Annotated in this window: 55 protein-coding genes (2 of these 55 cut by a window edge); 36 read left to right on the top strand and 19 right to left on the bottom strand. The window is 71.0% G+C overall.

Annotated features, from left to right (window positions below; genetic code table 11):
- The 3 genes in view from dmpG to ACFYRX_RS08315 are tightly spaced (each overlapping or abutting the next) and all read right to left on the bottom strand, a layout consistent with a single transcriptional unit that may run on beyond the window.
- Positions 1-889, bottom strand: the 5' portion of a protein-coding gene (gene dmpG, locus ACFYRX_RS08325; RefSeq protein WP_389097526.1) for a 4-hydroxy-2-oxovalerate aldolase. 122 nt of this gene lie to the left of the window's left edge; only the first 889 of its 1011 coding nucleotides appear in the window; its start codon is at positions 887-889; the stop codon falls past the left edge of the window.
- Positions 886-1824: an acetaldehyde dehydrogenase (acetylating) gene (locus tag ACFYRX_RS08320; RefSeq protein WP_389097525.1), complete on the bottom strand. Its 939-nt coding sequence runs from the start codon at positions 1822-1824 to the stop codon at positions 886-888. The genes dmpG and ACFYRX_RS08320 overlap by 4 nt, the downstream gene beginning before the upstream one ends.
- Complete coding sequence (locus tag ACFYRX_RS08315; RefSeq protein WP_389097524.1) at positions 1821-2642, bottom strand: 2-keto-4-pentenoate hydratase; 822 nt, start codon at positions 2640-2642, stop codon at positions 1821-1823. Before ACFYRX_RS08315 ends, ACFYRX_RS08320 begins: the two co-directional genes overlap by 4 nt.
- 162 nt (positions 2643-2804) lie before the next feature.
- Between ACFYRX_RS08315 and ACFYRX_RS08310 the strand changes: the two genes are divergently transcribed.
- On the top strand, positions 2805-4418 hold the full coding sequence (locus ACFYRX_RS08310; RefSeq protein ID WP_389097523.1) for an FAD-binding protein: 1614 nt from the start codon (positions 2805-2807) through the stop codon (positions 4416-4418).
- 116 nt (positions 4419-4534) lie between these two features.
- Positions 4535-5368 (top strand): IclR family transcriptional regulator, encoded by an 834-nt coding sequence (locus ACFYRX_RS08305; RefSeq protein ID WP_389097522.1) that lies wholly within the window; start codon positions 4535-4537, stop codon positions 5366-5368.
- 47 nt (positions 5369-5415) lie between these two features.
- On the opposite strand, the gene ACFYRX_RS08300 is transcribed toward ACFYRX_RS08305, so the two are convergent.
- The 3 genes from ACFYRX_RS08300 to ACFYRX_RS08290 all read right to left on the bottom strand — a co-directional run bounded on the left by ACFYRX_RS08300 (position 5416) and on the right by ACFYRX_RS08290 (position 8601).
- Complete coding sequence (locus ACFYRX_RS08300; RefSeq protein WP_389097521.1) at positions 5416-6171, bottom strand: SDR family NAD(P)-dependent oxidoreductase; 756 nt, start codon at positions 6169-6171, stop codon at positions 5416-5418.
- A 136-nt stretch (positions 6172-6307) separates the two neighbouring features.
- Positions 6308-7066 (bottom strand): SDR family NAD(P)-dependent oxidoreductase, encoded by a 759-nt coding sequence (locus ACFYRX_RS08295; protein ID WP_389097520.1) that lies wholly within the window; start codon positions 7064-7066, stop codon positions 6308-6310.
- Positions 7063-8601, bottom strand: a complete 1539-nt coding sequence (locus tag ACFYRX_RS08290; RefSeq protein WP_389097519.1) for a long-chain fatty acid--CoA ligase — start codon at positions 8599-8601, stop codon at positions 7063-7065. Before ACFYRX_RS08290 ends, ACFYRX_RS08295 begins: the two co-directional genes overlap by 4 nt.
- Before the next feature lie 143 nt (positions 8602-8744).
- Between ACFYRX_RS08290 and ACFYRX_RS08285 the strand changes: the two genes are divergently transcribed.
- The 3 genes from ACFYRX_RS08285 (at position 8745) to ACFYRX_RS08275 (ending at position 11889) form a co-directional block, all read left to right on the top strand.
- Complete coding sequence (locus ACFYRX_RS08285; protein ID WP_389097518.1) at positions 8745-9563, top strand: enoyl-CoA hydratase/isomerase family protein; 819 nt, start codon at positions 8745-8747, stop codon at positions 9561-9563.
- Positions 9564-9674: 111 nt separating this feature from the next.
- On the top strand, positions 9675-10733 hold the full coding sequence (locus ACFYRX_RS08280) for a 2,3-butanediol dehydrogenase (protein WP_389097517.1): 1059 nt from the start codon (positions 9675-9677) through the stop codon (positions 10731-10733).
- A gap of 1 nt (position 10734) precedes the next feature.
- Positions 10735-11889, top strand: coding sequence for an acyl-CoA dehydrogenase family protein (locus tag ACFYRX_RS08275; protein ID WP_389097516.1), 1155 nt, complete (start codon positions 10735-10737; stop codon positions 11887-11889).
- A 41-nt stretch (positions 11890-11930) separates the two neighbouring features.
- Here ACFYRX_RS08275 and ACFYRX_RS08270 read toward each other — a convergent pair whose 3' ends face one another.
- Positions 11931-12638: a TetR/AcrR family transcriptional regulator gene (locus ACFYRX_RS08270; protein ID WP_389097515.1), complete on the bottom strand. Its 708-nt coding sequence runs from the start codon at positions 12636-12638 to the stop codon at positions 11931-11933.
- Positions 12639-12833: 195 nt separating this feature from the next.
- Here ACFYRX_RS08270 and ACFYRX_RS08265 point away from each other — a divergent pair, with 195 nt between their 5' ends.
- On the top strand, positions 12834-14837 hold the full coding sequence (locus tag ACFYRX_RS08265) for a pyruvate dehydrogenase complex E1 component subunit beta (RefSeq protein WP_389097514.1): 2004 nt from the start codon (positions 12834-12836) through the stop codon (positions 14835-14837).
- Between the two features lie 54 nt (positions 14838-14891).
- On the opposite strand, the gene ACFYRX_RS08260 is transcribed toward ACFYRX_RS08265, so the two are convergent.
- Complete coding sequence (locus tag ACFYRX_RS08260; protein WP_389097513.1) at positions 14892-15938, bottom strand: cyclase family protein; 1047 nt, start codon at positions 15936-15938, stop codon at positions 14892-14894.
- A gap of 134 nt (positions 15939-16072) precedes the next feature.
- Here ACFYRX_RS08260 and ACFYRX_RS08255 point away from each other — a divergent pair, with 134 nt between their 5' ends.
- Both ACFYRX_RS08255 and ACFYRX_RS08250 read left to right on the top strand, forming a co-directional pair.
- Positions 16073-16468 (top strand): nuclear transport factor 2 family protein, encoded by a 396-nt coding sequence (locus tag ACFYRX_RS08255; protein WP_389097512.1) that lies wholly within the window; start codon positions 16073-16075, stop codon positions 16466-16468.
- 26 nt (positions 16469-16494) lie between these two features.
- Positions 16495-16893, top strand: coding sequence for a nuclear transport factor 2 family protein (locus ACFYRX_RS08250; protein ID WP_389097511.1), 399 nt, complete (start codon positions 16495-16497; stop codon positions 16891-16893).
- 72 nt (positions 16894-16965) lie between these two features.
- Here ACFYRX_RS08250 and ACFYRX_RS08245 read toward each other — a convergent pair whose 3' ends face one another.
- The gene (locus tag ACFYRX_RS08245) at positions 16966-18588 is read right to left on the bottom strand and encodes a flavin-containing monooxygenase (protein WP_389097510.1); all 1623 of its coding nucleotides are present in this window, start codon (positions 18586-18588) and stop codon (positions 16966-16968) included.
- A gap of 181 nt (positions 18589-18769) precedes the next feature.
- On the opposite strand from ACFYRX_RS08245, the gene ACFYRX_RS08240 reads away from it, so the two are divergent.
- Genes ACFYRX_RS08240 through ACFYRX_RS08215 form a run of 6 tightly spaced genes read left to right on the top strand, consistent with a single transcriptional unit; the run spans position 18770 to position 23598 of the window.
- Positions 18770-19171, top strand: a complete 402-nt coding sequence (locus tag ACFYRX_RS08240; protein ID WP_389097509.1) for a carboxymuconolactone decarboxylase family protein — start codon at positions 18770-18772, stop codon at positions 19169-19171.
- A gap of 26 nt (positions 19172-19197) precedes the next feature.
- Entirely contained in the window at positions 19198-19938 is a 741-nt protein-coding gene (locus tag ACFYRX_RS08235) for an SDR family NAD(P)-dependent oxidoreductase (RefSeq protein ID WP_389097508.1), read from the top strand.
- On the top strand, positions 19935-21122 hold the full coding sequence (locus ACFYRX_RS08230) for an NAD(P)/FAD-dependent oxidoreductase (protein ID WP_389097507.1): 1188 nt from the start codon (positions 19935-19937) through the stop codon (positions 21120-21122). The genes ACFYRX_RS08235 and ACFYRX_RS08230 overlap by 4 nt, the downstream gene beginning before the upstream one ends.
- Positions 21123-21139: 17 nt before the next feature.
- Positions 21140-21334, top strand: coding sequence for a ferredoxin (locus ACFYRX_RS08225; protein WP_389097506.1), 195 nt, complete (start codon positions 21140-21142; stop codon positions 21332-21334).
- 56 nt (positions 21335-21390) lie between these two features.
- Positions 21391-22626, top strand: coding sequence for a cytochrome P450 (locus tag ACFYRX_RS08220; protein WP_389097505.1), 1236 nt, complete (start codon positions 21391-21393; stop codon positions 22624-22626).
- A gap of 51 nt (positions 22627-22677) precedes the next feature.
- On the top strand, positions 22678-23598 hold the full coding sequence (locus tag ACFYRX_RS08215; protein WP_389097504.1) for an SDR family NAD(P)-dependent oxidoreductase: 921 nt from the start codon (positions 22678-22680) through the stop codon (positions 23596-23598).
- A 263-nt stretch (positions 23599-23861) separates the two neighbouring features.
- Here ACFYRX_RS08215 and ACFYRX_RS08210 read toward each other — a convergent pair whose 3' ends face one another.
- Entirely contained in the window at positions 23862-25973 is a 2112-nt protein-coding gene (locus ACFYRX_RS08210; protein ID WP_389097503.1) for a nitrate- and nitrite sensing domain-containing protein, read from the bottom strand.
- A 262-nt stretch (positions 25974-26235) separates the two neighbouring features.
- Positions 26236-27357, bottom strand: a complete 1122-nt coding sequence (locus ACFYRX_RS08205; RefSeq protein WP_389097502.1) for a PP2C family protein-serine/threonine phosphatase — start codon at positions 27355-27357, stop codon at positions 26236-26238.
- 429 nt (positions 27358-27786) lie between these two features.
- Here ACFYRX_RS08205 and ACFYRX_RS08200 point away from each other — a divergent pair, with 429 nt between their 5' ends.
- From ACFYRX_RS08200 to ACFYRX_RS08185, 4 genes are all read left to right on the top strand, one after another.
- Complete coding sequence (locus ACFYRX_RS08200) at positions 27787-28656, top strand: dioxygenase (RefSeq protein WP_389097501.1); 870 nt, start codon at positions 27787-27789, stop codon at positions 28654-28656.
- Positions 28653-29735: a maleylacetate reductase gene (locus ACFYRX_RS08195; protein ID WP_389097500.1), complete on the top strand. Its 1083-nt coding sequence runs from the start codon at positions 28653-28655 to the stop codon at positions 29733-29735. The genes ACFYRX_RS08200 and ACFYRX_RS08195 overlap by 4 nt, the downstream gene beginning before the upstream one ends.
- 76 nt (positions 29736-29811) lie before the next feature.
- Complete coding sequence (locus ACFYRX_RS08190; RefSeq protein WP_389097499.1) at positions 29812-30219, top strand: DUF3224 domain-containing protein; 408 nt, start codon at positions 29812-29814, stop codon at positions 30217-30219.
- A gap of 207 nt (positions 30220-30426) precedes the next feature.
- Positions 30427-31533 carry an NAD(P)/FAD-dependent oxidoreductase gene (locus ACFYRX_RS08185; RefSeq protein ID WP_389097498.1) on the top strand — a complete coding sequence of 369 codons (1107 nt, stop codon included), beginning with the start codon at positions 30427-30429 and terminating at the stop codon, positions 31531-31533.
- Here ACFYRX_RS08185 and ACFYRX_RS08180 read toward each other — a convergent pair.
- Both ACFYRX_RS08180 and ACFYRX_RS08175 read right to left on the bottom strand, forming a co-directional pair.
- Positions 31518-31952 (bottom strand): hypothetical protein, encoded by a 435-nt coding sequence (locus tag ACFYRX_RS08180; protein WP_389097497.1) that lies wholly within the window; start codon positions 31950-31952, stop codon positions 31518-31520. The genes ACFYRX_RS08185 and ACFYRX_RS08180 overlap by 16 nt on opposite strands.
- A 597-nt stretch (positions 31953-32549) precedes the next feature.
- Complete coding sequence (locus ACFYRX_RS08175; RefSeq protein ID WP_389097496.1) at positions 32550-33227, bottom strand: LuxR C-terminal-related transcriptional regulator; 678 nt, start codon at positions 33225-33227, stop codon at positions 32550-32552.
- 362 nt (positions 33228-33589) lie between these two features.
- On the opposite strand from ACFYRX_RS08175, the gene ACFYRX_RS08170 reads away from it, so the two are divergent.
- A complete protein-coding gene (locus ACFYRX_RS08170; protein WP_389097495.1) occupies positions 33590-34441 on the top strand; it encodes a hypothetical protein in 852 nt (283 codons plus the stop codon).
- 33 nt (positions 34442-34474) lie between these two features.
- Here ACFYRX_RS08170 and mftR read toward each other — a convergent pair whose 3' ends face one another.
- Positions 34475-35053, bottom strand: a complete 579-nt coding sequence (gene mftR, locus ACFYRX_RS08165) for a mycofactocin system transcriptional regulator (RefSeq protein ID WP_389097494.1) — start codon at positions 35051-35053, stop codon at positions 34475-34477.
- A 90-nt stretch (positions 35054-35143) separates the two neighbouring features.
- Between mftR and mftA the strand changes: the two genes are divergently transcribed.
- The 10 genes from mftA (at position 35144) to ACFYRX_RS08115 (ending at position 43435) form a co-directional block, all read left to right on the top strand.
- Positions 35144-35260 (top strand): mycofactocin precursor MftA, encoded by a 117-nt coding sequence (mftA, locus tag ACFYRX_RS08160; RefSeq protein ID WP_389097493.1) that lies wholly within the window; start codon positions 35144-35146, stop codon positions 35258-35260.
- A gap of 13 nt (positions 35261-35273) precedes the next feature.
- Positions 35274-35561 (top strand): mycofactocin biosynthesis chaperone MftB, encoded by a 288-nt coding sequence (mftB, locus tag ACFYRX_RS08155; RefSeq protein WP_389097492.1) that lies wholly within the window; start codon positions 35274-35276, stop codon positions 35559-35561.
- Positions 35558-36739: a mycofactocin radical SAM maturase gene (gene mftC, locus ACFYRX_RS08150; RefSeq protein ID WP_389097491.1), complete on the top strand. Its 1182-nt coding sequence runs from the start codon at positions 35558-35560 to the stop codon at positions 36737-36739. The genes mftB and mftC overlap by 4 nt, the downstream gene beginning before the upstream one ends.
- 21 nt (positions 36740-36760) lie before the next feature.
- Positions 36761-37942 carry a pre-mycofactocin synthase MftD gene (gene mftD, locus ACFYRX_RS08145; protein WP_389097490.1) on the top strand — a complete coding sequence of 394 codons (1182 nt, stop codon included), beginning with the start codon at positions 36761-36763 and terminating at the stop codon, positions 37940-37942.
- The gene (mftE, locus tag ACFYRX_RS08140; RefSeq protein WP_389097489.1) at positions 37942-38607 is read left to right on the top strand and encodes a mycofactocin biosynthesis peptidyl-dipeptidase MftE; all 666 of its coding nucleotides are present in this window, start codon (positions 37942-37944) and stop codon (positions 38605-38607) included. Before mftD ends, mftE begins: the two co-directional genes overlap by 1 nt.
- A complete protein-coding gene (locus ACFYRX_RS08135; protein WP_389097488.1) occupies positions 38604-39398 on the top strand; it encodes a mycofactocin-coupled SDR family oxidoreductase in 795 nt (264 codons plus the stop codon). The genes mftE and ACFYRX_RS08135 overlap by 4 nt, the downstream gene beginning before the upstream one ends.
- 68 nt (positions 39399-39466) lie before the next feature.
- Positions 39467-41047, top strand: coding sequence for a methylmalonyl-CoA mutase family protein (locus tag ACFYRX_RS08130; RefSeq protein ID WP_389097487.1), 1581 nt, complete (start codon positions 39467-39469; stop codon positions 41045-41047).
- Positions 41047-41457 (top strand): cobalamin B12-binding domain-containing protein, encoded by a 411-nt coding sequence (locus tag ACFYRX_RS08125; RefSeq protein WP_389097486.1) that lies wholly within the window; start codon positions 41047-41049, stop codon positions 41455-41457. The genes ACFYRX_RS08130 and ACFYRX_RS08125 overlap by 1 nt, the downstream gene beginning before the upstream one ends.
- A complete protein-coding gene (locus ACFYRX_RS08120; protein ID WP_389097485.1) occupies positions 41442-42398 on the top strand; it encodes an LLM class F420-dependent oxidoreductase in 957 nt (318 codons plus the stop codon). The genes ACFYRX_RS08125 and ACFYRX_RS08120 overlap by 16 nt, the downstream gene beginning before the upstream one ends.
- Positions 42395-43435, top strand: a complete 1041-nt coding sequence (locus tag ACFYRX_RS08115) for a CaiB/BaiF CoA transferase family protein (protein WP_389097484.1) — start codon at positions 42395-42397, stop codon at positions 43433-43435. The genes ACFYRX_RS08120 and ACFYRX_RS08115 overlap by 4 nt, the downstream gene beginning before the upstream one ends.
- Here ACFYRX_RS08115 and ACFYRX_RS08110 read toward each other — a convergent pair.
- Positions 43426-44415 carry a 2Fe-2S iron-sulfur cluster-binding protein gene (locus ACFYRX_RS08110; protein WP_389097483.1) on the bottom strand — a complete coding sequence of 330 codons (990 nt, stop codon included), beginning with the start codon at positions 44413-44415 and terminating at the stop codon, positions 43426-43428. The genes ACFYRX_RS08115 and ACFYRX_RS08110 overlap by 10 nt on opposite strands.
- Before the next feature lie 89 nt (positions 44416-44504).
- Here ACFYRX_RS08110 and ACFYRX_RS08105 point away from each other — a divergent pair, with 89 nt between their 5' ends.
- The 4 genes from ACFYRX_RS08105 to ACFYRX_RS08090 are packed head-to-tail and all read left to right on the top strand — an operon-like array spanning position 44505 to position 48655.
- Positions 44505-45896 carry a class I adenylate-forming enzyme family protein gene (locus tag ACFYRX_RS08105; RefSeq protein WP_389097482.1) on the top strand — a complete coding sequence of 464 codons (1392 nt, stop codon included), beginning with the start codon at positions 44505-44507 and terminating at the stop codon, positions 45894-45896.
- Entirely contained in the window at positions 45874-46767 is an 894-nt protein-coding gene (locus ACFYRX_RS08100) for an acyl-CoA dehydrogenase family protein (RefSeq protein WP_389097481.1), read from the top strand. Before ACFYRX_RS08105 ends, ACFYRX_RS08100 begins: the two co-directional genes overlap by 23 nt.
- Positions 46754-47845, top strand: coding sequence for an acyl-CoA dehydrogenase family protein (locus ACFYRX_RS08095; protein WP_389097480.1), 1092 nt, complete (start codon positions 46754-46756; stop codon positions 47843-47845). The genes ACFYRX_RS08100 and ACFYRX_RS08095 overlap by 14 nt, the downstream gene beginning before the upstream one ends.
- A gap of 30 nt (positions 47846-47875) precedes the next feature.
- On the top strand, positions 47876-48655 hold the full coding sequence (locus ACFYRX_RS08090) for an enoyl-CoA hydratase/isomerase family protein (protein ID WP_389097479.1): 780 nt from the start codon (positions 47876-47878) through the stop codon (positions 48653-48655).
- A gap of 46 nt (positions 48656-48701) precedes the next feature.
- Here the strand turns inward: ACFYRX_RS08090 and ACFYRX_RS08085 are convergent, their stop codons facing one another.
- Entirely contained in the window at positions 48702-49469 is a 768-nt protein-coding gene (locus ACFYRX_RS08085) for an SDR family NAD(P)-dependent oxidoreductase (protein ID WP_389097478.1), read from the bottom strand.
- Positions 49470-49568: 99 nt separating this feature from the next.
- Here ACFYRX_RS08085 and ACFYRX_RS08080 point away from each other — a divergent pair, with 99 nt between their 5' ends.
- Positions 49569-50729: a thiolase family protein gene (locus ACFYRX_RS08080; RefSeq protein ID WP_389097477.1), complete on the top strand. Its 1161-nt coding sequence runs from the start codon at positions 49569-49571 to the stop codon at positions 50727-50729.
- Between the two features lie 40 nt (positions 50730-50769).
- On the opposite strand, the gene ACFYRX_RS08075 is transcribed toward ACFYRX_RS08080, so the two are convergent.
- The 3 genes from ACFYRX_RS08075 to ACFYRX_RS08065 all read right to left on the bottom strand — a co-directional run bounded on the left by ACFYRX_RS08075 (position 50770) and on the right by ACFYRX_RS08065 (position 53373).
- The gene (locus ACFYRX_RS08075) at positions 50770-51810 is read right to left on the bottom strand and encodes a dihydrodipicolinate reductase (protein WP_389097476.1); all 1041 of its coding nucleotides are present in this window, start codon (positions 51808-51810) and stop codon (positions 50770-50772) included.
- Positions 51807-52637, bottom strand: a complete 831-nt coding sequence (locus ACFYRX_RS08070; protein WP_389097475.1) for an acyl-CoA thioesterase — start codon at positions 52635-52637, stop codon at positions 51807-51809. The genes ACFYRX_RS08075 and ACFYRX_RS08070 overlap by 4 nt, the downstream gene beginning before the upstream one ends.
- Before the next feature lie 64 nt (positions 52638-52701).
- Positions 52702-53373 (bottom strand): TetR/AcrR family transcriptional regulator, encoded by a 672-nt coding sequence (locus ACFYRX_RS08065; RefSeq protein ID WP_389097474.1) that lies wholly within the window; start codon positions 53371-53373, stop codon positions 52702-52704.
- 144 nt (positions 53374-53517) lie between these two features.
- On the opposite strand from ACFYRX_RS08065, the gene ACFYRX_RS08060 reads away from it, so the two are divergent.
- Complete coding sequence (locus tag ACFYRX_RS08060) at positions 53518-54516, top strand: acyl-CoA dehydrogenase family protein (RefSeq protein WP_389097473.1); 999 nt, start codon at positions 53518-53520, stop codon at positions 54514-54516.
- On the top strand, positions 54500-55140 hold the 5' portion of the coding sequence (locus ACFYRX_RS08055; RefSeq protein WP_389097472.1) for an acyl-CoA dehydrogenase family protein. The gene runs 535 nt beyond the window's last position; only the first 641 of its 1176 coding nucleotides appear in the window; it begins with the start codon at positions 54500-54502; the stop codon falls past the right edge of the window. Before ACFYRX_RS08060 ends, ACFYRX_RS08055 begins: the two co-directional genes overlap by 17 nt.

The following is a 55140-nucleotide window of genomic DNA, read 5'->3' as shown; positions in this document are numbered from 1 at the left end:
CCGCCGCCTCCGCGTGGCGCAGGAAGCTGGAGTAGGCGCCCGCGAAGCCCAGCGTGAGGGTTTCCCGGTCGACCCGCACCGGGCGGTCCTGGAGTGGGCGGACCAGGTCGTCGGCGGCGTCCTGCAGGGCGAACACGTCGCAGCCGTGCTCCCAGCCGTTCAGGGTCGCCACCGCGATGAACGGCTCGATCGGACAGTTGCCCGCGCCCGCTCCCTGCCCGGCAAGCGAGGCGTCCACCCGTGTCACGCCCTCCTCCACGGCGACCACCGAGTTGGCCACCGACAGGGAGAGGTTCTCGTGTGCGTGGATGCCGATCTCGGTCGCCGGGTCGAGGACCTCCTGGTAGGCGCGGACCCGGTCACGGACCCCGTCCATGGTGAGCCGGCCCCCGGAGTCGGTGACGTACACGCAGTGCGCGCCGTAGGACTCCATCAGCTTCGCCTGCTCGGCCAGCTTCCCGGGCGGGGCCATGTGGCTCATCATCAGGAACCCCGAGACGTCCATGCCCAACTCCCGCGCGGTGGCGATGTGCTGGGCCGAGACGTCCGCCTCGGTGCAGTGCGTGGCGATGCGCACCGACCGCACCCCGAGCGCGAAGGCCCGCTTCAGCTCGGCGATGGTGCCGATCCCGGGCAGCAGCAGAGACGTCAGCACCGCCCGGTCGATGGCGTCGGCGGCCGCCTCGATCCACTCCCAGTCGGTGTTGCTGCCCGGCCCGTAGGCGAGACTGCCGCCGGTCAGCCCATCGCCGTGGGCGACCTCGATGGCGTCCACACCGGCCCGGTCGAGAGCGGCCGCGATCCTGGACACGAACTCCGGGGTGATCCGGTGCCGGACGGCGTGCATGCCGTCCCGCAGCGTCACGTCCTGTACGTACAGCTCGGTCATCGGGTCACCTCGGAGTGGGTCGCGACGCGTTCGGCGACCCGCAGGGCGGCCGAGGTCATGATGTCCAGGTTGCCGGCGTAGGCGGGCAGGTAGTGCGCGGCGCCCTCGACCTCGAGGAAGACGGCGACCTTCGTGGTCACCGGAGGAGCGCCGTCGGGCAGCAGGGTGTGGACGGGCTCGTCGGGGGCGATCGGCGTGAACTGCACCCGCTGCTTGAGCCGGTAGCCGGGCACGTACTCGGCCACGGCGGCGACCATCTCCTCGACGGACGTCCGCACCGCCTCCTGGTCGGCGTCCCCGATCAGGCAGAACACCGTGTCCCGCATGATCAGCGGCGGCTCGGCCGGATTGAGCACGATGATCGCCTTGCCGCGCCCCGCGCCCCCGACCTGCTCGATCGCGGCGGCCGTGGTCTCCGTGAACTCGTCGATGTTGGCCCGGGTGCCGGGCCCCGCCGACTTCGAGGAGATGGAGGCGACGATCTCGGCGTAGGGCACCGGCGTGACCCGGCTGACGGCGTGCACGATCGGGATGGTGGCCTGGCCGCCGCAGGTGACCAGGTTCAGGTTGTCGCTGTTCAGATGCTCGTCCAGGTTCACGGGCGGCACGACGTAGGGTCCGATCGCCGCCGGAGTCAGGTCCACCAGGCGCTTGCCGTACGGCGACAGCCGCTTGGCGTTCTCGATGTGCGCCTTCGCCGACGTGGCGTCGAAGACGATGGCGATGTCGTCGAAGCCCTCCATCCGGATCAGCCCGTCCACGCCCTCGTGCGTCACGGGCACCTTCAGCCGCGCGGCACGGGCCAGCCCGTCCGAGTCCGGGTCGATGCCCACCATCGCGGCCATCTCCAGCGTGTCGGACAGCCGCAGGATCTTGATCATCAGGTCGGTTCCGATGTTGCCGGAACCGATCACGGCCACTTTCGTCTTCGTCATCCCTCGGAATCCTTCGGTGAGAACGTTGCGGTGACCGGACCGAGGCCGGCGATCTCGGCCCGTACGGTGGTTCCGGGCGGCGTCGGGACCAGCGGCCCGAGGGCTCCGGAGAGCACGACCTGCCCGGCGCGCAGCGGGTCGCCGAACTCCCGCGCGGTACGCGCCAGCCACAGCAGCGCCAGCAGCGGATCGCCCAGACAGGCCGACCCGTCGCCCTCGGACGCGAGCACGCCGTCGGCGTACAGGCGCATGGTCACCTCCCGCGGCTCGAACTCCGTGAGCGCGACCCGTTGCGGGCCCAGGACGAACATGCCGCTGGACGCGTTGTCGGCGACCGTGTCGGTGATCGCGATGTCCCAGTCGGCCACCCTGCTGTCCACGATCTCCAGCGCGGCCACGGCATGTCCGACGGCCCCACGGACCCGCTCCACGTCGAGGTCGGCGGGGTCCTCGGCGTCGAGATCCGCGGCGAGGACGAACGCGATCTCCGCCTCGGCCCTCGGCTGGAGCAGCCGCTCGCTGGGCAGTGCCGGAAGTCCGGTGGCGTCCATGTCGTCGAGCAGCACCCCGAAGTCGGGCCGGTCCACGCCCACTTGGCGCTGCACCGCCGCCGAGGTCAGACCGATCTTGCGGCCTACGACCCGTGCCCCGCGCGCGATCCGGTCGTCGACGATCCGCCGCTGGACGGCGTAGGCGAGCCCGATGTCGGTCGGGCCGAGGAGGTCCCGCACAGGTGCGCAGGGCCGCCGCTCCCGGGCGGCCCCGACGAGTCGTCCGGCCGCTTCGGCCACGGCTCTCTCACGGTTCGCGACGGTCATCGAAGCCCCTACGTCTGTCATCCGCATCCTCAACTCGTGGTGATCCCAGCGTGGGTGGTCGCGCCTGATCACAGCCATGCGGCGTTCCGCTCACCGGGACTCGGCGACCGGCGCCCCACGACCGTGCTGGGACCGTCTGGGCACCACCGGAGGAGGTCAAGGATGACCAACAACACCAACGGCCCCGACAACGAGGACAGTTACGACGTCATCGTCGTCGGATCGGGCGGCGGCCTGGTCGGGGCCTATGTGGCGGCGTCGCGCGGACTGCGCACGCTCGTCATCGAGAAGACCGGCGCGGTGGGCGGCACGGTCGCCTACTCCGGGGCCGGCCTGTGGTTCCCCGGCTCCGCACCCCTGGCGAGGGCGGGCATCGAGGACGACGTCGAGAACGCGCGGACCTATCTGCGCGAGGTCGTCGCCGACAGCGCGCGGGAGAAGCGCCAGGACGCCTACCTGGACGCCGGCCGGCGCCTGATCGACGAGCTCGAACAGAACCCCTGGTTCCAGTCGTTCGTGCACGGGCCCGTCCCCGACTACTACGCGGACAGCCCCGGCAGCACACCGACGGGACGGACCGTCTTCCCGCCGCCCCTGCCGGTCGCCGAACTGGGAGAGCGCTTCGACCTGGTCCGCCGCTCCCTTCCCACCGAGCGGTGGGGCTTCGACGAGGGCCCCGTCGTCAGCGGCGGCCGCGCGCTGATCGGGCGGGCACTGGCGGCGTTCCTGGAGACCGGCAACGGCACGCTCCGGATCAACACCGCGCTGGACGGCCTCGTCGTCGAGGACGGCAGAGTCGTCGGCGTGGACGCCGTCAGTGACGGCGAACCCGTCCGCTTCCGCGCCGAGCGAGGCGTACTCCTCGCGGCCGGCGGGTTCGAGCGCGACCGTGAACTGCGCGAGCGGCACCAGCACTTGACCGGTGAGTGGTCCAACGGCGCCCCGGCCAACACCGGCGACGCGCTGAAGGCGGGTGTCGCCATCGGCGCTGACACCGAACTCCTCGACGAGGCCTGGTTCGTGCCGGGGCTCGTCCGGCCGGACGGACTCCCGGTCTTCCACACCGGCACCCGCGGCGGGATCTGGGTCAACGGCGCGGGCGAACGCTTCGTCAACGAGACCCGCCCCTACGACCAGGCGGGCCACGAGATCGTCCGCCTCCACGCGAGCACCGGTGTGCGGCACATCCCCTGCCACTGGGTCTTCGACCAGCGGCAGTTCGACCGGGACGGCATCGGCTTCCCGGGCGCCGAACCGGCGCCCGCCGAGTGGCTGGAGTCCGGTGCGCTCAAGAAGGCCGACACCCTGGAGGAGCTGGCACGGCTGATCGACGTACCGTTCGACGCGCTGGACCGGACCGTCAAGGAGTTCAACGGCTACGCGCACACCGGCGTCGACGAGAGGTTCCGTCGCGGTGAGACACCGTGGGACCAGATGTTCCAGCACATCGTGCCGTTCCCGGCCGACCCGAGGCAGAACTTCGAGGCCACGGCCGTGCCCGGCTTCCCGAGCCAGCTGCTCCTGCCGATCGACACCGCGCCCTTCTACGCGGCGACCGTCGTCCCGTCGGACATCGGCACCAAGGGCGGGCTGAGGACCGACGAACACGCCAGGGTGCTGCGCCCGGACGGCCGGCCCATCGAGGGGCTGTACGCGGCCGGGAACACCGCGGCGGCGATGTCGGGGCGGGTGTACCCCGGCGCGGGCACACCGATCGGGTCCAGCCTCGCCTTCGGGTATCTCGCGGTGCTCGACATCGTCGGGGAGGCGGGCTGACACGCGCCCCCAACAATCCCGTGGTGCACGCCTCTTGGACTGCGGGCGGAGGGTTGGTACGTTGGCGCAGGCGCCAAACTGAAATAGATTTCAGTTTTAGCAGAGAGGCACCGACGATGACGTCTGCCCTTCGCCTTGATCCGCGAACCGAGGCCGAACGGCACGCGCTCCCGCCGTCGATGATGGAGCGCGTGACGTTGATCATGGATCTCTTCGAGTGTCCACAGACCCGACTGACGCTCGAGACGGTCTCCCGCCGTACCGGGCTGCCACGCTCGACGACCCACCGCATACTCGACCAGCTGGTCCGGCTCGACTGGCTGCATCACACCCTGACCGGCTATCTGCTCGGACCCCGCGCTCTCGGTCTCGGCGGACGGGAGATCGGCCACAGCACCCTGCGGGCCGCCGCCGCACCCCAACTGCTCGAACTGGCCGTCCGCACCAGGATGGTGGTGCATCTCGCCGTCCTCGACGGCCCCGAGATCTACTACCTCGACAAGGTGGGGGGCCGGGCCGCGGTCGACATCCCCTCCCGGGTCGGCGGCCGGGAGGTCGCGCACTGCACCGGACTGGGCAAGGCGATGCTCGCCTGGCTGAGCCCCGAGGAGATCGACGACCGCTACGCCCGGGCGATGGAGCGCCGCACCCCGCACAGCATCGGGCACCTCGACATCCTGCACCGCGAACTGGGCGCCGTACGCCGCCGTAACGGCCTGGCCGTGGACCGCGGCGAGTGCTTCCCGGACATCGCCTGTGTCGGCCTCGCGATCCGTGGCCCGGACGGGCCGGTGGCCGCGATCTCGGCGGTGGGCGAGGGCGGTTCGGCCGTGGAGCGCATCGCACCACTGGTCGTGAACGCCGTACGGTCGGTGACCGACGAACTCTTCGGCACGGCCCAGCCGTACCACCGGGAGCTGCCGGAGCCGCTCCGGTTCGCGCGGGCCTGATCCGGCCTTTCGGTACGACCCGTACGGCCGGCTCGACCCCACCCGGGTCACACCGCCGACCAGCCGTTGTCGACGGGCAGGACATGCCCGTTGATGTGGCGGGCGTCGTCGGAGGCGAGGAAGAGCATGGCCGCGGCCTGCTCGTGCGGACCCGCGGTCTCGCCGGACAGCCCGAGGTAGGGGGACAGGACCGTGGGGCCGTGGGCTCCCGGGTCCGCGTCGGCCGGCATACCGGTCGCCGTGGCGACGGCGTTGGCCCGGATGCCGTGCCAGCGGTACATCACGGCCAGGGACTTCACCAGACCGCGGATGCCGTGCTCGGCGGCGGTACGGGCCGCCCCCGCAGCCCCGCCCCGGACACCCGCCTCCGACGCGGAGAAGACGATCGCGCCCCGCTCCTCGGCCAGCATATGCGGCAGCACGGCACGCGTCAGCAGGAACGGCGCGGTCAGGTTCACCTCCAGGACGCGCCGCCACTCGGCGTCGTCGGTGTCCGCGAGGGCCGACATCCGGTCCGTGATCCCGGCGGTGTGCACCAGGACGCCCACCCCGCCGAAGAAGCCCACCGCGGTGGCGACCACCTCGTCGACCACATGCTGCTCGCTGAGATCACCGACGACCGCGCGGGCCGCGCCTCCCGCGTACTCGATCGTTCGCAGCACCTGCCCGACGGCTTCCTTGCTCCGGTCGGCGAGCACCACCCGGGCGCCCTCACCCGCGAACTGAAGCGCGGCGGCCCGGCCGACGCCCGACCCCGCTCCGGTGACGATCACGCCGCGTCCCTCGAAATCGCTGCCGTACATGGTGTGTCGCACTCCTGGAAGTTGGTCTCGACGGTGGGGGATGCGAGATCAACTCTTGTGGAACCGGCGGCCGGCGACGAGGGAGCGCGGTCCCGGACCCGGGGTGTAGTGCGCTACACCCCGGGTCCGGGATCGTTCACCGGGCCGTCCAGCCCCCGTCCACCGTGAGCGTCGTGCCGGTGACGAACCGGGACGCGTCCGAGGCGAGGAACACCGCGGCCCCGCCCAGTTCCCCGGCGTCGCCCACCCGGCCCAGGGGAGTGGCGGCCACGATCCGTTCGCCCCAGCGGCTGTCCAGGAGACCGGAGCTGAGGTCGGTGTGGAAGTAGCCGGGCGCGAGGGAGTTGACCCGTACCCCGCGATCGGCCCACTCCACCGCGAGGGCCCGGGTCAGCGCCTCGACCCCGCCCTTGCTCGCGGCGTACGCGGCGATCCGCTCGAAGCCGGTGCTGGCGTGCACGGACGACACGTTGACGATCGATCCAGAACGCTGCTCCAGCATCACCTTGCCGGCCTCGCGGCAGCAGTAGAACGTGCCCTGCAGGTTGACGTCCATGACCTGCTGCCAGTCCCGGTCGCTGACCTTCTCGCTGCGGGTGAAGTGCGGGCTGATCCCGGCGCAGTTGACGACCGCGTCCAGCCGGCCCGTCCACTGGGTGATCCGCTCGACCATGTCCCGCACGGCGTCGGAGTCGGCGATCGAACCGGGCACGACCAGCACCTTGCCGCCGTCCCCGGCGAGTTCGGTCTCAAGCCGCTCCAGGTCCGGCGCGGTGCGCGCGGTCACCGCGACGGTGGCGCCCGCCTGGGCGAGGGCGACGGCGATCGCCCGCCCGAGCCCCTTCCCCGCGCCCGTCACCCACACCGTCTTCCGGTCCAGCCGCAGGTCGCTCATGAGCCCTCCTCGACGGGAAGATCACGCAGGGTCCGCTTGAGGACCTTGCCCGAAGGCGTACGGGGCAGCTCGTCGACGAAGTCGAAGCGGGCGGGCACCTTGAACCTGGCGAGCCGGGCCCGGCAGAACTCCCGCAGCTCCTCCGCCCCGGCGTCCGTCCCGGCCCGCAACACGACGAAGGCGCGCGGCACTTCACCCCAACGGGGGTGGGTGAGGCCCACGACCGCGGCCTCCAGTACCGCGGGATGCTCGTACAGCACCCGCTCGACCTCGGGGGTCGCGATGTTCTCGCCGCCCGAGACGATCATGTCCTTCTTGCGGTCGTCGATGTAGAGAAACCCCTCCTCGTCGACATGACCGATGTCCCCGGTGTGGAACCAGCCGTCCCTCAGGGCGGCGGCGGTGGCCTTCTCGTCCCGCCAGTACCCCGCGAAGACCTTCGGGCCGCGCAGGGTGATCTCGCCGAGCTCTCCTGCCGGGACCTCCTCGCCGGTGTCGTCGACGATCCGCACGCGCGTGTGCGGCACGGGCCGTCCGACCGAGCCCAGCTTGGTCAGCGCGTGCTCACGGTCGAGGAAGGTGTCGCCGGAGACGGTCTCGGTCAGCCCGTAGGCGTCGGCGAACCAGGCGTTCGGGAACGCGGTCATGATCCGCCGCAGTACCGGCTCGGGGGTCTTCTCGCCGCCGCCCAGGACGAACCGCACCGACGTGGTGTCGTAGGTGTCGCGATCCGGGACCTCCAGCACGGCGTTCACCATCGCGGGCGCCAGCCACGCGTTGGTGACACGGTGCTCCTCGATCGAGGCCAGGGCGCCGACCGGGTCGAACTTCCGCTGCAGGACCACGCGTCCGCCCGTGTACAGCACGCCCAGGGCCGGCATGTCGAGACCGCCCACGTGATACAGCGGGCCGCAGACCAGCGTGGTGTCCGCCGACGTGAGCCCGAAGTGGACGATGTGCGCCAGGTTCTTCGCCTGCACGTTGCCGTAGGTGATGCACACGCCCTTGGGGCGTGCCGTGGTGCCGGACGTGTACATCAGCCGCTGGAGGTCCTCGGGCCCGACCTCGACGGGCTCCACCCGGGCGCCCTCGTACCGGGCGAGCAGTTCCTCGTAACCGGTCCACGGCTCGCTTACAGCCTCGTCGCCGACCTGGACGCGGTGCGCCAGCTCCGGCAGGTTCGCGGCCATCCGGTCCGCCGCGCGCAGGAACTCCGGTTCCGTCACGAGGACCTTCGCCCGCGCGTGCCCCAGGATGTACTGCCATTCCTCCTCGGACAGCCGGTAGTTCAGCGGCAGGAATACCGCGCCGAGCCGGCCCGCCGCGTACACCAGTTCCAGAAATTCCGGCTGGTTGTACAGCAGCAGGCCGACGACGTCTCCGCGCCGGACCCCGAGGCCGGCCAGTCCCGCTGCCAGCCGGTTCACCCGTTCATGCAGCTCGCGCACGGTCAGGTGCTGCTTTTCCTGTACCACCACCACGGCCTCGGGGCGTTGGGACAGGTGGTAATCGAGGATGCTCGCGAAATTGTGCACGGCAACTCTCTCGGCTCGGCGGTCAGGAATGTCCCGACCGGTCGGTTGCTCGCTCCCAAGATTTAGTGTACCTCTTGGTCTATAAAACCTGTCCGCACTCTACGACGACGCGCGTCGAGCGACAACCCGTCCGGCAATCGGCGATGCCGCTCCCCGCAGACGAGGAGGGCCCCGTGCCACGTATCCGCCTCGACACCGACGGACCCGTCGTCACGGTCCGTCTGGACAACCCGCCGATGAACGCGTTCGACGACCGCCAGCGGGACGAACTCGCCGCGCGCACGCGTGAGCTGGCGGACGCCCGGGGCGTGCGTGCCGTGGTGCTCCACGGAGGGGAACGGCTCTTCGCCGCCGGTGCGGACATCAAGGCGCTGTCCGCGATGGGGCCCGAGGAGGTACGGGGCTGGAACCGCGCACTGCAGCGGACCTTCGAGGAGATCGCCCGGCTCCCCATGCCGGTCGTCGCCGCGGTCACCGGGTACGCGCTCGGCGGGGGCATGGAGCTGGCCCTCGCCGCCGACTACCGGGTGGCCGCCGACAACGCGATCCTCGGCCAGCCCGAGGTGCAGCTCGGGATCATGCCCGGCTCGGGCGGCACCCAGCGGCTCGTCCGGCTGATCGGACCGTCACGGGCGAAGAACCTGCTGATGACCGGCCGCCGGGTGGGCGCCGAGGAGGCGCTGCGACTGGGTCTGGTCGACGAGGTGGTCCCCGCGGACGCGGTCCTCGACGCCGCGCTCGCCTATGCCCACCGCCTGGCCGAGGGCCCACCTGCCGCCCTGGAGGCCATCAAGGAGGCGGTGGACCACGGCGCCGACACCAGCCTCTCCACCGGCCTTGCCCTCGAACGCTCCCTCTTCGCAGGGGTGTTCGCCACAGAGCACGCAACCCAGGGCATCAACTCCTTCTTGCAGCACGGCCCGGGCAAGGCAAGTTTTGCGGGCCCCGAAGGGGCCTCGTAGGGGCCTCGTAGGGGCGCGGGGAACTGCGCGACAAGCCACGAAGCAGCCGCACTCGACAGACAACACAACGTGGCAATCACGAAGGTCGTTAGACATGAAAGGGGCGGACAGATGAAGGCACTGCGCTGGCACGGCGCGAGGGACCTGCGGCTGGAGGAACTCCCCGACCCGCCCGAGCCCGGGCCGCACGAGGCCGTCATCGACGTGGCCTGGTGCGGAATCTGCGGCACGGACCTCCACGAGTACCTCGAAGGCCCCCACATGATCCGCGAGGGCCCGCACCCCCTCACCGGAGCCAGTCCACCCCTCGCCCTTGGCCACGAACTCAGCGGCACGGTCCTCGCGTTGGGGGCGCAGGTGCCCGGCATCGCGGTCGGCGACCGCGTCACCGCCGACCCGGTGTGGCGCTGCGGTGTCTGCTACTGGTGCGTGCGCGGCGAGTACCACATCTGCCCGAAGAGCGGCTCGGTCGGTCTCGCCTCCTCCGGCGCGTTCGCCGACCGGGTCACCGTCCCGATCGCCGGACTCACCAAGCTGCCCGACAACGTCTCCGACGAGATGGCGGCCGTCGCCGAACCCCTCGCCGTCGGCCTGCACGCCGTCACACGCGGGGGAGTGCGGCCCGGCGACAACGTCCTGGTCGTCGGCGGCGGCCCCATCGGCTTCGCCGTGGTCCTCGCGGCGAAACTGGCGGGCGCAGCCGGGCTCTATGTGAGCGAGCCGCTGAAGGAACGCCGGGAACGGCTCCTCGAGCTCGGCGTCACCGAGGCCCTCGACCCGCGCGAGACCGACGTACGCCGCGAGCTGTTCCTGAGGACCGGCCGCATCGGCCCGGACGTGGTCATCGACGCGACCGGAGTACCCGGACTGGCCGGACAGGCCGTCGCCACGGTCCGCCGTGGCGGCCGGGTCGTCCTCGCCGGGGTCGGCCACGGCAAGGTCGAGTTCGACATGGGCCAGCTCGTCTTCTACGAGCGCGCCGTGCTGGGCACGCTCGGCTACCACCACGACATCCCCCGCGTGATCGACCTCATGAGCACCGGACGCCTGGACGCCGCACCTCTGATCACCGGACGTTTCGCGCTCGCGGAGGGAGCCGGGGTCTTCGCGGACCTGGCCGCCGACCGGGCCCGCCACCTCAAGGTTCTGCTGACCCCGAAGGGACTGTGACATGGATTTCGACCTGCCGGAGGAAACCCGGGACCTCCAGGACATGGTCCGCGAGTTCGCGGCCAAGGAGATCACCCCCCACGCGGCCGAATGGTCCGAGAACGAGCACTTCCCGACGCACGTCTTCACCAAGCTCGGCGAGCTGGGCCTGATGGGCATGCTCGTGCCCGAGGAGTACGGCGGCGCGGGCTCCGACACCGTCTCCTACGTGGCCGTGATGGAGGAACTCGGCGCCGCCGACCAGTCGGTCGCCTCCTCCTGGAACGCGCACTCGACCATCGCCACCCTTCCCCTCCTCGCCTACGGAACCGAGGCGCAGAAGCAGCGCTGGCTGGCCCCGCTGGCCCGCGGCGAGGCCATAGGCGCCTTCGGCCTCACCGAACCCGATGCCGGCTCCGACGCCGCCGGCATCGCCACCACCGCCCGCCGCGCGGACGGCGGCTGGGTGCTGAACGGCACGAAGATGTTCATCACCAACGCGGGCACCGACATCAGCCAGGGCGTCACCCTGCTCGCCACCACCGGCAAGGGGACCGACGGACGCAAGGGGTACGCGACCTTCTACGTCCCCACCGGCACCCCTGGCTACAGCTGTGGCCCCAAGCTGAAGAAGCTCGGCTGGCACGCCATGGACACCCGGGAACTGGTCTTCGCCGACTGCTGGATCCCGGAGGACCACCTGGTCGGCGACGAGGGGGGCGGGCTGCGCCAGTTCCTCGCGGTACTGGACACGGGCCGCATCAGTGTCGCCGCACTGGGCCTGTCGCTGGCCAAGGCCGCCCTCGCGCTGGCCCTCAAGCACGCCAAGGAACGCCACCAGTTCGGGCGCCCGCTCTCCGACTTCCAGGCCGTCTCCCACAAGCTCGCCGACATCGGCACCCAGGTCGAGGCCGCCCGCTGGATGGTCTACCGGGCGGCCTGGCTCGCCGACCGGGGGCGTCCGCACAGCACGGAGGCGGCCATGGCCAAGCTGTACACCTCCGAGGTCGCCAACCGCGCCGCCTCCGAGGCGGTCCAGATCCACGGCGGCTACGGCTATGTGCGCGAGTCGGAGATCTCCCGGTTCTACGCCGACGCGAAGATCCTGGAGATCGGCGAGGGCACCAACGAGATCCAGCGCAACGTCATCGCGAGGGCGCTGGTGAAGGGCGTATGACGAGCGTCCCGCGGTGCGCCGGAGCGCACCGCGGGCCCGCTTCAGCGGCCGACCGCGGCCGGCTCCCAGACGGCCTCGGGGTCCAGCGGGAGTTCCGGCCGGTCGCGCTTGAACGCGGCGGCCCGCTCCTCGGTGTCCTTGAGGGAGTCGTCGCTCGCGCCGAACCCGCGGAACAGCGTCACGCAGTACTCACGGGACAGATACGCCGGATCCCAGCGACCGCCCGGCTTCACCCACTGGTAGGTGTGGTTGTGCAGGTTGAGGAACTGCAGGGTCGCCAGGCGCGGCTCCGCCACGCGGAAGCTGCTCTGCCCGGCCGCGTCTATGAGCAGCCCGGTGATCAGGCGCTCGAACTCCGAGCGCTGGTCCAGCAGGGTCTGCAGCTCCGGTCCGGTGAGGCTGCGGTAGTCGTGCTCGTAGACCCAGATGTGGTCGAGCCGGTGGAAGATGATCGTCAGCAGCGACTCGGACATCAGCCGCAGCCTGACCAGCGGATCCACGTCGAGCTCGGCGATCTGGCGGGCCCGGGACAGCAGCGGGCTCATCACCCGCCCCTGGATCTCGATCAGCAGGTTCTCCTTGGAACCGATGTAGTAGTACAGCGCTCCCTTGGCGAGCCCCACCGCACGGCCCAGGTCGTTGACGGAGGTCGCCGCGTAACCCTGGCGGGCGAACAGTTCGGCGGCCGTGTCGATGATCTTCTGGCGGCGGACCTCGAAGTCCGGCCCATGACCAGGCGGTCGTGGCATCGCATCTCTCCCCTGACGGGACGACGGGTCGAACCGACCGCATCCCGGGCCCGAAACGGGCGCCGCAGGGGCGCTTCGGGGGGACAGCGGGTCCCGGGACGTCGTCACTCTAGTTTGCTAGACCAGACGGTACATTAATAGACGGACGCAGACGGCGCGGGGCGCGCCATCTGCGCGAGCATTGCGAGGACGCGCATGACCCAGGCACCGCAGTTCACTGACGCGAGCGTCGCGACGCGGTCCGCGCACGCGGACCAACTCCTGGAAATGTACCGGCGGATGAGGCGCATCCGCCGCTTCGAGGAGCGGGCGTCCGAGCTGTACAAGGCGACGGAGATCCCGGGCTTCCTGCATCTGTCGATCGGCCAGGAGGCCACCGCCGTAGGCGCCTGCTGGCCCCTCGGCGAACGCGACGGCATCACCTCCACCCACCGGGGCCACGGCCACGTCCTCGCCAAGGGTCTGGACTCCGCGTCGATGATGGCCGAGCTGATGGGCAAGGAGGCGGGCACCAACCACGGCCGCGGCGGCTCCATGCACATCGCCGACCCCCGCCTCGGGATCTACGGCGCCAACGGCATCGTCGGCGCGGGTCTGCCCATCGCCACCGGGGTCGCCACCGCCGCCAAGCTGCGTGCGGCGGGAGACGTCGTCGTGGCCTTCTTCGGCGACGGAGCGGTCGCCCAGGGCATGTTCCACGAGGCCGTCAACCTGGCCGCCGTCTGGGACCTGCCCGTCGTCTTCCTCTGCGAGAACAACCACTACTCCGAGTTCTCGCCCGCCTCCGAGCAGCACCGCGCCCCGCTCTCCGCCCGCGCCGCCGGATACGGCATCGGCTACGCCCACGTCGACGGCAACGACGTCCTGGCCGTCGCCGGAATGCTCACCGACGTGGTGGAACGGCTGCGCCAGGGCGGCGGCCCGGTCCTTGTGGAGGCCGAGACCTACCGCTGGCACGGCCACTACGAGGGCGACCCCGAGCGCTACCGCAGCGCCGAGGAGGTGACCGCCGCCAAGGAACGCGACCCGCTCCTCGTCGCCCGCCGGCACCTTTCCGTGGCCGGCGTCGACACCGCCCTCGTGGACGCCGTCGACGAGGAGATCGACAAGGAGATCGAGGCGGCGGTGCAGTGGGCCCGCACCCTGCCCGAGCCCGCCCCGGAGACCCTGTACGACTTCGTCTCGGCACCGCGCCCCGCCGTACCGGAACCCGCCCCGCCGTCCGGCGAGATCTTCCGCTCCATGGACGCCGTACGCCTCGCCCTGGAACACGAACTCACCGCGGACCCCTCGGTGTTCGTCGCCGGCATCGACGTCGGCGCGGGCGGCAACGTCTTCGGCCTCACCCGGGGCCTTGCCGAGGCCTTCCCGGGCCGGGTCAGGGACACCCCGATCAGCGAGAGCGCGATCCTCGGTACGGCGGTCGGGGCGGCCATGGCCGGGATGAAACCGGTCGTGGAGATCATGTACATGGACTTCATCGGCGTCTGCCTGGACATGCTGCTCAACCAGGCCGCCAAACTCCGCTTCATGACCGGCGGCCGGGCCTCGCTGCCCCTCGTGGTGCGCACCCAGTTCGGTGCCGGACGCTCCTCGGGCAGCCAGCACTCCCAGAGCCTGGAGGCCCTGCTCGCCCACATCCCGGGCCTGACCGTGGTGATGCCGTCCAACCCCGCCGACACCTACGGACTGCTGCGCGCCGCCATCCAGGACCCCAACCCGGTGATCTTCGTCGAGAACCGGCTCCAGTACGGCCTCAAGGGCCCCCGCCCGGCCGAGGACCACCTCGTCCCGCTGGGGAAGGCACGCGTGGTCCGCGAGGGCACGGACGTCACCCTCGTCTCCTGGTCGCGGATGGTCCAGGACTGCCTCGGTGCCGCCGAGACGCTGGCCGCCGAGGGCGTGAGCGTCGAGGTGATCGACCTGCGCACCATCACCCCGCTGGACCGCGAGACGGTACTCGGCTCCCTCGCGAAGACGAACCGGTTGGTCATCGCCCACGAGGCGGTCAAGGACTTCGGTGTCGGCGCCGAACTGGCCGCCCTCGCCGTCGACGAGGGGTTCTGGCACCTCGACGCGCCGGTGACGAGGGTGGCCCCGCCGCCCGTCCCGGCACCCTACGCGCCCTCGCTGGAGCGGCTGTGGCTGCCGTCCAAGGACACGATCGCCGAGACGGTACGGCGGATCGCGGCGGTCTGAGCCGTACGAGAAGGGGCCCCGGGTGATCCCGGGGCCCCTTTCTGGTGGAGCGGGTCAGACCGTGGCGACCGGCGTCAGCGGACTGCCCTGGGTGCCCGGCAGGTTCAGCGGGGGAGCGGTCAGCAGGAACCGGCTGCGGTTGTGCTCGCGCAGCCAGGCCGCCAGGTCGTGCAGGTACCACAGCTCGCCCATCGGGACGCCCAGCTTGAACAGGCACAGGTGGTGGAGCGGCAGCAGGGTGTGCGGGCCCTGGGCCTGGGTGACGCCCACACCCTCGATCGCGTAGTTGTCCGACGCGATCGCGGAGATCTGCGACTCGGCGATCCAGTCGAGCAGCGCCGGGTCGTCCGCGTCGAGGTAGGCGGCCGTCTGGTGGATGGCGACCGGGTCCGGGTTCTTGTTCCAGGCGAGGACCTGGGTGGCGAAGCCCGTGTGCAGCAGGAGGATGTCGCCCGGCTCGACCACGACCTCGTCCGCCGCCATGATCTCCTGGAGCCGAGCGAAGCTGACCGGCTGGTAGCCGGTGCCCAGGTGGTGGGCGATGTCGATCAGGACGCCGCGGCCCTGCACGCCGTGCTGCGCCATGTGCTCCAGGCCGAGGTGACGGGCGAAGCTCACACTGCCGCTGCCGTCGCCCTTGGCGTCCTCCTCCGGTCCGACGAGGTCGGTGCCGGGGCGGTATCCGTTGTAGTAGACCGGCTCCGCGACCCCGTCGCCGTCGGCGTCGAACTCGGCGCCCTGGTGGGCGAGTGCGTCCCACTGCGTCGAGTACTGCAACCAGAGGGTGACCACGTCGTCCGACCACACGTCGATGAGGTCGGGGGAGAAGTGCTCGCTCGCCCTGATGTTGTAGAAGACGTCCTGCTTGTGCTGGAGGTCCTCGGTGGGGCGCAGGATCGGCGGGTAGCGGCGCTGGTTGAGGGCCGTGCCCCCCGGATAGTCGAGCGGCAGACTCAGGCTGAACGTGACGCCGTGCTCGACCTCGCGCACCCCCTGGAGCACCTTCTCGGGGGTCAGCAGGTTGATGCGCCCCAGCTCGTCGTTCTCGCCGAAGTCGCCCCAGGTGGAGCCGGGCGGACGCTGCTTCCAACGCTTGGTCACGATGTTGCCTCCTCGTGCGACGGTCCTCGTTGACAGCCGTCAGTATGCTATTGAGATTGGACCGACCGGTCAACAAATCTCTTGTTTGATAATAGACTGAGTGGTCGAAAGACGCTTCGATCTTGGAGGACGAATTGAGCGAATCCACAGTGGCGTGGGTCGTGGCAGGGGTGCGCGCCGTGATCGGCACACACACCCAGGCCCAGGACGCCGGCCGTACGGACGAGATCGTCGAGCTGTACGCCCCCGACGCGGTGCTCGAACTGCCCGGCATGGACCCGGTCGAGGGCCACGACGCCCTGCGTGCGGCCTTCAAGTCCTGGGAGCCGACGCAGCCGCAGCTGCACCTGGTGACCAACACGGTCGTCACCGCCCGGGGCGACGACGAGGCGACCGCCACCAGCGACGTGGCCTTCCTCCAGCGTGGCGACTCGGGCTGGGCGGTGCAGCTCGTCGGGCACTACGACGACACCCTGCGCCTGCACGGGGGCAGCTGGCTGATCCAGCGCCGCAGCACCACCTTCCAGTAGCCGAACAGCCCACTTCGAGGAGTGAGATGAGCACATCGACCGAGGCGACGGCCGCCGCCGCCACGCAGGCCGCCATCGGCGCCTACGCGCAGGCCCTCGACACCGGACGCACCGACGACCTGGCCGAGCTGTTCTGGCCCGACGGTGTCGCCGAGATCGCCGGCATCGGCACCTTCGAGGGACAGGAGGCCATCCGCAAGGGGTACGAGGCCTTCGCGCCCACGCAGCCGCAACTGCACCTGGTGGCCAACACCGTGGTCACCGCGGTCACCGAGGACGAGGCGACCGCGGTCAGCGACCTGGCGTACTTCCAGCGCGGTGAGGCGGGTTGGGCGGTGCGGATGGTCGGCCGCTACGACGACACGCTGACCCGGCGGGACGGCGTCTGGCGGTTCCAGAAGAGGGTGACGACCTTCCAGCCGTAACGCCGTGCACACCGCGGGGCCCCGCCGGGATGATCGAGATTCCCGGCGGGGCCCCGCGGTAGTGGGACGGCTTCAGGCGTCCTTGTCGGCCGCCTTGGAGAAGCTGAACGTGTTGTACCCGTTCGCGCCGACCTCCTTGATGAGCTCCTGGAGCTTCCAGCGCCCGGTCGGGTTGAGCAGCTGCCGGACCGGCTTGCCGGGGATGTTGGCCCCGTAGAAGTAACTGCTCGTCAGGAACGAGGACTGGGCGGCGCTGTCGTTGACCAGGTCCGTCCATTCCTGCTCGGCTGCCGCGGTCACCTCGACGATGTCGTGGCCGTGGTCACGGGCGTGGACCAGCACGTCGGTGACGAAGTCGACCTGGTCGCCGGAGTAGCGCGGGTTGTTGCCGAGCGCGCCGTGCGGACCGCCGGGGAAGAAGAAGTTCGGGAAGCCGGCGACGGCGACCCCGAGGTAGGTGGACGGGCCGTCCTTCCAGTACTCCTTGAGCGGAAGTCCCGAACGCCCTTGCACGCCAAGCCGGTTGAGAGCACCGGTGCCGAAGTCGTAGCCGGTCGCCCAGATGATGACGTCGAACTCCCGCTCCCCGTCACTGGTTTCGACGCCGGACTCGGTGATGCGGGTGATCGGGGTCTCGTTGAGGTCGACGAGCTCGACGTTCGGCTTGTTGAAGGCCTCGAAGTAGCCGGTCACGAAGGGCGGACGACGGCCGCCGTAGCCGTGGTCCTTGGGGATCAGCTTCTCGGCGGTGTCCGGGTCCTTGACGATGCCACGGATCTTCCCGGCGATGAACTCGCACCACTCCTTGTTCACCGTCGGGTTGGTCGTCATGTCGTAGTAGTGCTCGGACAGCTTGGTGAACCCGGGCCCGTTCCACCGCTCCTCGAAGAACGCCTGCCGCTGCTCGGGGGAGTCGTCCAGGCCCGAGCGCATGGTGATCTGGTGCAGGAACCCGCTCACCGAGGTGTTGAGCGTGTCGCGGATCGACTCGAAACCCGCCTTCAGTTCCGTCTGCTCCTCGGGCGTGATCGGGGCGTTGTTCAGCGGTGTCGCCCAGTCGGCCACCTTCTGGAACACCGTCAGCCGGTCCACCTCGTCGGCGATGGCCGGGACGATCTGCACCCCGCTGGAGCCGGTGCCGATCTGCGCCACCCGCTTGCCCGTGAAGTCGACGGGCTCCTTCGGCCAGCGGCCGGTGTGGTGCTGGTCGCCGCGGAAGTCGGCGCGGCCGGGGATCTCCGGGATGAACGGCACGGACAGGATGCCGGTCGCCGCGATGACATGGCGAGCGCGGTGCTCGGTGCCGTCGTCCGTCGTCACGGTCCAGATGCCGGACCCCTCGTCGAAGACGGCCGAGGTCACCTTGGCGTCGAACACCATGTGGCGGCGCAGGTCGAAACGGTCGACGACGTGGTTGAAGTAGCGCTCGATCTCCGGCTGCCCGGCGAACCGCTCCGACCACTCCCACTCCTCCCACAGCTCCTTGGAGAACAGGTAGCCGTAGGTGTAGCTCTCGGAGTCGAAGCGGGCCTCGGGGTAGCGGTTCCAGTACCAGGTGCCGCCCACGCTGCTGCCGGCCTCGATCAGCCGCACCGAGAAACCGGCCTCGCGGGCCCGGTACAGCTGGTAGATGCCGGTGACGCCGGCTCCCACGACCAGGACGTCGACGTCCGACACCTTCGTCGATCCGTTCATCTGCCCTCCAATGTGACAGGGGCTGTGCTGCTCCCGCGATGATTCGTTCGACCGGTCGGTCGAATATTCAGTGAGAGTAGATGAGGCGATGGGCCCGATCAATAGGTATTGATTGTACCGACCGGTTGAACTAACTTTCGCTCAGGGCGATGGCCGCCTTCTCATGACGCAGGAGCCGTGTATGACCGACAAAGACGTCGAGGAGCCCGAAGCCGGGTCCGAACTGCGGGCCGCGGGCCTCAAGGCCCTGCGTGAGGTACTGCCAGGGGTGTTCCCCGAGGGCGACATCGACCTGCGGGACGGCAAGCTCGGCGAGGAGCTCGTCGAGATCGGCCTGACGACGGTCTTCGGCTCACTGTGGGCCCGGGAAGGGCTCAGCAAGCGCGACCGCAGCCTGGTCACCCTCGGCGTCCTCATCGCCCTCGGCGCCGAGTCCGAGCTGACCACCCACTTCCGGATCGCCAGGACCAACGGCCTGACCGAGGACGAGCTGGCCGAGGTCATCTACCACTCCGCCGGATACGCCGGCTACCCCCGAGCGACAGCCGCCCGCACGGCGGCCCGCGCAGCACTGGCCGGCTAGGGCCGCAGGGACACGAGGAGCACGCAATGTCACTCAAGGGAAAGGTCGCGGTCGTCACGGGCGGCGCCCGCGGCATCGGCCAGGGGATCGCGACCGTACTGGCGGCCAAGGGCGCCGCGGTCGCCGTCTGGGACCTGAACACCGAGGGCGCCGAGAAGACCGCCGCCACCATCAACGAGGCCGGCGGCCGGGCGATCGCAGTCGGCGGGGACGCCTCCGACGCCGCCGCCGTGGCCGTGGCCGCCGCACGGACCCGCGCCGAGCTCGGCCCGGTCACCATCCTCGTCAACAACGCGGGGACGACCGCCTACCAGCCGTTCACGGACATCGCCGAGGACGCCTGGGACCGCATGATGGCGATCAACCTCAAGGGGCCGTTCCTGGTCACCAAGGAGCTGGTGCCCGACATGCTCGCCGCCGGATGGGGCCGCATCGTCAACATCTCCTCCTCGTCCGCGCAGACCGGCGCCCCTGCCATGGCCCACTACGCGGCCTCCAAGGGCGGAGTCATCGGACTGACCCGGGCGCTGGCGGTCGAGTACATCGACAAGGGGATCACCGTCAACCACGTCCCGCCCGGCTTCATCGACACCCCGCTGGTGCGCCAGGGACCCGTCGACGTGGACGCCGTCGCGGTCACCATGCCGATGAAGCGGGCCGGCACCCCCGAGGACGTCGCCCACGCCGTGGCCTACCTGGCCTCCGAGGAGGCGAGCTACGTCACCGGCCAGACCCTGAGCACGAACGGCGGGCGCTACTTCGTATGAGCACGCAGAACATCCTGGTGGTGGGCGCCTCGGCGGCCGGACTCACCACGGTCGAGGCGCTACGGCGCAAGGGGTACACGGGAGCCGTCACGGTCCTCGGCGAGGAACCGCACGCCCCCTACGACCGCCCGCCGCTGTCCAAGCAGGTCCTCTCGGGCGACTGGGAGCCGGACCGGGCCACCCTGCGCACCCAGGACTTCCTGGCGGGACTGGACGCCGAGTTCGTCCTCGGGGACCGCGCGGTCGCCCTGGACGCGGCGACACGGACCGTACACACCCGTTCCGGACGTGAACTGCGGGCCGACGCGCTCGTCATCGCCACCGGCGTGCGGGCCCGGACACTGCCCGGCCACGACGGTCTGGCCGGCGTCCACGTCCTGCGCACCCTCGACGACTCGCTCGCCCTGAGGGCCGACCTGCTGTCCGCCTCGCGGCTCGTGGTCGTCGGCGAGGGCGTCCTCGGCTCCGAGATCGCCGCCACCGCCCGCAAGCTGGACCTGCACGTGACCCTCACGGGCCCGCTGGCCGCCCCGATGGCCCTCCAGGTCGGCCCACTGGTGTCCGGAGTCCTGGCCGAGCTGCACACCGACCAAGGTGTACGGCTCAGACTCGGCACCGGAGTCACCGGCCTGACCGGAGCGCGGGGCCGGGTCACCGGCGTGGAGCTCGCCACCGGCGAGGTGCTCCCGGCCGACGTGGTGGTCGTCGCGATCGGCGCCACCCCGGTGACCGACTGGCTCGTGGACAGCGGCCTCGAACTGGACAACGGCGTTGTCTGCGACGCGTGGTGCCGGGCGGCGGAAGGCATCTACGCCGTCGGCGACGTGGCCCGCTTCCACCACCGGCACCTCGGCCGACTGGTCCGCCTGGAGAACCGTACGAACGCCACCGAGCAGGCCATCGCCGTCGCCGCCAACATCCTCGGCGAGAAGCTGCCCTACCTGCCCGTGCCCTACTTCTGGACCGACCAGTACGACGCCCGGATCCAGGTCCACGGATTCCTCCCCGCCGACGCCGAAGTCGACGTCGTCGAGGGCGACTTGACGGCCCGCCGCTTCGTCGCCCGGTACCGCACGGACGGCAGGGTCACCGGTGTCCTCGGCTGGAACATGCCCAAGCAGACCCGTCTGCGCCGCCAGGAAGTTCTCGACGCCCTGCACAGCACCCCCGCCTCCACCCACTGAACGACCAGGAGAGACCCATGAAGGTTGTCGTCGACGAGGAGAAGTGCATCGCCGCCGGACAGTGCGTGTCCGCCGCCATGGACGTGTTCGACCAGCGCGACGAGGACGGCATCGTCGTCCTGCTCGAGGGGAGCCCGGGGCCGGAGCTGGCCGACGACGTGCGCAACGCCGCCGCGGTCTGCCCGGCGCTGGCGATCCGCATCGAGGAGTGACCCCCTTCCCCGCAGCACAGACAACGCCCCCCCACCCCGACGCCCGAGGAGAACCCATGGCCGAGGCAGACACCCAGCCGGCCCCCGAGGAGCTGTACTTCTACCAGGACGACAGGGACGCCAAGTGCCCCTTCGCCCCGCCGCCCGGACTGCGCGCCCTCAACGAGAAGGCCCCCGTCACCCGGGTCCGGATCTGGGACGGCAGCACCCCGTGGCTCGTCACGGGTCACGCCGCGCAGCGCGCGATCCTGTCCGACCCCCGGGTGAGCTCGAACGACAAGCTGTCCGGGTTCCCGTACCCGAACCAGGCCATGTCGGAGACCGCCCACGATCACCCGCTCACGATCTTCAACGCCGACGGCGCCGACCACACGCGGATCCGCCGCATGATGACCCGGCCCTTCACCCGCGCCCGCATGGAGGCGCTGCGTCCGAAGATCCAGCAGTTCACGGACGAGCTGATCGACAAGATGCTCGCCGGGCCCAAGCCCGTCGACCTGGTGCAGGCCCTGTCGCTGCCGCTGCCCTCCCTGATGATCTGCGCGCTGCTCGGTGTGCCGTACGAGGACCACGACTTCTTCCAGGAGCACTCCTCCTTCGCCACCCGCAGCGACAAGACAGCCGACGACGACCGGCGCGCGGGCGAGGCACTGGGCGGGTACCTGGCCAACCTGATCCAGAAGAAGACGACCGAACCCGCCGAGGACGTGCTCTCGGACTTCGCCGCACGGGTCAGGGACGGCGACCTCACGCTCCCCGAGGCCACCCTGCTCTCCATGATCATGCTGATCGCGGGCCACGAGACCAGCGCGAACATGATCACCCTGGGCACCGCGCTGCTGCTCGACAACCCCGAGCAGATGGCCAAGCTGCGCGAGATCGACGACACGAAGAACGCCGCCAACGCCGTCGACGAGATCCTGCGGTACATCACCGTCGCGACCTTCGGACAGCGCCGTATCGCCGCCGAGGACTTCGAGTTCGAGGGTGCGAGCATCAAGGCCGGGGACGGCATCGTCGTCCCGCTGCCGGCCGGCAACTGGGACCCGGAGGCGTTCCCGGAGCCGGAGAAGCTCGACATCGAACGCAAGGCCAGTCACCACCACGCCTTCGGCTGGGGCATCCACCAGTGCCTCGGCCAGCAGCTCGCCCGCATCGAGCTGCAGGTCGTCTACGGCACCCTCTACCGGCGCATCCCCACCCTGCGCCTGGCGGTCGACCGCGACGCCCTCGCCTTCCGCCCCGCCGACGCACTCGCCTTCGGGATCGGCGAGCTGCCCGTCACCTGGTAGGACCCTTCGGCCCAGGGCGACCGAGCCGCCCGACAACGTACGGAGTCACCCATGAGCGAGTTCACCTTCGACGGACGCGTGGCCGTCGTCACCGGCGCGGGCCGGGGCATCGGCCGGGCCCACGCCCGGCTGCTGGCGGCACGGGGAGCCAAGGTCGTCGTCAACGACCTCGGCGGATCGATGGAGGGCGAGGGCACCGACACCGGGCCCGCCCAGAAGGTCGTCGACGAGATCAGGGCGGCGGGCGGCGAGGCCGTCGCGGACACGAACGACGTGTCCACGGAGGCGGGCGGCAAGGCGATCGTCGACGCCGCCGTCGAGCACTTCGGCCGGATCGACATCCTCGTCAACAACGCCGGGATCATCCGGTGGGCGGGCCTGCCCGAGGTCGATCTCGACAACCTCGAACGCCATCTCGCCGTCCACCTGATCGGCTCCTTCAACACACTGCGGGCCGCCTGGCCGCACTTCGTCGAGCAGCGGTACGGCAGGGTCGTGCTGACCACGTCCAGTGGGGTGCTCGGGCTCGACAACAACCTGTCGTACGCGGCTGCCAAGGGCGGCACCATCGGCTTGGCCCGCAGCGCGAAACTCGCGGGCGAACCGCACAACATCAAGGTCAACCTGATCGCGCCCGCCGCGATGACCCGCATGGGCGGCGGCTCGGAGGAGGAGCTCGCGCAGCCCGTGGAGGGACAGCCGTACATGCCGTCCGACGCGGTCGCGCCGATGGTCGCCTACCTCGCGCACGAGAGCTGCCCGGTCAACGGGGAGATCTACACGGCCGGCGCCGGCCGCTTCGCCCGGCTGTTCATCGCCTCCACCGAGGGCTACACCCACGACACCGGACCCGCCTCGATCGAGGACGTCGCCGGTAACTGGGACGCCATCAACGACGAGAAGGGCTACTACGTCCCCTCCGACCTGATGGCATGGTCGGGAGCCTTCCTCAAGCACCAGTTCGGCGGCTAGGGCCGGTCCGGCGGATCAGGCCGGCTCCAAGGAACGGCGCCTTGTCAGCGCGGGTGAGCGGGGGAGAGTGACGACAACGCCGCTGGGGGCACCCCCTCCGGGGGAGTGCGTGCCAGAGCCCGCGCCGCCGGCATGATCCGCCGGACAGGCCCCAGGCCCCAGGCCCCAGGCCCCAGGGCCCTTGGGCCGCAGCGCCGCAGGTGTGCCCGTGCCGGAGCCGTCCTGCCCGTGATGCTCCGGCACGGGTGCTGTGCGCGAGGTGCCTACCGCTCGTCCCACGCCTCGTACGGACGGCCGGGGCCGTCGGGGAAGCCGGCCTCCGCGAAGGCGGCCAGCGCCAGGGTGTCGGCGTCGGATTCCGCCGCCCCCGGCGACCGGTAGGTGATCGTGTCCGGCAGCATGGCCAGGGCGGTGATGCCCTGGCCTCCGTTGGACGGGCGCAACTGGACGCGGATGCCGTGCCGGTCCGCCAGCCTGCCGACCACGTACAGGCCCATGCGCTGGGAGATCGCGACGTCCACGGTGGGCGGGTCGGCCAGGTGGTGGTTGATGTCGGCCAGCTCCTCGGGAGGCAGCCCGATGCCGCTGTCGTGCATCTCGATCATGATCCGGCCGTCGGGCAGCCGTGCCGCGGTGACCTGGACCATGGAGTGCGGCGACGAGAACGTCGTCGCGTTCTCCAGGAGTTCGGCGAGCAGGTGCACCAGGTCGGTCACGGCACGGCCGTGGATCTGGGCCTCCGGGACCCCCGACAGCTGGACGCGCTCGTACTGCTCGACCTCCGAGGCCGCGGCGCGGATCACGTCGACCAGGGGCAGTGGCTGGTCCCACTGCTGGGCGGGGGTCTCGCCGCCCAGCACGAGGAGGTTCTCGCCGTTGCGGCGCACGCGGGTGGCGAGGTGGTCCAGCCGGAAGAGGTTGGACAGCTGGTCGGGGTCGGCCTCCTTGCCCTCGAGGCTGGTGATCAGGGCGAGTTGACGCTCGATCAGCGACTGGTTGCGGCGTGCCAGGTTGCTGAAGATCGTGTTGATGTTGGCGCGCAGCAGGGCCTGTTCGGCGGCGAGCCGTACGGCCTCGCGGTGGACGTGGTCGAAGGCGCGGGCGACCTCGCCGATCTCGTCCGTGGTGGTGATCGGGATCGTCGCCACCTGGGCGTCGACCCGGCCGGGAATGGCCCGGGTGAGCTGGGTGAGCAGCGCGGGCAGCCGTTGCTCGGCGATCTCGTGGGCGGAGGTGCTGAGCCGGCGCATGCTGGTGCTCATCGTCCGGGCCACCCAGTTCGCGAGCAGAAACGCGACGAGGATCGCGGTGAGCACGAGCGCGGCGTTGGCGATGGCGTCGTTGCGGGCGTCGTCGGCGACAACGTGCGCGTTGGCCAGCGCGGTGCCGGCCAGATCGACCTCGATGGCGCGGTACGCGTTGAAGCTGAGGGTGGAGGCGGCGAAGAAGGTCTCGGGCGTGATGCCCTGCGCGGCGAGCTTCTCGGCCGACTGGCCCGAGGCGATCGCGGTGTTCATCTTGGCCAGGCTCGGCGGGGCCACGAAGGTCCCACCGGCGGCCTCGGCCTGTGTCTGGGCCTCGGCGACCTGTTCCCTGCCCTGCTGCTCGGCGTCGGTCAGCGCTTTGGTCAGCCGGGCCATGTCCGCGGCGTCGGCGAAGCCGGCGTACTCCTGGAGGCCGATCTGCTCCAGGTAGACGTAGGAACTGAACGAGGCGAGCTGGGTCTGCAGTTCGCCCTTGGCGAGCTTGTCCCGGTCCTCGACCAGGAGGTGGGTGCCGATGGACCGGATGAGGGACTCCGCGGCCTGGGAGAGGGAGGCGGCGTACAGGGTGCGTCCGAAGGTCGCCTGGCTGCGGATGCCGTAGCCCAGTTCGTTGGAGATCTCCATCAGCGGGTGCTGGACGGCGTGATAGCTCTCCTCGCTCTGCACTCCGGTCGTCCGGGAGGAGAAGGCGTTGGCGCGCGCGGGAGGCAACTGTTCCTCGCCCGCGCGCACGAGCTGCACCCGGCGCAGCAGGCCGGCACTCTGCGGCATCCGTTTCACCGCCTCGTCGAACTTCTTCGCGTCCGCGTCGGTGATCGCCCGGGCCTTGGCGACCACGCTCGACGTCCGGTCGCCCTTGACGAGAGGGATGACCGACACGTCGCGCTCGTTGATGGCGTCGCTCGCGTACTTGTTCGCGGCCTGGACCAGTTCCGCCACCCGGACCGCGTCGTCGGCGTCCTGCCAGGTGTCCACGGAGTGTTTGACGCGGAAGCCGCCGAGGACGAGGGCCACGAGTACCGGGATGAGAAGGATGGCCTGGAGCTTTCTGGCCACGCGCCAGTTACGGGTCCACAGCCCTCTGCGGGCGGTGGGCGGGGTGTTCGACAAGATGGCCTCACGGTTCTGGGTCGCCTCGTGTCCTGCACACTCAAGAACGTGGGGCGCATGGGCAATTGTTCAGACCGGTTCGTCGCGGAATCCGCGCGAACGTGCGCAACAGGAGTAGCTTCGGCCAATTCTTAGCATCAGCGTTCATCGAAGGACCAGGTTTTGTAGAAGTTGCAACCAGTCTTCGCGTGCGCCGCCTGCCAGGGAATATGCCGTTGTCCTGTCCCACTGTCGGGAAGCCCGTACGGACGGGGAAGCGGTCTCAGTGCCGCCGGGAGCGGCGGACGGTGAGGACGGCGACGTCGTCGTGCGGGCCGCCGCGGCCGGCGAAGGCACGGGCGTCGTCGTGCAGGGCCTGCGGCAGTTCGGTGGGGGAGAAGCCGACGTACTTCGTCAGACGTTCGTCGACCGGGTAGAACGTGCCGTCCGTGGAGCGGGTCTCCGTGAGGCCGTCGGTGCTCAGCAGCAGCGTGGCTCCCTCGGGGAAGTCGAACCAGCCCACGGTCGTGGGTTCGTCGGCCAGTTCCGCCAGGCCCAGCGGGACGCCGGGTTCCAGTGCGGGTGTAGTGACCGCGCCGTCGTGCAGCACATGGGGCAGGACGTGCCCGCAGTTGACGGCCTGTACCTCGGTGTCCGCGTCGACGCTGACCACGAGTGCGGTGACGAAGCGTTCGTCGTCGCCGGTGTGCGTCGCATAGGAGTTGTGCCGCACGACCGCCGCGTCCAGGGCGTCCACGAGCGCGGTCAGCGTGGGCTCCCGGTGCGCCGCCTCCCGGAAGGCGCCGATGACGGCGAAGGCGGCGCCCACGGCGGTGAGGCCCTTGCCCTGTACGTCCCCGATCAGCACCCGGGTTCCGAAGGGCGAGTCGACGACGTCGTAGATGTCTCCGCCGACGAGCCGGTCCTCCTGGAGCGGCTCGTACACGCCGTTGACCAGCACGTCGTCGGTGAGCAGGGGAAGGGGATGCAGGATGTGCCGCTGCATGGCCGCCGCGGTGGAGCGCAGCCGCAGCATGGCGTGCTCGCGTCGGATCCGCCGGTGGCATCCGTAGACGGAGGTGGCGGCCAGGGCCAGGGTGAAGAGGATCAGCAGGAGACGGTCGGACCAGTGACCCGCCTCGCGGTCCCGCAGCAGCACGCTGGCGGTGACGACCAGAGTGGTCCACACGGCGACGAACGAGGTCTGGCGGACCGTGCCCAGCGCCGACGCGGCACCCGGCAGGAAGACCAGGAGACCGAGCAGCCACACCTCGGACCCGGACACCGCGCCGAGGAACTCCACCAGCCCCGTCACGGTCACCACCGCGGCGACCAGCTCGACGTCGCCCGGCGGCTCGATGGTGTCGAAGGCGTCGCCAGATCTCTTACGGCGGCTACCGGTCATGCGCGCTCCCGGGCAGGTGGTGATCTCCTCCTACGTTATGCAGGCCCGGCACGCCCCGGACAGGCGCCCCGCCGATCCGGACCGTGGCCGCACCGGCGAGCGGTTCCGTCAGGGGGCGTCCTCAGCCCTTGTACTCCTGCAGCTTGTGGGGGTCGGTGGCCGATGCCCGGTGCCGTCGCCGTGCGGCCCTTTCGGGCGAGGATGGTGGCGGGCCACCGAGGCACGGACCATCGGGACCGCCACCGCCACCGCCACCACCGCGGTCGGACCGGACCGGGAGTGCCCGGCCCAGTCGCCTGCTGTCACGGGACCGCCGCCGCCCCGGACTCCGTAGCACTCCTGACAGACCCGCTGCGGCGAATCCTCGGTCGCGGCCGAGAACGCGCGACCATGGCAGCAGCGGAACGCCGTCGAGGACGAGGAGCAGGGATGACCACCGACGCGATCGGGACCAGCGTCACTGAGGAGGCCGTCGCGAGCCTTCGCGCGACCGCCGATCCACGCCTGCGCGAACTGCTCGCCGGCCTCATCGGCCATCTGCACGACTTCGTGCGCGAGAGCCGGCTCACCCAGGAGGAGTGGGAGAAGGCGATCGCCTTCCTCACGGCGACCGGGCAGACCTGCACCGACACCCGGCAGGAGTTCATCCTCCTCTCGGACGTCCTCGGCGTCTCCATGCTCGTCGAGACGCTGGGCGGCGACCGCGTGCAGGGCGTCACCGAGTCCACCGTGCTCGGCCCCTTCCACATGACCGAGTCGCCCGCCCGTGAACTCGGCGACGACATCGACCTGGTGGGCGGCGGCGAGCCCTGCGTGGTCAGCGGCCGGGTCCTGTCGGCCGACGGCACCGCACTGCCCGGCGCCGTCCTCGACGTCTGGCAGGCCGACGACCAGGGCTTCTACGACGTCCAGCAACCCGACGTGCAGCCCGCGGGCAACGGACGCGGACTGTTCACGGCCGACAGCGAGGGCCGCTTCTGGTTCCGCACCTGCGTCCCGGCGCCGTACCCGATCCCCACCGACGGCCCGGTCGGCGACCTGCTCCGCGCGACCGGCCGGCACCCCTACCGGCCCGCGCACATCCACTTCATCGCCACCGCCGAAGCACACACCCCCGTCACCACGCACATCTTCGTCGCGGGCACCGACTACCTTGACTCCGACGCCGTCTTCGCCGTGAAACAGAGCCTGGTGCAGGACTTCGCCATGACCGACGACCCGTCCCTGGCAACGGAGTTCGGCATCCCGAACCCGTTCAGGCACGCCCGCTTCGACCTCGTACTGGAGCCGAACGCATGACCTTCTCGGGCGACTTCACCTACGAGAGCCGTCCCGGACGGGTCGTCCTGCGGCCCGGGGCCGCCGTGACCGCGACCCCGGGCGAGGCCGAACACCTCGGCCTGTCCAGGCTGTTGGTGGTGTGCGGCGGCCGGGGTGAAGCCGTCGCGCGGACGGTCGCGGACGCGCTCGGCGACTGGTGCGCGGGGCTGCACGCCGAGGCCCGTATGCACGTGCCCGCAGAGGTCGCGGACCGGGCTGTGAGGGCTGCACGCGCGGCCGGGGCCGACGGGGTCGTCGCGGTCGGCGGCGGCTCCTCCATCGGTCTCGGCAAGGCGATCGCGCTGCGCACCGGACTGCCGCTGATCGCCGTGCCGTCGACCTACTCGGGCTCCGAGATGACGCCCGTCTGGGGCCTGACGGAGAACGGGGTCAAACGCACCGGCCGCGACCCGAAGGTCCAGCCCCGCAGTGTCGTCTACGACCCCGAACTGACCCTCTCCCTGCCGGTACCGCTCACCGTGACCAGCGCCGTCAACGCCCTCGCGCACGCGGTCGAGGCGCTCTACGCCCCGGACACCTCGCCGCTCATCGCGCTGATGGCCGAGGAGGGCGTCCGGGCGATGACCGACGCGCTGCCCCGACTGGCCGCCGACCCGGTGGACATGGCGGCACGCGGGCAGGCGCTGTACGGGGCGTGGCTGTGCGGTTCGTGCCTCGGGTCCACGACCATGGGGCTGCACCACAAGCTCTGCCACGCACTCGGCGGTACCTTCGGACTCCCGCACGCCGAGACGCACACGGTCGTCCTGCCGTACGTCCTCGCCCACAACGCGCCCGCGATCCCGGACGCGTTGACCGTGCTGGGACGGGCACTTGGCGCCGACGACCCGTCACATGCCCTGTGGGACCTGGCCGGACGCCTGGGCGCGCCGCGTTCCCTCGCCGAACTCGGGCTTGAGAAAGGCGACTTGGAGAAGGCGGCCGTACAGGTGACGGCACAGCCGTACGCCAATCCGCGTCCGGTGACGGTGGACGGCGTGCGGGCGGTCCTGGAAGCCGCCTACGAGGGACGGCCACCGGAGATTCCCGATCGGTGATCCCCGGAGAAGGGCGAGCACCATGGCCGGGCCCGTTCCGGCGGGCGTTGTCGGACCGGGCCGGTACGGTCGGCCCATGAGAGCCGATGGAACATTCAGCGTCAAAGCGTTCGTCCCGACCGAGCTGAAGCCCGAGCCGGCCGTGGCCACCGGGCTTCCGGTCGGGGTCGCGACGATGGAGAAGCACTTCGAGGGTGAGGTCGCCGGCCGCTCCGCGACCTTGTTCACCGCCGCGTACGACCAGGAGTCGGGCGTCGGCACCTATGTGGCCATGGAATCCTTCGAGGGCTCGCTGCACGGCCGGTCCGGTGCCTTCAACTTCGCGCACTCGGCGACGACTTCCGGCAGCGACCGCACCGCCGCGTTCTTCACCATCGTCCCTTCCAGCGGCACCGGGGACCTCGCGGGCATCTCCGGCACCGGCGACCTCACGGTCGACCCCGACGGCACCCACCGGATCCGGTTCGACTACGAGCTCGGCTGAGGACGGCGTCGTACCGCGCCATGAACCCGAGGTCTCCGCCGTATCGGTGGGCACATCGCGTACCACGTGTCTGACAGCTTCACGAAAGTCACACAAGACCCGACTGACACTTGAGGTTTCAAGCGCTACGCTCACCGGCATCCGAGTGCTCGGGGGAGCGGCTCGTCCGCCATGGCACTCCTCCCCCCACGGTTCAGGAGACTCGGCGTGAGTGACGGCGACATAGTGGTGATCGGCGGCGGCTATGCGGGCGTGCGCCTGGCCAAACGGCTGGACGCGACGGCACGGGTCACGCTGGTGGACCGCAAGGAGGTCTTCTTCCACCGCATCTCCTCGCTGCGCGCGGGTGTACGCAGGGAGTGGACCGTGACCCCCTTCATCCCCTACGACCGGCTGCTGCGCCACGGCCGGGTCGTCGTGGGCAAGGCGCTCACCATCGACACCGCCGAGCGCCGGGTGCTGCTGGCCGACGGGACACGGCTCCCGTACGACGTGGTGGTCGTCGCGACCGGCGCCGACTATCCGGCACCCGCCCGCTTCGGCGGAACCACCACCGAGGAGGCGGTGAAGTCCTTCAGCGAGCACCAGCAGAAGATCGCCTTCGCCGAGCACATCCTCGTCGTCGGCGGCGGTCCCTCCGGAGTCGAACTCAGCGCCGAGATCCGGCTGGCCCGGCCCGAGGCCCGGGTCACCCTCGCGCACTCCGGTCCCGCGCTGCTCGGCAACACACGCAGCGAACGGGCCGGACGCAAGGCGCGCGCCTGGCTGGAGTCCCACGACGTGGAGGTACGGCTCGACACCTTCATGTCCCCGGGCAACGACTTCGGCACCTACCGCGACGCCCACGGTGACGTCATCACCGCCGACCTATCCTTCTGGGCGACCGGCACGACCCCCAACACGCTCTGGCTGCGCCTTGGCGGACACGGCGAGTGGCTGAACCCCTCCGGCCATGTCAAGGTCGACCGCGCGCTGCGGGTCGAGGGACACCAGGACGTCTTCGCGGTCGGAGATGTCAACGACGCCACCGAGCTCAAGATCACCCCGGCCGCGCTCGCCCAGGCCGACCTCGCCGCCTGGAACATCCGCACCCATCTGAACAGTTCGGGCAAGCACCGCAAGGAGCCCCGCTTCTACCGGCCCGTCCACCGCACCCCGCTGATCGTGCCCTTCGGTCCGGCCGACGGGGTGACCATGCTGCCGGTGCCCGGTGGCGAGACCGCGGTCCTCGGTGCCCGGACCACCACCCTCGCCAAGTCGAAGACCCTCATGACGCCCTACATGAGACGCCAACTCGGCTACACCGCCGCCTGATCGGCGAAGGTCACCTCGGCGGTGGCGTGCCGGGTCTCCCGGTGCGTGGCGATGTGCAGCCGTGCCCCGGCGTCGGCGGGCATGCCTTCCGCGAGGAGGTGCTCGCCGGCGAAGGCGGGCCGGTGCAGCCGGTACGACAGCGAACTCACCTGGCGTCCGGGGGAGTTGCGGCGGACCAGCTCCAGCATCAGCACGGCCAGCAGCGGACCGTGCACGACCAGGCCCGGGTAGCCCTCGATGTCACGGCAGTACGGGGTGTCGTAGTGGATGCGATGGGCGTTGGCCGTCAGGGCGCTGAACCGGAAGAGCAGGGCCGGGTCCGGCCGGAGCGGCAGTTGCCAGGGGCCCTCGCCCACGGGGGCGTTCCGGACGTCGGGCGTGGCCGGGTGACGTCCGACGGGCCGGCCGGACCGGTACACGATGTCCTGCTCCTCGGCCAGGCAGGTGACGTCCGACGGGCCGGCCGGACCGGTACACGATGTCCTGCTCCTCGGCCAGGCACACGCGCCCGTGCTGGCGGAACTCCTGGCGCTCGGTGACGAACAGCAACTCGCCCGTGCGGCCCTGCTTGGAGGTGACGGCGCCGAGAGTGCTGACGCGTTCGGCGGGTTCACCGACGCGCAACGGCTCCAGGATCTCGCTGCGGCCACCCGCGAACATGCGCTGCCGGCCGGGGATCGGCGGCAGGAAGCGGCCGTCGCGCAGGTGCCCGTCGCGGCCGAGTTCGTGCTGGGCGGGCCAGTGCAGGAAGTGGAACCACTGCCACAACGGCGGCAGCGCGTCTCCGGGCCGCGCGGCGGGTTCCGGCAGGTCGAGGAGCGCGGACACGGCGGCGGACGGGCCGGGCGGAAGGGGGTCCGTGTCCGTGACGGGGGTGGGGTGCCAGGACTGCACGTAGGAGCTGAGCGGTGGGGGAGTGGGGGGCATCGGCTCGCCTTCCTCGCGGTTCTCGGCCGATACGTATCAGAGACGGGCGCGGGCCGGGTGCCGCGGGCTTCTCCGGGTGTGCCCGATCCTCACGCGTGCAGGACGTGCTGTGTCGGTCTGACCAGTCCCGATTCGTAGGCGAAGACCACCGCCTGGACCCGGCCACGGGCTCCGATCTTGGTGAGGATGTTGCTGACGTGGGACTTCACGGTGGTCGGCGCGATGCAGAGCCGGTCGGCGATCTCGGCGTTGGAGTCGCCGCAGGCGACCGCGGTGAGGACGTCGCGTTCGCGTCCAGTGAGGGTGCCCAGTCGGCTGCCCGGTGCGCGGCTGTCGACGGCACGCTGGTCGCGGACGGCCTCGATGAGCGCACGGGTCAGTCCGGGGGAGACCACGACGTCGCCGGCGGCCACGACCCGGACGGCCGCGACGAGTTCGTCGGCGGTGGCGTCCTCGGGAAGGTGTCCGGCGGCTCCGGCGCGCAGGGCGCCGTAAGGGTAGGTGTCGTCGTCCGCGGTGAGCAGCAGGACGTGCGGAACGCGTCCGTCCGGAGCGTGGGTGATGCGGCGGACGGTCTCGACGGTGTCCGTGCCGGTGGTACGCCCGTCCAGCAGGACGACGTCCGGGTGGAGCAGGGCGCTCAGCCGGACCGCTCCCGGCCCGTGCGTCGCCTCGCCGACGACGGTCAGGTCGGGCTGGGACTCCAGGAGCATTCGGAGGCCGACACGCTGAAGTGCCTGGCCGGTGGCGATGAGGACGCTGGTCATTGCGTGCGTGCTCCATCCTCGCCCAGCGGGCAGTCTGCTGAACGAAACGGTTTCGTTCTCGTGAGATCGAGACTAGCCCCCCGACTATCGATACGGGTGCGTACCGATTGTGGGGTGGGTCACATTCCGATTCGTGAGGCGAGGCTCATGGAGTCGTCGTCGCAGGTGGGGAGAGGGGGTCCGTCCGCTCGTCGGTGTTCGCGTCAGGGCCGTCGGGCGGCAGCGGTCCAGGGCCGCAGTGCGCACCGCTCGAGCGCTTCCGTGACAAGAGGGCTCTGAATGCCAGGCGGCAGGGGGCAACCCCTTCGCGACCGGCGGCGACACAACAGTGAAATCCCGCCCCCACGAAGGGAGTTCACTCCATGTGCACCCGCATCGTGCGTCTCGTCACCGTCCTCGTCGCCCTGCTCGCGGTGTTCGCCACACCCGCCATCACGGCGACTCCGGCACAGGCGGCGGACAACTGGAACCCGCCGGCCAATCTCGCGCAGCCCCTCAACGAGGTGTGGAACCACGTCGAGTCGACCTACGGCGACCTCTACGGTTTCCGCAACTACGGCTGGGACCAGGTCATGGCCAACAAGGGAAGCGTCAACTACTGCGTCCGCTGGGAGTCCGACGCCCCCGTCAGCGCCGCTCTCCGGGACCAGGTCCACGCCGCCCTTAAGAAGCAGTTCGGCAAGTGGATGGCGGCCATGCTGGACAACGGCACCGGCACCAACGCCTGGCCGTACACCACCGTGCCCGTCAACATCGTCGGCTGGGCGGTCAAGAACCGCTCGACCCTGCAGTGGACCGACAACTCGGTCGACATCTACGCCGGGAACCTGGACTCGGGCGGCGCCCCGCAGTGCGCCCCCGACTGCGGCCGCTTCTTCCACCAGGACGGCAACTACTCGAAGTGCCCCGGCGGCGTGGCCCGCCACTACGACCAGTCGCTCTGGCTGACCAAGGGCTTCCAGGGCGGAGCGGGAGGTGACTGGGGCCAGCGTGTCGGACAGGAGTACTTCACCGGGGCCCTCGCCCAGGAGAACATCCATATCTACCTCCACGAGGTCGGCCACACCTTCGGCCTCGACGACTTCTACGACTGGACCCCGACCGGCCAGTGCTGCTTCCTGATGAACGCCGGCAGCGCGACCCAGATCACGGAGTTCGACAAGTGGATGCTGCGCGACTTCTGGCGCCACCTGAAGAGCCGGTACGGCTACTGAGCTCGAGGGCGGTCGGCATGTCCGGCCGCCCGGTCAGTCCGCCAGCCCGCCGAGTGCGCGCAGTGCCTCGTCGAGGAATCCGCTGAGGTCGGACTCCTCCTGCCGCAGCCACTGCGCGTAGGCCGCCACGGCCGCCCCGAGGCAGGCGTGGGCGATCACCTGCGGTCGCAGGGCGTCCGGCTCCTGCCCGAGCCGCTCCGCCGCGAACTCCGCGACCACGCGCCGCCATTCGGCGTACCGCAGGGTCGAGTGCGCCTGGAGGGCGGGCACTTCGAGGATCAGGCGCATCCGTCGGCGGTGCCAGGGGATCTGTTCGGCGTCCAGCCGGTTGAAGTCCACGATCGCCTCGCGCAGGGCCTCCATCGTCGGCGTCCCCTCCGGGTACGCGGCGAGCACCGCCCGCATACGCTCCAGTTCCGCCTCGAAGTCACCCCAGACCACGTCGTTCTTGGAGGGGTAGTAGCGGAAGAAGGTGCGTCGGCCGATCCCGGCGGCGGCCGCGATGTCCTCCACGGTGACCTCGTCGAACCCGCGCTCGGCGAAGAGCCGCAACGCGTGCTGTTCGAGCTGGGCACGAGAGGTCGAGGGCCGTCGTCCGGTCGATTTCTGCACGCGGTCTTCCTTTTCGGCACTGGGTGCCATTATGGTCCTGGGAGCGAGAGAGCATTCATATCTAGCATGGAGAAGATGATTCTCATGGAGATGACTGCACAATCGGACGACCACCCCGTCGAGGCCGCCCCGCAGGACGAGGAACTGGTCACGGAGGACCTGCTCGTCGAAGAGGTCTCCATCGACGGCATGTGCGGCGTGTACTGAACGGCCCCCGGTGATGCCGTCCTTCGAGATGGACCGGGCCTGGACCCTGCATCCGCAGGTCGCGGTGCGCCCCGAGTCCTTCGGTGCCCTGCTCTACCACTTCGGAACGCGCCGGCTGTCGTTCCTGAAGGACCGCCGGCTTCTCGACGTAGTACGCCTGCTGTCCGAACGGCCCAGCGCCGCGGCCGCCTGCACGGCCGCCGGCATCCGTGACGACGAACTACCGCGCTACAGCAGCGCGTTGATGACCCTGGCGACGTCCCACATGATCGTGCGGGCCCAGGAGAGGGAGGCGTCATGACCACCGCTGCCGGCCGGCTCGTCGACCACTTCCAGTACGGCCTGGACGCCCCCATCTGCCTCACCTGGGAGCTGACCTATGCCTGCAACCTCGCCTGCGTGCACTGCCTCTCCAGCTCGGGCCGCCGCGACCCGCGCGAACTGGACACCGCCGAGTGCAAGGCCGTCATCGACGAACTCGAACGCATGCAGGTCTTCTACGTCAACATCGGCGGCGGCGAGCCGACCGTCCGCTCCGACTTCTGGGAACTGGTCGACTACGCCACCGCCCACCGGGTCGGCGTGAAGTTCTCCACCAACGGCGTGCGCATCACGCCCGGGACGGCCCGCCGCCTCGCAGCCTCCGACTACGTGGACGTACAGCTGTCCCTGGACGGTGCCACGGCGGACGTCAACGACGCGGTGCGCGGGGCGGGTTCGCATGCGACCGTCCTGCGGGCCATGGGGCATCTGCGGGACGCGGGCTTCCGCGGCTTCAAGATCTCCGTCGTCGCCACCCGCCACAACATCGGCCAACTCGACGCGTTCAAGCGGCTCGCCGACGAGTACGGTGCCCAGCTGCGGCTCACCCGACTGCGCCCCTCCGGCCGCGGCGCCGACGTCTGGGACGAGCTCCACCCCACCGCCGACCAGCAACGGCAGCTCTACGACTGGCTGGTGGAGCACGGCGACGACGTGCTCACCGGCGACTCGTTCTTCCATCTCTCCGCCTACGGCAGCGCACTGCCCGGGCTCAACCTGTGCGGCGCCGGGCGGGTGGTGTGCCTGATCGACCCCGTCGGAGACGTCTACGCCTGCCCGTTCGCCATCCACGACACCTTCAAGGCCGGGAACGTGCGCGAGACGGGCGGCTTCACCCGCGTCTGGCGCCACTCCGACCTCTTCGCCGACCTGCGCCGCCCGCAGAGCGGCGGCGCCTGCACCAGCTGCTCGGCCTACGACTCGTGTCGGGGCGGCTGCATGGCGGCCAAGTTCTTCACCGGACTGCCGCTCGACGGCCCCGACCCCGAGTGCGTCCAGGGGCACGGCGAACCCGCGCTGGCCGATCCGGGGCGCACGGTCCCCGCATCCGGCCAGGACCACTCGCGCCGGGGGCCCGTCCTCGTCCCGTTGGGCCGTCGTACACCCCCCGTGTCCGCGTGCGAGGAGCACCCGCTCGCCGGATTCGAACTCCAGTAACTCCAGTAGGGAGCTTTCCCCATGGGCAACCGTTGGTTCGAGACCGTCGCGCACGCCCAGCAGCGCGCGAAACGACGGCTCCCCACGTCGGTCTACAGCGCCCTGCTCGCCGGTTCGGAGGCCGGAGTCTCCTACCGGGACAACACCGGCGCCTTCCAGGAACTGGGCTTCGCCCCGCACGTCGCCGACCTGCCCGCCGTACGGGACAAGGCCACCACTGTCATGGGCCAGGAGATCGCCCTCCCGGTGGTCGTCTCGCCCACCGGCGTCCAGGCCGTCCACCCCGACGGCGAGGTCGCGGTCGCCCGGGCCGCAGCCGCCCGGGGCACCGCGATGGGCCTCAGCTCCTTCGCGAGCAAGCCGATCGAGGAGGTCGTCGCGGCAAACCCGCGGACCTTCTTCCAGATGTACTGGATGGGCTCGAAGGACTTCATGGTCCGGGCCATGGAACGGGCCCGCGCCGCCGGAGCCGTCGGCCTCATCGTCACCCTCGACTGGACCTTCTCGCACGGCCGCGACTGGGGCAGCCCCTGGATCCCCGAGCGCCTCGACCTCAAGGCCCTCGCCAAGCTGGCCCCTCAGGGCGTCACCCGCCCGGCCTGGCTGCTGGACTACGCCCGCTCCGGCCGCCTCCCCGACCTCACCACCCCCAACCTGGCCGACGAGAACGGCCACGCGCCAGGCTTCTTCGGCGCGTACGGCCAGTGGATGGCCACCGAGCCGCCCAGCTGGGACGACATCCGGTGGATGCGCGACGAATGGCAGGGCCCCTTCCTCCTCAAGGGCATCTCACGCGTCGACGACGCCCGCCGCGCCGTCGACCTCGGCGTCACCGCGATCTCCGTGTCCAACCACGGCGGCAACAACCTCGACACCACACCCGCCCCCATCAGACTGCTGCCCGGCATCGCGGACGCGGTCGGCGACCAGGTGGAGGTCCTGCTCGACGGCGGTGTCCGGCGCGGCGGTGACGTCGTCAAGGCGCTCGCCCTCGGCGCCCGGGCGGTGCTGATCGGCCGCGCCTATCTGTGGGGTCTCGCGGCGGCGGGACAGGGCGGGGTGGAGAACGTCCTCGACATCCTGGGCAACGGCATCGACGCGACGCTGCGCGGACTCGGCCGCGCCTCGATCCACGAACTCGGACCGGAGGACGTGCTGGTGCCACCGGGCTTCACCCGTACGGCAGGCGTACCGGAGGCCTGATGACCCGGTTGTCGCACCTCGCCTGGACCGAGGTGCCGGAGCGGCCCACGGTCCTGGTGCCGCTCGGCTCCTTCGAACAGCACGGCCCCCATCTGCCGCTGGACACCGACACCCGGATCGCCGACGCCGTCGCCCACGCGGCGGCCCGGCGAACGGGGAGGCGGCGGGTTCTCGTGGCTCCGCCCGTCGGCTACACGGCGAGCGGGGAACACCAGGGCTTCCCCGGCACCATGTCCATCGGCACCGAGGTCCTGCGCCTCATGCTGCTGGAACTCGTCCGCTCGCTCACCCTCTGGTCGGGGCGCGTCCTGTTCGTCAACGGCCATGGCGGGAACGCCGGTTGCCTGCCGTCCGTGGTCACCGAGCTGCGCCAGGAGGGCCGGGACGCGGCCTGGATCCCGTGCTTCCCCGAGGGGGGCGACGCACACGCCGGGCACACCGAGACCTCGCTCATGCTCCATCTGGCGCCGGAACTCGTGGACTTGAGACGAGCGGCGCCGGGCAACACCGCTCCGGTCGGGCAGTTGATGCCCGCGATGCGTGCCGGGGGCGTGGGCGCCGTCTCGCCGAACGGTGTGCTCGGCGATCCCCGCACCGCGACGGCGGCGGAAGGCGAGCGGCTCTTCGAGGAACTCGTGAACAGGGTCGAGGAGGTACTGCGGTGAGGGTCGCCCTCGTCACCGGCGCCGCCCGCGGAATAGGCGCCGCCACCGTGCGAGCGCTGTGTGCCGAGGGGTACGGCGTGCTCGCCCTGGACAGCTGCGCGGCCACGGGAGCGGAGCGCGGCGCCGGCGTCGGATACGCGCTCGCCACCCGCGCCGACCTCGAGGCACTGGCCGCCGAGTACCCGGACCGGGTCGTCGTCGAGGTCGCCGACGTACGCGACCGGGCCGCCCTGGACGCGGCGGCGGCCCGGGCGGTCGCCCACTTCGGCCGGCTCGACGTCGCCGTCGCCGCGGCGGCCGTCATCACCGGTGGGCAGCCGCTCTGGGAGACCCCGGAAGCCCACCTGCGGACCCTGTGGGACGTGGACGTCATGGGCGTCTGGAACACCGCCGCGGTCTGCGTACCGCACTTCCTCGACGGACCCGCCCCGCACGGCTGCCGGTTCGTCGCCGTGGCCTCGGCAGCCGGCACCCGCGGCCTGTACCACCTCAGTGGCTACGGCGCCGCCAAGCACGCCGTCGTCGGCATCGTGCGCGGTCTCGCCGCCGACCTGGTCAACACGGGGGTGACCGCCGTGGCCGTCTCCCCGGGGTCCACCCGCACCGCCATGCTGGCGGCCACGGCCGCGCTCTATGACCTGGAGGACATCGAGGAGTTCAAGGACTCACAGCTGAACGGGCGCCTCGCGGAACCCGAGGAGGTGGCCGCGCTCGTCGCCTTCTGCTGCTCGGAGCGGGGCGGGGTGGCCAACGGGGCCGTGATGAGCGCCGAGGGCGGCTTCCGCGGATAGCCGCGCGAGAACTTCCTCTCGCTTGGCGGTATTGGCATTCTCATTTTCTGCAAGTACCGTATCCGTCGATGACTGACAACGCCCAGACCTCGTCCGGCATCCCGCTCAAGCCGGTCTACGGACCGCAGGACCGGGGGGTCGAGCCGCCCGCGCCGGGCACGTTCCCGTTCACGCGCGGCAACTACGCCGACGGCTACCGGGGGCGGCTGTGGACGCTGAGGCAGTACTCCGGGTTCGGCACCGCGGAGGACTCCAACCGCCGCTACCGCTACCTCCTGGACCAGGGTGGCACCGGCCTCTCGGTCGCCCTCGACCTGCCCACGCAGTGCGGCTACGACTCCGACGACCCGGAGGTGAGCGAGGAGGTCGGCCGGGTGGGCGTGGCCGTCGACACCCTCGCCGACGCGGAGGTGCTCTTCGACGGCATCGCGCTGGACCGGATCAGCACCAGCTTCACCATCAACGGCACCGCGGCGATCCTGCTGGCGTTCTACGTGGCCGCCGCCGAGAAGCGCGGGGTGCCCCGGGCGAAGCTCACCGGCACCATCCAGAACGACATCCTCAAGGAGTACGCCTCCCGCGGCACCTGGATCTGGCCCCCCGAGCCGTCCCTCAGGCTGATCGCCGACACCATCGAGTTCTGCGCGGCGGAGGTACCCCGGTTCAACGCCATCTCCGTCGCCGGCGCGCACTTCCGGGACGCGGGCGCCAACGCCGTGCAGGAGATGGCGTTCACGCTCGCCGACGGGGTCACCTACGTCGACACCGTGCTGGCGCGCGGCCGTATGACGATCGATCAGTTCGCCCCGCAGGTCTCCTTCTTCTTCTACACGCACGGCGATTTCTTCGAGGAGATCGCCAAGTACCGTGCAGGACGCAGACGTTGGGCGGCCATCGTGCGCGAACGGTACGGGGCGGACTCCGACAGGGCGGCGATGTTCCGCTTCGGTTGTGTGGCCGGCGGCGCCTCGCTGTACGCCCCGCAGGCCCGCAACAACACCGTACGGATCGCCTACGAGGCGCTGGCCTCCGTACTCGGCGGAGTGCAGTCGATGTTCACCGCCGCCTGGGACGAGCCCTTCGCCCTGCCCAGCGAGGAGTCGGCGACCCTCGCCTTGCGCACCCAGCAGATCCTCGCCCACGAGACCGGAGTGACCCGGGTCGCGGACCCGCTCGGCGGCTCGTACTTCGTCGAGGCGCTCACCGACGCGACCGAGGAACGGATCGTCGAGGTCATGGCGGACCTGGAGGCGCACGGCGGCATGGTCCGGGCGATCGAGGACGGCTACCTCCAGGGGCTCATCGCCGACGAGGCCTACCGGTCGCACCAGGAGGTCGAGGCGGGCACCCGCCCTGTCGTCGGAGTCAACCGCTTCGTCGACGAGGACGAGCCGCCCCCGGACATCGCCACCTACGAACTCGACGCCAGGGGCCGCGAGATCCAGCTGAAACGGCTCGCCCGCGTGAAGGCCGAACGCGACCCGGTGGCCGTCCGGGCACGGCTGGCGGACCTGAGCCGCGCGGCGGAGGGGGACGAGAACCTCATGGGACCGCTCATCGACTGCGCCAACGCCTACTGCACGGTGGGCGAGATGGTGAGCACGCTGAAGGACGTCTGGGGCGAGTTCCAGCAGCCGGTGGTGTTCTGATGGGCACCCGGATCCTCATCGCCAAACCCGGTCTCGACGGGCACGACCGGGGAGCCAAGATCGTCGCGCGGGCGTTGCGCGACGCGGGCTTCGAGGTCGTGTTCACCGGCATCCGGCAGCGCGTCGAGGACATCGTGGCGACGGCCGTGCAGGAGGACGTCGCGGTCGTCGGCCTGAGCATGCTGTCCGGCGCCCATCTCGCGCTGACGGCCCGGACCGTCGAGGGGCTGAAGGCCGCCGAGGCCGGTGACATCACGGTCGTCGTCGGCGGCACCATCCCCCCGGCCGACGTGCCCCGTCTGAAGGCCGCGGGCGCCGCCGCCGTGTTCCCCACCGGAACACCGCTCGACGCCGTGGTGGCGGACGTGCGCGCCCTGACCCTGGAGGGAAGAACATGCGGATCGGAGTGATGATCGGGCCCGAGCGGGGGGACTCCGCGCGCAAGGCCTCCCGGATGATCGCGGACGTCGAATGGGCCGAGTCCGCAGGCATGGACACCGCCTGGATACCCCAAGTGCCCACCGACTTCGACGCGTTGACGGCCGTAGCCCTGATGGGCACCGCGACGAGCCGCATCGAGCTGGGTACGGCCGTCGTACCGCTGCAGGCCCAGCACCCGATCGCGCTCGCCCGGCAGGCCCTGTCCACCCAGGCCGCCACCGGCGGGCGGCTCGCCCTCGGCGTCGGCCCCTCGCACCACTGGATCATCCAGGACATGCTCGGCCTGCCCTACGAACGCCCGGCCGGCCTCACCCGCGACTACCTCGACGTCCTGGACGCGGCCCGGGGCGGCCCCGGCCCCATCGACGTCGAGAACCGCACCTACAGCGTGCACAACCCCCTCGACCTCGCCCCCGTCGCCCCGCTGCCGATCCTGCTCGCCGCACTCGGCCCGGTCATGCTGGCCCTCGCCGGGGAGAGGGCCGACGGCACCATTCTGTGGATGGCCGACGAACGGGCCGTCGCCGACCACGTCGTTCCGCGCATCACCAAGGCCGCCGAGGCCGCGGGACGCCCCGCACCCCGGATCGTCGCCGGCATCCCGGTCTGTCTGTGCCGCCCCTCGGAGGTCGACGCGGCCCGCGCCCGCGCCAACCGCATCCTCGGCGAGGCCGAGATCTCGCCCAACTACCAACGCCTGCTGGACCACGGCGACGCCCAGGACGTCGGTGACCTGTGCGCGGCGGGCGACGAGAACGCCATCGCGGCCCGCTTCCGGCGGTTCGCCGACGCGGGCGTCACCGACCTGTCCGTACGGCTGCTGCCGATCGGCGAGGGCCGCGACGAACTGGTCGCCTCCAAACGCCGTACCCGCGAGATGATCGCCTCGCTCGCGGCGGGCTTCCGGTGACACCGGGCCCCCTCTCGGGCATCCGGATCCTCGAGGTCGGCCACATCCTCGCCGGGCCCTTCGCCACCATGCTCCTCGCCGACCTCGGCGCCGACGTCACCAAGGTCGAGCCACCCGGCGGCGACCTCTCCCGCCAGGTCTCCGACGCCTACTTCGCCAGCCTCAACCGCAACAAGCGCAGCATCTGCCTCGACCTCACGACGGCGGCCGGACAGGAACGGCTGGGTGAACTCGTCGCGGGGGCCCACGCGTTGCTCGTCAACCTCAAGCCGTCGGTGATACGACGACTCGGGCTGACCTACGACAGTCTGCGCCGCCGCAACGAGCGGATCGTCTGCGTCGCCGTCACCGGATACGGCCTCGACGCCGGCGACGACCCCGCCTTCGACTACGTCATCCAGGCCGCGACCGGCGTCGCCTCGCTCACCGGCGACCCCGACGGACCGCCGACCCTTCCCGGCTACTCCTCGGTCGACAACTCGGCAGCACTCACAGCCGCGTTGGGGCTGCTCGCGCAGATCGTGTCCGGGCGCGGCGGCCAGGTCGAGGTCGCGCTGCGCGACGTGATGCTGGCCCAGCTCAACTACCGGGCGTCGGCGTACCTCAACGAGGGCACCGAGCCGCGCAGGCTGCCCGACGGGGCCCACTCCTACTACGTGCCGGCTCAGCTCTTCCCCACAGCCGCAGGGCACTTGGCGCTCTTCGTCACCCATGACGGGTTCTGGAAGGCCTTCGCGGGCGAAGCCGGCGTCGACGGTTTTCCGACGATGGCGGAGCGTGCGGCACGGCGCGAGGAGGTGCTCGCCGCCGTCACGCGGGCGCTCGCTTCCGACACGGCCCGGGGGTGGGAGGCACGGCTGCGGCCGCTCGGCGTCCCGGCAGCGGCCGTACGGACTCTTCCGGAGGCGCTGGAGGCGGCTCCCGAGATGATCGTCAGGGCCGGTGACCACCGGCTGGTCGGCAGCCCCGTCCGGGTCGCCGGATACGAGCCGTCCTATCGTCCGGCGCCGGAGCTGGGGGAGCACGGTCACTCGTAGTGGACCGTCACCGAGCCCTCGTCGGGGATGCCCTGGCAGGTGAGGACGTACCCCTCCGCCACCTCGTCCTCGGTGAGGACGTCGTTCACGCGCATGGTCGCGCCGCCCTCCGTCACCTTCGCCATGCAGGTGGCGCAGTTGCCCGCCTCGCAGGAGAACGGCGGGGTGAGCCCGGCCCGGCGCGCGCTCTGGAGGAGGGTCTCGCCGGGGCGCCTGGGCACTGAGACGCGCTGGGTACCGAGCAGGATCGTGACGGTGCCCTCGGCCGGGGCCGCCTCGGGAGTCGGTGGATCGGCCACCGCACCACCGAACCGCTCGCTGAACACCCGCCCCGGCCCGGGCAGCGCGTTCTCCACGAGCTCCATGAAGGGCTCGGGCCCGCACACATACGCGTCACCGCCCCCTTTGGCGAACTCCTTCACGGCGGCCGCGTCGAGGAAGCCCTTCTGGTCGTCGAGGTGCCGTACGACCGTCAGCCGGCCCTGATAGCGCTCGGCCAGGTCCCTCAGCACCGACTCGAAGATCGCCGAGGACCGGTCGCGGTCGGCGCACAGCAGCCGGACGGTCCGCCCGGTCGTCGCCAGGGCGCTCTTGGCCAGGGAGAGGACCGGAGTGATCCCACTGCCGCCGCTGAAGCCGAGCAGCGGTGTCGTGGCCGGACGCAGGCAGAAACGGCCCCGGGGCAGGCTGAGTTCGAGTTCGTCGCCCTCGGACACATGGTCGTGCAGCCAGGTGGAGACCTGGCCGCCCGGCACCCGTTTGACGGTCGTCGTCAGTTCGGCGTCGGTCTCCGGCGCGCTCGACATCGAGTACGACCTCAGCAGGTCCCGGCCGTCCACCCGGACCCGGAACACGCAGAACTGGCCCGCCCGGTAGGGGAAGGGCCCCTCGTGCGGGTCGAGCACGAACGTCCTGGCGTCCTCGGTCTCCTCGACGATCTTCACGACCGTCGCACGCTGGAACAGGGCCGGGATCGCCATGGACGCCCTCCTCAGGCTCTGGTATCAAGGTTCTGTTGCTGCGAGAATACTATTCTCGCCTGGCAGATGGGACCCTCTCAATGCGTGGGGTGTTGGTTTTCGAGGACCGGCGGTACACCGCGTCCGAACTGGACGCTCTCGCCGACGGGTTGGCCGGACGGCTGGAGCGGCAGGGCGTGCGGGCCGGGGAGCGGGTCGCCCTCATGTCGTCCAACCGGCCGGAGTTCGTGATCGCCGTACAGGCCCTGTGGCGGCTCGGCGCGGCGGTCGTCCTGCTCAGCCCCGCCTGGAAGCGCGGCGAGGTCGAACACGCCCTGGCCGTCACCGAGCCGGCCCACGCCGTCGGTGACCATCCTGTACTGGCCGGACTCATGCCGATGCTGCACCTCGACGAGCCGGTCCCGGCCGCGACGGGGACGCCGTACGCGCCCCCGGACCCCCGCGCCGACGCCGTCCTGGTCTTCAGCTCGGGGACCACCGGCATGCCCAAGGCCGTCCGCCACACGCACGCCTCGCTCGCGGCCGCCGTACGCAACTGGCGCGACGCGCTGGGCCTCACCGCGGACGACCGGATCCAGATCACCACCCCGCCCTCGCACATCCTCGGCCTGCTCAACATCGTCACGGCCCTGGAGGCGGGAGCCTGGCTGCGGCTGCACCGCCGGTTCGACCTCGACCGGATGCTGCACCACATCCAACTCGACCGCGTCACCGTCGAGATGGCGGTCGCGCCGATCGCGCTCGCCCTCGCCTCCCACCCGGACCTGGAGTCCTACGACCTGTCGTCCCTGCGCTACATCATGTGGGGCGCGACCCCGGTGACCCCGAGCGTCGCCGAGACCGTCACCCGGCGCACGGGAGTCGGCTGGGTGCCCGCCTACGGGGCCAGCGAACTCCCTGTCATCGCCTGCAACCCGCTCGTCGGCGCCCGACTGGACACTCCCGGACGGGCCGTGCCCGGTGTGGGAGTGCGCGTGGTGTCCCTGGAGACCGGTGAGCCGGTCGGGCCGGATGCGACCGGGGAGATCGAGGTGCGCGCGGAGTCCCTGATGGCGGGCTATCTGCCGGCCGAGGCGACGGCGGACGCCTTCCACGACGGCTGGTACCGCACCGGCGACGTCGGCAGCGTCGACGCCGACGGCTGGATCAGACTCACCGACCGCTCCAAGGACATGATCAAGGTGCGGGCCTTCCAGGTCGCGCCCGCCGAGATCGAGACCGTGCTGCACGGCCATCCGGCGGTCGACGACTGCGCGGTCTTCGGGGTCCCGGACCCGGCCGACGGGGAGGCGATCGTCGCGGCGGTGTCGACGGCGCGTCCGGTGGCGGCGGCCGAACTGATCGACCTGGTCGGCGCGCGACTCGCCTCCTACAAGCGGCCCAGCCGGGTGGAGTTCGTGACCGAGATACCCCGTCTGCCGTCCGGCAAGGTACTGCGCCGGATCCTGAAGGAGCGTCATGGACGTACGCCTGACAGCTGAGCAACGCCAACTGCGCGGCGCCGCGGCCCGGTTGGCCGACGATCTCGGGCCCGGATCCGTGCTCGGCCTGGAGGACGGCGACCGGCTCGCACGGTTGGAGAAGGCGGTCGAGGCGACCGGCTGGCGCACTCTGCGCACCGACGGGGCCTCCGGCGTCGAAGTCGCCCTCGTCGTCGAGGAGTTCGGGCGGGGCCTGGTCGACGTACCGATGCTGGGACCCCTCCTCGCCGACGACCTGTGGCCCGGGACGCCGTCGGCCACCGTCGTCGTGGACGGCGTGGCGAGGGACGCGCGTGGCATGCGGTGGGGAGCGGCTCTCGAAGGCGGCCAGGTGCTGGTCGCCGACATCGGCCCCTCCGCCCCGGGTGCCGACCTGACCAGACATGATGCCGTGGTGCGGGGGACGCCGGAGCGGGTCGGCGACCTGTCCCGCGAAGCCGCCGACCGCTGGCACGCGTTGGCCCTCGTCGCGACCTGCGCCGACCTCGTCGGAACGGCCCGCGGCGCGCACGCCCTCGCCCTCGAACACGCCAGGATCCGTGAGCAGTACGGCAGGAGGATCGGCTCGTACCAGGCCGTGGCCCACCTCCTGGCGGAAGCACTGGCCCTGATCGAGGGATCGGTGAGTGTCCTGCGCCACGCCGCCTGGGCCGTCGACGAGTTGAGCCCTGCCGAGGCGATCGCGGCCGCCCGTGTCGCCAAGCTCTACAGCGCCCGGGCCGCCCGCACCGTGTGCGAGACGGCCGTCCAGGTGCACGGCGGAATCGGCAACACCTGGGAATGCCTCGCCCACGTGCACCTGCGCCGCGCCCTCACGTCCACCGCGTTGTTTCCCGTCCGCCTGGAGGAGATCGACCTTGGACTTTCGTGACGCACCGCAGGAGGCCGCGTTCCGGGCACGGTTGAGGAGCTGGCTGGCCGAGAGGGCGGGGACGTTCCCGACCTCGGGCGACGCGTACTGGGCCCGGCAGGGCGAATGGCACCGGGCACTGCACGCGGCCGGCTTCTTCGGCCTGTCCTGGCCCAAGGCGTACGGCGGCCACGAACTCCCGCCCGTTCACGATGTCATCCTCGACGAGGAACTCGCCCGCGCCGGAGCCCCTCCCCGGCCCAGCCTCGGCTACCTGGTCCAGGGTCTCGGCCGGCACGGCAGCGAGGAACTGCGCCGCCGCTTCCTCCCCGGCATGATCGACGGCACCGAACGCTGGTGCCAGGGCTTCAGCGAACCCGGAGCCGGCTCCGACCTGGCCGCACTGACCACCAAGGCCACCCGCGACGGGCAGACCTACGTCGTGCGGGGCCACAAGATCTGGACCAGCTACTCCGACGTGGCCGACTGGTGCCTGCTCCTGGCACGCACCGACCCGGACGCGCCCCGGCACAAGGGGATCTCCGCCTTCATCGTCGACATGCACCAACCGGGCATCGAACAGCGCCCGTTGAGGATGATGAGCGGAGTGACCAAGGAGTTCGGCCAGGTCCTCTTCGACGGGGCGAGAGTCCCCGCCGACCAGATGGTGGGGGCGCCGGGGGAGGGCTGGGCGCTGGCGATGACGGTCGTCGGCCACGAACGCGAGCCGGCCACGCTGGGCTTCAGTGCCCGCTACGGCAAGCTCGTCCGCCAACTCGCCGACCGCACCCGGGGATCCGCGCCGCCCCCGGAGCTCGCCTGGGCCGCGGTGGAGGCCGAGATGCTCCGCCTTCACGTACGCCGACGGCTCTCCGAGCAGCTCGACGGCGTCTCGCACGGCCCCCAGGGCTCGCTCGACAAACTCCTCATGACCTGGGCCGAACAGGCCGTAGGGCACGCGGCGTTGGCCGTCGGCGGCACCGCGGATCCCGAACTTCTGAACGCCTATCTCTACAGCCGGGCGCAGAGCGTGATGGGCGGGACCTCGCAGATCCAGAAGAACATCATCGCCTCGCGGATCCTCGGACTGGAATCGTGACAGGGCTGGTCCTCGGACGGGGAGCTTGAGATGACACGGAACCTGTACGGCATGCCGGAGGAGATCCAGGTCCGGGCCGACGGCCCCCTGCGGATCGTCACCCTCAACCGGCCCGGAGCCCTGAACGCCGTCAACGACCCCCTCCACACAGGCCTCGCCGCTCTCTGGCCCCGCCTGAGCGCGGACCGGGACGCCCGCGCCGCCGTCCTCACGGGCGCGGGCAAGGCCTTCTCGGCGGGCGGCGACTTCGGCTACCTCGACGAGATCCGGCGCGACGCCGACCTGCGGGCCCGGACGATCGCCGACGGCAGGGACATCGTCCTCGGCATGGTGCGCTGCCGTGTGCCCGTCGTCGCTGCCGTCAACGGCCCCGCCGTGGGACTGGGGTGCAGTCTCGTCGCCCTGAGCGACACGGTGTACATCGCCGAGTCCGCCCACCTGGCCGACCCGCACGTCCAGGTGGGCCTCGTCGCCGCCGACGGCGGCCCGCTCACCTGGCCCCTGCACACCAGTCTGCTGCTGGCCAAGGAGTACGCCCTGACCGGCGCTCGCATCCCCGCCGACCGGGCCGTGGCCATGGGCCTGGCCAACCATGTGGTGGCCGAACCGCTGGCCGAGGCGACGGCCTGCGCCCAACGGATCGCGGGTCTGCCCCGACAGGCGGTGGAGAGCACCAAGAGGCTCCTGAACATGCACCTGGAACGGGCGGTCCTGGCCACCCTCGACTACGCCACGACGGCCGAGGAACAGTCCTTCACCACGGAGGACTTCCGCACCACCCTCGCCCGGTTGACCGGCGGTGACGTCTAGAACGCGCCTTCGCGGGAACCGGCTCCCGAGGGCCCGATGTCCATCTCTACCTGGGCGGGAACCGCAGCGCCCCGTCCAGCCGGATCACCTCGCCGTTGAGATAGTCGTTCTCGCAGATGTGCTGGACGAGGGCGGCGTACTCGGGGGAGCGGCCCATGCGGCGGGGGTGCGGGACCTGCGGGCCCCAGTAGGCCTCCAACTGGTCGCCGGCCTTGCCGTAGGCCGGGGTCAGGAACGTGCCGGGGGCGATGGTGACCACGCGGATGCCGAGGGGGGACAGATCGCGGGCGGCGACCAGGGTCATGGCGGTGACGCCGCCCTTGGCCGCCGCGTAGGGGAGCTGGCCGGTCTGGCCCTCGTACGCCGCGATCGACGCGGTGTTGACGAGGACGCCCCGCCCCCGGTCGTCGTCCTGCGGTTCCTGGCGGGCCATCGCGGCGGCGGCCAGGCGCATCACGTTGAAGACGCCGGTGAGATAGATGTCGATGGTCCGGCGGAAGCCGGCCAGGTCGAGGGGCTCGCCGTCCCGGCCGATCAGCCGCCCGCCGCTCGCCGGGCCGCCGTGCGTGTCCACCGAGATCCGCAGCGGCCCGAGGGCCTCGGCCTCGCCCACGGCCGCCCGCACGTCCTCCTCGTCGGTGGCGTCCGTACGCACGTAGCGGACGCCCAGCTCCTCCTCCAGAGCCTTGCCCCTGTCGTCGGACAGGTCGGCGACGACCACCGATGCGCCCGCCGCGTGGAGCCGCCGGACCGTCGCCTCGCCCAGACCTCCGGCCCCGCCGACCACCAGTGCGGACGACCCCGCTATCTGCATGACAGCCCCCTTGCGAGTGGCGTTCTGTTTTTGCGAGAGTAGCATTCTCACCCGGTGCTGTGATCCCCGTGCGGCCCGCCGAGTCGGTAGGAGACGCTCATGCCCGAGGCAGTCATCGTGTCCGCCCTGCGCACCCCCGTCGGTACTGCGGGCAAGGGGACCCTGCGCGACACCACCGCCTTCGACCTGGCCGAACACGTCGTCGGCGCCCTCGCGCGCGGCCTCGACCCGGATCGGGTGGACGACGTGATCCTCGGAGAGGGCCTGTACGGCGGCGGAGTGCTGGCCCGCCACGCGGCCCTGACCGCCGGGCTGACCTCGGCCCCCGGCCAGGCCGTCAACCGGCACTGTGCCGCAGGACTGACCGCCGTCGCGGCCGCCGCGGCCACGATCCGTTCCGGTATGGACGGCCTGGTGATCGCGGGCGGCGTCAACTCCGCCTCCACCGCGCCGAAATCACGCTTCCGGGTCGACGGTGAGTGGGTCGAGCCCTGGATGCCGCCCACCCACCCCGACCGGCCGGACGCCCCCAACGCGGACATGTCGATCACCATCGGCTGGAACGTCGCCCGGCGGGCCGGCGTCAGCCGCGAGGAGATGGACGCCTGGGCGCTGCGCTCGCACCGCAACGCCGTCCGGGCCATCGACGAGGGCCGCTTCGACGCCGAGATCGTGCCGATCGACACCGTGCACGGACTCTTCGCCGTCGACGAACACCCGCGCAGGGACACCTCGTTGGAGAAGCTGGCCGCGCTCAAGCCGCTGCACCCGGAGATCGAGGGCTTCAGCATCACCGCGGGCAACGCGTGCGGCGGCAACGACGGCGCCGCCGCGCTGACGGTGGCCGGCGACTCCGTGGCCGCCACCGAGGGCCTGCCCGTCCTGGCCGTCGTACGGTCCTGGGCCGACGTCGGCGTCGACCCCGCCGAGACCGGCCTCTCGCCCGTGAAAGCCGTCCCCAAGGCGCTCTTCCGCGCCGGGCTCACCACCGCGGACGTCGACCTGTTCGAGATCAACGAGGCCTTCGCCTCCGTGGCCGTCGCCGCCGTACGACGCCTCGGCCTCGACCCGGACCGGGTGAACGTCAACGGCAGCGGCTGCTCCCTCGGCCACCCCGTCGCGGCCACCGGCGCCCGCATGCTGGTCACCCTCGTCCACGAACTGCGGCGCAGGGGCGGCGGGATCGGGGTCGCGTCGATGTGCGCCGGCGGCGGGATGGGCTCGGCCATGGTGGTCGAGGTGCCGGGGGTCCTCGGCTGAGGCCCGCCCGGGTCCGACCGGCCCCGCCCCGTGCAACGGCTCAGCCCAGCACCGCCGTGATCTGCGGCAGATCCGGCGTCGTACGGATCCCGGGCTCCGCCGCGCACACGAACGGCACCGCGTTCACCGCCCGGTTCGCCGTGTACGACGGTGACACCGCGGCCATCCGGTCGAGTGGCACCGGCAGCCGGATGCCGACCTCCAGCGGGGCGTCGCCCTCGACGGAGACGTGCCAGCCGGTGTCGCGCAGGTCCCAGGCCGGGTCGAGGTCGGTGGTGCAGTACCAGGTGGCACGGAACCGGAGCAGCGGGCGACCGGCGTGCAGACCGGTGACCGTGAGCCGTTGCGCGGCGACCGTCCCGGGGGCCAACTCGCCCGCGGCCATACGGACCCGGCGCCGAGCGAGGGCCAACTCCCCTTCCGCTTCAAGGGAGTCGAGCGGCAGCGACAGCGCGTCGGCGGCGAGCCGCAGTGACGGACCGAAGCTCGTCAGGCCGTGGCGCAGCCGCCCCGCGTCGAAGGCGAAGGGTTCGGTGCCGAAGCCCATCACGCCGAACAGCAGCTCGGGAGAGGGGCGTTGGGAGAGGTTCGCGTACTCGTCGATGGTCAGCCCGTCGAGCCGGCGTGCGATCGACGTCAGGACGAGCGGTACCGCCTCCGTGATGAAACCCGGACTGCTTCCGGTGCTGTGGATCGACGTACCGCCGCGCTCGCACGCCGCCTCGACCCGCTCGCGCACCACGGGATCCATGCTCGGCGGATGATGGAACTCCCCGCGCGTGGTCACGACGTTCGCTCCCGACTCCAGCAGCCGGCACACCTCGTCCATGTCGCACACCAGCGGCATGTAGAGCACGCAGTCGGAGCCCAGCCCGACGATCTCGCCGACGTCCTGAGTGGCCCTCACGCCGGTCGCGCCGCTCGCCGCGAGACCGCACAGTTCGCCCGCGTCCCGCCCCGCCTTGTCCGGCGAACGGACGTACACGCCCGCCAGGGCCAGCTCCGGATGCTCGATCACGGCCCGCAGCGACCGCCCGCCGATCGTGCCGGTGGTCCACTGGACCACCCGGAGTGCCGTCATCCCGTCGCCCCCGGAGTGAAGCGCAACAGGGCCTCCTGGGCGAAGGACGCGACGAGCGAACCCTCCTCGGTCAGTACGTCCCCCCGGCCGAAGCAGCGGCCGTGGGCGAGGACCGGGCTGTGCTGACGCAGCAGCAGCCAGTCGCCGGCGTCGTACGGCCGGTGGAACCAGACCGTGTGCGAGGTGACGGCGGAGGTGAACGCCGTTCCCGAGTCGTGCTGGGTCAGGCCCGCGAGGGGGCGCAGAGCCGTGCCGACAAGGGTCAGATCGGTGGCGTACGCCGTGAGGGCCGGGGTGAGCTCCTGCGCGGACGCCGGGGTGCGCATCCACAGGTCGAACTCCGGTGGCTCGGAGCCGGGCGCGTCGAGGTCGGCGGTGGTCCGGGTCTCCCAGGGCAGCGGATGCAGGTCGGTGCGGTGCTCGGGACCCGGCAGATCGGGGACGGCAGCGACGGCCTGGTGGGCCGGGCCGTTCTCCGGGGCGTGCAGCGACACCGAGGCGGTGGCCACCACGCCCTTGGACTGCCGGGCCACGATCGTCAGCGTCGCGAAGGAGGTGCCGCTGTGATGGCGTTGCACCTCGTAGCGGACGGGTTCCTCGGGGTGGCCCGCACGCGAGAACAGGGCGTGCAGGGATTTCACCGTCTTGTCCGGGCAGGACAGGTGTGCCGCCCTGGCGAACTGGGCCAGCAGCTGACCGCCGAACAGCCGGTGGTAGCCCAGTCGTTGACTGCGCCCCTCGTAACCGAAGGGCGCGTCCGCGGGCTGCGCGCGCAGATCGAGACAGGCGAGGAGATCGTCCCAGAGTTCACTCGAGGCAAGCGGCATACCCGTGAGCGTAAGTCAGATTCACGGATATGAGAATGCTGTTCTCTGAGGTGAGCGTCTGGACCTAGCTGAGCGTGAAGCCCATCGCGCAGAAGTCCCAGATCTCGTCCGCGGTCAGCGGGTGCGACCCTTCCTGGCCGCTGGACTGGGCGTTGAACATGACGGTCTGCATGGTCAGCGCGGCCATCCGGCGGGCCTTGAAGCCCGGGCGCAGCAGGCCGGCCTCCTCCAGCTCCGTCATCAGCTCGGTGAACAGGGCGAGCAGTGGCGCGTTCGCCACCCGCATCTCGGCCGGGTGGGAGACCAGCAGGCGCAGCGCGAAGTCGGTGAACAGCGGTGCCTGCTTGCCGGTGGGGTTCGGGCGCGAGCTGTCGAACAGGGTCTGGACGACGACCTTGAGCCGGTCGAGGGGGCCGGACTGTTCGGCGGCGGTGATGCGCAGCTCGTCCGCCGACCTGCTCATGGCGTCCTCGAACAGGGCGAGCAGCAGCTCGTGCTTGCCGTCGAAGTGCTGGTAGAAGCTGCGCAGTGACTGGCGGGAACGCTCGACGACCTCCTGGACGGTGAAGTCCGTGGTCCCCTTCTCCGCCATGATCGACTGGGCCGCGTCGAGGAACCGCTCCACCCGCTGCTCGGCCCGGCGCTTCGCCGCCTGGGTGGAGCGCTCGACGGCGCGCTGCTTCCAGGCCGGTTCCTCGCTCGGGCTGCTCACGGGCTGGTCCGCCTTCTGTGTCATGCGGAGAACATTACTTGACTGAGACGGCAAGCCTACGCCCCCAGCCTGGACACATGCGAGGTCGTGAAGGAGACTGGCGATTTCTGCTCAAGAGAATTATATTCTCACCGACGTGTGACTCGAAGCGGGACGTGAGGAGCCGTGATGCTGTTCGAGTTCGACGCGGACCAGCGCCTGTGGCAGGACACCGTCCGCAAGGCCGTGGCCAAGGAGTGCCCCACGTCGCTGGTGCGGGCGGTCGTCGACGACGGCGCGGATCCGGCTCCGCTGTGGCGGGTCTACGGCGATCTGGGCTGGACCGAGCTGACCGACCCCGCAGACGCGGTCGAACTCGCGATCGTCCTGGAGGAGTTGGGCCGGGCCACCGATCCGACCCCGTACCTGGCGACACTCACCCAGTTCGCCCCCTTGACCGGCGACCTGAACGAGCCCGGTCGTTCCGGCGCGGCCGTCCTCTCCGGCGTCACCGCGCATCCGGCCGGCGGCGGCTGGGTACTGGAGGGCACCGCCCGCCACATCCTCGACGGCGACCGGGCCGAGCGGCTCGCCGTCGTGACGGGGGCCGGCGTGTTCGTCGTACCCGCCGCCGAGGCGACCGCGCTCCGCACGCCCGCGTTCGACCCCGTCCTGCATCTCGCCGACATCACCCTCGACGGGGTACGGGTCGGCGCCGCCGCCCGCAGCGACGCCGACCCCGAGCGTGCCCGCCACCTCGCCCTGACGGGGCTGGCGCTCACCATGGTCGGGGCCTGCCGTCGCGCCCTCGACCTCGTTCTCGACCACGTCCGCACGCGCCACCAGTTCGGGGCCCCCATCGGCTCCTTCCAGGCCGTGCAGCACAAGGCGGCCGACATGCACGTGGCGATCGAGCGGGCCCGCGCCCTCGCCTACTACGCGGCCCTGACCATCGCCGCCGACGATCCGCGCCGCGCCCTGGCCGCCGCCATGGCCAAGGCGGGCGCCGGTGAGTGCCAGGCCGTGGTGTTCCGCAACGCCGTGCAGCTGTTCGGCGCGATGGGGCACACCTGGGAGAACGACCTCCAGTTCGCGATCAAGCGGGCCAAGGCGGGGGAGCTCCTGCTCGGGGGCGCGGCCGAACACCGGGCGCGCATAGCGGAGGAGAGCCGTGCGACTCACGTTTGACGCCGATGTGGAGGCCTTCCGCGCCGAGTTCGCCGCCTTCCTGGAGGCGAACCTCCCGGCGGAGGCCGAGGCCACGGAACGCTCCCGCTCCACCGCGCACATCCCCGAGTGGGCCAGGCGCTGGCAACGGCTCCAGTTCGACGAGGGCTGGCTGCTGCCGGGCAACCCGCCCGAGTTCGGCGGCCGGAGCGCCACCGTCCTGCAGCAGTACGTCCACCGCGAGGAGTTGTCCCGCCGCCGCATCTACCACAGCTTCAACCCCCAGGGCGTCGGCATCATCGCCGCCTCCCTGCTCTCCTTCGGCACCGAGGAACAGAAACACCGCTGGGCCGTGCCCATCCTGCGTGCCGAGATCACCGCCGCCCTCGGCATGAGCGAACCCGGCGCGGGCTCCGACCTCGCCTCCCTGCGCACCCGTGCCGAACCCGACGGCGACCACTTCACCGTGAACGGACAGAAGGTGTGGACCTCCGGCGCACACGACGCTGACGTCCTGCTCACCTTCGTCCGCACCGATCCCGACGCCCCCAAGCACAAGGGGATCAGCGTGCTGCTGATCCCCACCGACACCCCCGGAGTGACCCGCCGCCCCTTCGCCTCGTACACCCGTCCCGACGACAAGGA

It is taken from the genome of Streptomyces sp. NPDC005374, from assembly GCF_042872225.1.
Taxonomy (GTDB): Bacteria; Actinomycetota; Actinomycetes; order Streptomycetales; family Streptomycetaceae; genus Streptomyces.
The sequence above is the reverse complement of the archived record's forward strand: the minus strand, read 5'-3'. Positions and strand labels throughout refer to the sequence as shown.

Excerpts from the sequence above, each read along its gene's own strand:
- ACFYRX_RS08270 (WP_389097515.1), bottom strand. The coding sequence starts at position 12,638 with ATGCCACGACCGCCTGGTCATGGGCCGGACTTCGAGGTCCGCCGCCAG.
- ACFYRX_RS08315 (WP_389097524.1), bottom strand. The coding sequence starts at position 2,642 with ATGACCGTCGCGAACCGTGAGAGAGCCGTGGCCGAAGCGGCCGGACGA.
- ACFYRX_RS08060 (WP_389097473.1), top strand. The coding sequence starts at position 53,518 with ATGCTGTTCGAGTTCGACGCGGACCAGCGCCTGTGGCAGGACACCGTC.
- ACFYRX_RS08065 (WP_389097474.1), bottom strand. The coding sequence starts at position 53,373 with ATGACACAGAAGGCGGACCAGCCCGTGAGCAGCCCGAGCGAGGAACCG.
- ACFYRX_RS08250 (WP_389097511.1), top strand. The coding sequence starts at position 16,495 with ATGAGCACATCGACCGAGGCGACGGCCGCCGCCGCCACGCAGGCCGCC.
- mftC (WP_389097491.1), top strand. The coding sequence starts at position 35,558 with ATGACCACCGCTGCCGGCCGGCTCGTCGACCACTTCCAGTACGGCCTG.
- ACFYRX_RS08245 (WP_389097510.1), bottom strand. The coding sequence starts at position 18,588 with ATGAACGGATCGACGAAGGTGTCGGACGTCGACGTCCTGGTCGTGGGA.
- ACFYRX_RS08080 (WP_389097477.1), top strand. The coding sequence starts at position 49,569 with ATGCCCGAGGCAGTCATCGTGTCCGCCCTGCGCACCCCCGTCGGTACT.
- ACFYRX_RS08240 (WP_389097509.1), top strand. The coding sequence starts at position 18,770 with ATGACCGACAAAGACGTCGAGGAGCCCGAAGCCGGGTCCGAACTGCGG.
- ACFYRX_RS08280 (WP_389097517.1), top strand. The coding sequence starts at position 9,675 with ATGAAGGCACTGCGCTGGCACGGCGCGAGGGACCTGCGGCTGGAGGAA.
- ACFYRX_RS08220 (WP_389097505.1), top strand. The coding sequence starts at position 21,391 with ATGGCCGAGGCAGACACCCAGCCGGCCCCCGAGGAGCTGTACTTCTAC.
- ACFYRX_RS08305 (WP_389097522.1), top strand. The coding sequence starts at position 4,535 with ATGACGTCTGCCCTTCGCCTTGATCCGCGAACCGAGGCCGAACGGCAC.
- ACFYRX_RS08075 (WP_389097476.1), bottom strand. The coding sequence starts at position 51,810 with ATGACGGCACTCCGGGTGGTCCAGTGGACCACCGGCACGATCGGCGGG.
- mftB (WP_389097492.1), top strand. The coding sequence starts at position 35,274 with ATGCCGTCCTTCGAGATGGACCGGGCCTGGACCCTGCATCCGCAGGTC.
- mftA (WP_389097493.1), top strand. The coding sequence starts at position 35,144 with ATGACTGCACAATCGGACGACCACCCCGTCGAGGCCGCCCCGCAGGAC.
- ACFYRX_RS08310 (WP_389097523.1), top strand. The coding sequence starts at position 2,805 with ATGACCAACAACACCAACGGCCCCGACAACGAGGACAGTTACGACGTC.
- ACFYRX_RS08110 (WP_389097483.1), bottom strand. The coding sequence starts at position 44,415 with ATGGCGATCCCGGCCCTGTTCCAGCGTGCGACGGTCGTGAAGATCGTC.
- ACFYRX_RS08215 (WP_389097504.1), top strand. The coding sequence starts at position 22,678 with ATGAGCGAGTTCACCTTCGACGGACGCGTGGCCGTCGTCACCGGCGCG.
- ACFYRX_RS08200 (WP_389097501.1), top strand. The coding sequence starts at position 27,787 with ATGACCACCGACGCGATCGGGACCAGCGTCACTGAGGAGGCCGTCGCG.
- ACFYRX_RS08195 (WP_389097500.1), top strand. The coding sequence starts at position 28,653 with ATGACCTTCTCGGGCGACTTCACCTACGAGAGCCGTCCCGGACGGGTC.
- ACFYRX_RS08225 (WP_389097506.1), top strand. The coding sequence starts at position 21,140 with ATGAAGGTTGTCGTCGACGAGGAGAAGTGCATCGCCGCCGGACAGTGC.
- ACFYRX_RS08265 (WP_389097514.1), top strand. The coding sequence starts at position 12,834 with ATGACCCAGGCACCGCAGTTCACTGACGCGAGCGTCGCGACGCGGTCC.
- ACFYRX_RS08085 (WP_389097478.1), bottom strand. The coding sequence starts at position 49,469 with ATGCAGATAGCGGGGTCGTCCGCACTGGTGGTCGGCGGGGCCGGAGGT.
- ACFYRX_RS08090 (WP_389097479.1), top strand. The coding sequence starts at position 47,876 with ATGACACGGAACCTGTACGGCATGCCGGAGGAGATCCAGGTCCGGGCC.
- ACFYRX_RS08295 (WP_389097520.1), bottom strand. The coding sequence starts at position 7,066 with ATGAGCGACCTGCGGCTGGACCGGAAGACGGTGTGGGTGACGGGCGCG.
- ACFYRX_RS08070 (WP_389097475.1), bottom strand. The coding sequence starts at position 52,637 with ATGCCGCTTGCCTCGAGTGAACTCTGGGACGATCTCCTCGCCTGTCTC.
- mftD (WP_389097490.1), top strand. The coding sequence starts at position 36,761 with ATGGGCAACCGTTGGTTCGAGACCGTCGCGCACGCCCAGCAGCGCGCG.
- ACFYRX_RS08320 (WP_389097525.1), bottom strand. The coding sequence starts at position 1,824 with ATGACGAAGACGAAAGTGGCCGTGATCGGTTCCGGCAACATCGGAACC.
- ACFYRX_RS08120 (WP_389097485.1), top strand. The coding sequence starts at position 41,442 with ATGCGGATCGGAGTGATGATCGGGCCCGAGCGGGGGGACTCCGCGCGC.
- ACFYRX_RS08125 (WP_389097486.1), top strand. The coding sequence starts at position 41,047 with ATGGGCACCCGGATCCTCATCGCCAAACCCGGTCTCGACGGGCACGAC.
- ACFYRX_RS08205 (WP_389097502.1), bottom strand. The coding sequence starts at position 27,357 with ATGACCGGTAGCCGCCGTAAGAGATCTGGCGACGCCTTCGACACCATC.
- ACFYRX_RS08285 (WP_389097518.1), top strand. The coding sequence starts at position 8,745 with ATGCCGCTCCCCGCAGACGAGGAGGGCCCCGTGCCACGTATCCGCCTC.
- ACFYRX_RS08175 (WP_389097496.1), bottom strand. The coding sequence starts at position 33,227 with ATGACCAGCGTCCTCATCGCCACCGGCCAGGCACTTCAGCGTGTCGGC.
- mftE (WP_389097489.1), top strand. The coding sequence starts at position 37,942 with ATGACCCGGTTGTCGCACCTCGCCTGGACCGAGGTGCCGGAGCGGCCC.
- ACFYRX_RS08300 (WP_389097521.1), bottom strand. The coding sequence starts at position 6,171 with ATGTACGGCAGCGATTTCGAGGGACGCGGCGTGATCGTCACCGGAGCG.
- ACFYRX_RS08190 (WP_389097499.1), top strand. The coding sequence starts at position 29,812 with ATGAGAGCCGATGGAACATTCAGCGTCAAAGCGTTCGTCCCGACCGAG.
- ACFYRX_RS08275 (WP_389097516.1), top strand. The coding sequence starts at position 10,735 with ATGGATTTCGACCTGCCGGAGGAAACCCGGGACCTCCAGGACATGGTC.
- ACFYRX_RS08130 (WP_389097487.1), top strand. The coding sequence starts at position 39,467 with ATGACTGACAACGCCCAGACCTCGTCCGGCATCCCGCTCAAGCCGGTC.
- ACFYRX_RS08100 (WP_389097481.1), top strand. The coding sequence starts at position 45,874 with ATGGACGTACGCCTGACAGCTGAGCAACGCCAACTGCGCGGCGCCGCG.
- ACFYRX_RS08170 (WP_389097495.1), top strand. The coding sequence starts at position 33,590 with ATGTGCACCCGCATCGTGCGTCTCGTCACCGTCCTCGTCGCCCTGCTC.
- ACFYRX_RS08230 (WP_389097507.1), top strand. The coding sequence starts at position 19,935 with ATGAGCACGCAGAACATCCTGGTGGTGGGCGCCTCGGCGGCCGGACTC.
- ACFYRX_RS08235 (WP_389097508.1), top strand. The coding sequence starts at position 19,198 with ATGTCACTCAAGGGAAAGGTCGCGGTCGTCACGGGCGGCGCCCGCGGC.